General features: G+C 65.0%; 49 protein-coding genes and 4 tRNA genes (2 of these 53 cut by a window edge). 31 read left to right on the top strand and 22 right to left on the bottom strand.

Translation table 11 applies throughout. The features are described from left to right. A protein-coding gene (locus AC1VV3_RS02135) for a tetratricopeptide repeat protein (RefSeq protein WP_431566631.1) crosses the window boundary here: on the bottom strand, window positions 1-1422 show its 5' portion. Its footprint begins 114 nt before the window's first position; the window shows 1422 of its 1536 coding nt (coding positions 1-1422); its start codon is at window positions 1420-1422; the stop codon falls past the left edge of the window. 142 nt (window positions 1423-1564) lie between these two features. Here AC1VV3_RS02135 and ychF point away from each other — a divergent pair, with 142 nt between their 5' ends. After that, window positions 1565-2665, top strand: a complete 1101-nt coding sequence (gene ychF / locus AC1VV3_RS02130) for a redox-regulated ATPase YchF (protein WP_132262659.1) — start codon at window positions 1565-1567, stop codon at window positions 2663-2665. A 62-nt stretch (window positions 2666-2727) separates the two neighbouring features. Here the strand turns inward: ychF and AC1VV3_RS02125 are convergent, their stop codons facing one another. After that, on the bottom strand, window positions 2728-3144 hold the full coding sequence (locus AC1VV3_RS02125; RefSeq protein WP_431566630.1) for a MerR family transcriptional regulator: 417 nt from the start codon (window positions 3142-3144) through the stop codon (window positions 2728-2730). Between the two features lie 41 nt (window positions 3145-3185). Here AC1VV3_RS02125 and AC1VV3_RS02120 point away from each other — a divergent pair, with 41 nt between their 5' ends. Continuing rightward, window positions 3186-3965: a glutaredoxin family protein gene (locus AC1VV3_RS02120; protein ID WP_243840827.1), complete on the top strand. Its 780-nt coding sequence runs from the start codon at window positions 3186-3188 to the stop codon at window positions 3963-3965. 43 nt (window positions 3966-4008) lie between these two features. After that, window positions 4009-5346, top strand: a complete 1338-nt coding sequence (locus AC1VV3_RS02115) for an alkaline phosphatase family protein (protein ID WP_431566629.1) — start codon at window positions 4009-4011, stop codon at window positions 5344-5346. Here the strand turns inward: AC1VV3_RS02115 and AC1VV3_RS02110 are convergent. Together AC1VV3_RS02110 and mutL are read right to left on the bottom strand one after the other, a co-directional pair. After that, on the bottom strand, window positions 5330-5821 hold the full coding sequence (locus AC1VV3_RS02110) for a hypothetical protein (protein ID WP_243840826.1): 492 nt from the start codon (window positions 5819-5821) through the stop codon (window positions 5330-5332). The two genes, AC1VV3_RS02115 and AC1VV3_RS02110, sit on opposite strands and share 17 nt — an antisense overlap. Further along, the gene (gene mutL / locus AC1VV3_RS02105; RefSeq protein ID WP_431566628.1) at window positions 5821-7656 is read right to left on the bottom strand and encodes a DNA mismatch repair endonuclease MutL; all 1836 of its coding nucleotides are present in this window, start codon (window positions 7654-7656) and stop codon (window positions 5821-5823) included. The genes AC1VV3_RS02110 and mutL overlap by 1 nt, the downstream gene beginning before the upstream one ends. Window positions 7657-7963: 307 nt before the next feature. Here mutL and AC1VV3_RS02100 point away from each other — a divergent pair, with 307 nt between their 5' ends. The 8 genes from AC1VV3_RS02100 (at window position 7964) to AC1VV3_RS02065 (ending at window position 14189) form a co-directional block, all read left to right on the top strand. After that, window positions 7964-9010 carry a rod shape-determining protein gene (locus tag AC1VV3_RS02100; RefSeq protein ID WP_132262650.1) on the top strand — a complete coding sequence of 349 codons (1047 nt, stop codon included), beginning with the start codon at window positions 7964-7966 and terminating at the stop codon, window positions 9008-9010. 132 nt (window positions 9011-9142) lie between these two features. Continuing rightward, on the top strand, window positions 9143-10030 hold the full coding sequence (locus AC1VV3_RS02095) for a rod shape-determining protein MreC (RefSeq protein WP_431566627.1): 888 nt from the start codon (window positions 9143-9145) through the stop codon (window positions 10028-10030). Beyond that, window positions 10030-10578, top strand: a complete 549-nt coding sequence (locus AC1VV3_RS02090) for a rod shape-determining protein MreD (RefSeq protein WP_132262646.1) — start codon at window positions 10030-10032, stop codon at window positions 10576-10578. The genes AC1VV3_RS02095 and AC1VV3_RS02090 overlap by 1 nt, the downstream gene beginning before the upstream one ends. After that, complete coding sequence (mrdA, locus tag AC1VV3_RS02085) at window positions 10575-12683, top strand: penicillin-binding protein 2 (protein WP_431566626.1); 2109 nt, start codon at window positions 10575-10577, stop codon at window positions 12681-12683. The genes AC1VV3_RS02090 and mrdA overlap by 4 nt, the downstream gene beginning before the upstream one ends. Beyond that, window positions 12683-13795 (top strand): rod shape-determining protein RodA, encoded by a 1113-nt coding sequence (gene rodA, locus AC1VV3_RS02080; RefSeq protein WP_132264083.1) that lies wholly within the window; start codon window positions 12683-12685, stop codon window positions 13793-13795. The genes mrdA and rodA overlap by 1 nt, the downstream gene beginning before the upstream one ends. Before the next feature lie 113 nt (window positions 13796-13908). Next, window positions 13909-13984 (top strand) — tRNA-Lys (locus tag AC1VV3_RS02075). Between the two features lie 25 nt (window positions 13985-14009). Next, window positions 14010-14085: transfer RNA gene (locus tag AC1VV3_RS02070), tRNA-Lys, on the top strand. Window positions 14086-14113: 28 nt separating this feature from the next. Beyond that, window positions 14114-14189: transfer RNA gene (locus tag AC1VV3_RS02065), tRNA-Lys, on the top strand. Window positions 14190-14271: 82 nt separating this feature from the next. Here AC1VV3_RS02065 and AC1VV3_RS02060 read toward each other — a convergent pair. The 4 genes from AC1VV3_RS02060 to AC1VV3_RS02045 all read right to left on the bottom strand — a co-directional run bounded on the left by AC1VV3_RS02060 (window position 14272) and on the right by AC1VV3_RS02045 (window position 21517). Beyond that, window positions 14272-14613 carry a PilZ domain-containing protein gene (locus tag AC1VV3_RS02060; protein WP_431566625.1) on the bottom strand — a complete coding sequence of 114 codons (342 nt, stop codon included), beginning with the start codon at window positions 14611-14613 and terminating at the stop codon, window positions 14272-14274. Between the two features lie 75 nt (window positions 14614-14688). Beyond that, a complete protein-coding gene (locus AC1VV3_RS02055; protein WP_314468913.1) occupies window positions 14689-14898 on the bottom strand; it encodes a hypothetical protein in 210 nt (69 codons plus the stop codon). Further along, window positions 14898-19166: a translocation/assembly module TamB domain-containing protein gene (locus tag AC1VV3_RS02050; RefSeq protein WP_465128087.1), complete on the bottom strand. Its 4269-nt coding sequence runs from the start codon at window positions 19164-19166 to the stop codon at window positions 14898-14900. Before AC1VV3_RS02050 ends, AC1VV3_RS02055 begins: the two co-directional genes overlap by 1 nt. Continuing rightward, entirely contained in the window at window positions 19166-21517 is a 2352-nt protein-coding gene (locus AC1VV3_RS02045) for an autotransporter assembly complex protein TamA (RefSeq protein ID WP_431566623.1), read from the bottom strand. The genes AC1VV3_RS02050 and AC1VV3_RS02045 overlap by 1 nt, the downstream gene beginning before the upstream one ends. A gap of 107 nt (window positions 21518-21624) precedes the next feature. On the opposite strand from AC1VV3_RS02045, the gene AC1VV3_RS02040 reads away from it, so the two are divergent. The 5 genes from AC1VV3_RS02040 (at window position 21625) to ribH (ending at window position 26448) form a co-directional block, all read left to right on the top strand. Next, window positions 21625-22704, top strand: a complete 1080-nt coding sequence (locus tag AC1VV3_RS02040) for a YihY/virulence factor BrkB family protein (protein WP_431566622.1) — start codon at window positions 21625-21627, stop codon at window positions 22702-22704. Window positions 22705-22903: 199 nt separating this feature from the next. After that, a complete protein-coding gene (locus tag AC1VV3_RS02035) occupies window positions 22904-23746 on the top strand; it encodes a coniferyl-alcohol dehydrogenase (protein WP_132262634.1) in 843 nt (280 codons plus the stop codon). A gap of 112 nt (window positions 23747-23858) precedes the next feature. Further along, a complete protein-coding gene (locus AC1VV3_RS02030; protein WP_132262632.1) occupies window positions 23859-24662 on the top strand; it encodes a crotonase/enoyl-CoA hydratase family protein in 804 nt (267 codons plus the stop codon). 57 nt (window positions 24663-24719) lie between these two features. Further along, window positions 24720-26027 (top strand): 3,4-dihydroxy-2-butanone-4-phosphate synthase, encoded by a 1308-nt coding sequence (gene ribB, locus AC1VV3_RS02025; protein WP_132262630.1) that lies wholly within the window; start codon window positions 24720-24722, stop codon window positions 26025-26027. Window position 26028: 1 nt separating this feature from the next. Further along, window positions 26029-26448 (top strand): 6,7-dimethyl-8-ribityllumazine synthase, encoded by a 420-nt coding sequence (ribH, locus tag AC1VV3_RS02020; RefSeq protein ID WP_132262629.1) that lies wholly within the window; start codon window positions 26029-26031, stop codon window positions 26446-26448. Window positions 26449-26514: 66 nt separating this feature from the next. Here the strand turns inward: ribH and AC1VV3_RS02015 are convergent. From AC1VV3_RS02015 to grxC, 4 genes are all read right to left on the bottom strand, one after another. Further along, window positions 26515-26591 (bottom strand) — tRNA-Arg (locus AC1VV3_RS02015). 57 nt (window positions 26592-26648) lie between these two features. After that, entirely contained in the window at window positions 26649-27158 is a 510-nt protein-coding gene (locus AC1VV3_RS02010) for a DUF1178 family protein (RefSeq protein ID WP_431566621.1), read from the bottom strand. A gap of 5 nt (window positions 27159-27163) precedes the next feature. Further along, window positions 27164-27991, bottom strand: a complete 828-nt coding sequence (locus tag AC1VV3_RS02005; RefSeq protein WP_431566620.1) for a carbon-nitrogen hydrolase family protein — start codon at window positions 27989-27991, stop codon at window positions 27164-27166. 5 nt (window positions 27992-27996) lie between these two features. Then, window positions 27997-28263, bottom strand: a complete 267-nt coding sequence (gene grxC, locus AC1VV3_RS02000; protein WP_431566619.1) for a glutaredoxin 3 — start codon at window positions 28261-28263, stop codon at window positions 27997-27999. A gap of 210 nt (window positions 28264-28473) precedes the next feature. Here grxC and AC1VV3_RS01995 point away from each other — a divergent pair, with 210 nt between their 5' ends. Next, window positions 28474-28944, top strand: coding sequence for an Hsp20 family protein (locus tag AC1VV3_RS01995; RefSeq protein ID WP_132262622.1), 471 nt, complete (start codon window positions 28474-28476; stop codon window positions 28942-28944). 162 nt (window positions 28945-29106) lie between these two features. Beyond that, entirely contained in the window at window positions 29107-30042 is a 936-nt protein-coding gene (locus AC1VV3_RS01990) for an AEC family transporter (protein WP_431566618.1), read from the top strand. A gap of 112 nt (window positions 30043-30154) precedes the next feature. Here AC1VV3_RS01990 and AC1VV3_RS01985 read toward each other — a convergent pair whose 3' ends face one another. From AC1VV3_RS01985 to tpiA, 3 genes are all read right to left on the bottom strand, one after another. After that, entirely contained in the window at window positions 30155-31783 is a 1629-nt protein-coding gene (locus AC1VV3_RS01985; protein WP_132262618.1) for a CTP synthase, read from the bottom strand. Between the two features lie 151 nt (window positions 31784-31934). Further along, window positions 31935-32357, bottom strand: coding sequence for a preprotein translocase subunit SecG (gene secG, locus AC1VV3_RS01980; RefSeq protein WP_132264079.1), 423 nt, complete (start codon window positions 32355-32357; stop codon window positions 31935-31937). Between the two features lie 152 nt (window positions 32358-32509). Further along, window positions 32510-33268: a triose-phosphate isomerase gene (tpiA, locus tag AC1VV3_RS01975; protein ID WP_132262616.1), complete on the bottom strand. Its 759-nt coding sequence runs from the start codon at window positions 33266-33268 to the stop codon at window positions 32510-32512. 303 nt (window positions 33269-33571) lie between these two features. On the opposite strand from tpiA, the gene AC1VV3_RS01970 reads away from it, so the two are divergent. The 9 genes from AC1VV3_RS01970 (at window position 33572) to lexA (ending at window position 42905) form a co-directional block, all read left to right on the top strand. Next, window positions 33572-35539, top strand: coding sequence for a peptidylprolyl isomerase (locus tag AC1VV3_RS01970; RefSeq protein ID WP_431566617.1), 1968 nt, complete (start codon window positions 33572-33574; stop codon window positions 35537-35539). 25 nt (window positions 35540-35564) lie between these two features. Next, window positions 35565-37076: an anthranilate synthase component I gene (trpE, locus tag AC1VV3_RS01965; protein ID WP_431566633.1), complete on the top strand. Its 1512-nt coding sequence runs from the start codon at window positions 35565-35567 to the stop codon at window positions 37074-37076. Window positions 37077-37161: 85 nt separating this feature from the next. Then, complete coding sequence (locus tag AC1VV3_RS01960; RefSeq protein ID WP_132262612.1) at window positions 37162-37950, top strand: phosphodiester glycosidase family protein; 789 nt, start codon at window positions 37162-37164, stop codon at window positions 37948-37950. Next, on the top strand, window positions 37947-38543 hold the full coding sequence (locus tag AC1VV3_RS01955) for an anthranilate synthase component II (protein ID WP_431566616.1): 597 nt from the start codon (window positions 37947-37949) through the stop codon (window positions 38541-38543). Before AC1VV3_RS01960 ends, AC1VV3_RS01955 begins: the two co-directional genes overlap by 4 nt. A gap of 8 nt (window positions 38544-38551) precedes the next feature. Further along, window positions 38552-39544, top strand: coding sequence for an anthranilate phosphoribosyltransferase (gene trpD / locus AC1VV3_RS01950; RefSeq protein WP_314468921.1), 993 nt, complete (start codon window positions 38552-38554; stop codon window positions 39542-39544). 27 nt (window positions 39545-39571) lie between these two features. Continuing rightward, complete coding sequence (gene trpC, locus AC1VV3_RS01945; protein ID WP_431566615.1) at window positions 39572-40363, top strand: indole-3-glycerol phosphate synthase TrpC; 792 nt, start codon at window positions 39572-39574, stop codon at window positions 40361-40363. Window positions 40364-40376: 13 nt separating this feature from the next. Continuing rightward, window positions 40377-40862 carry a cyclic pyranopterin monophosphate synthase MoaC gene (gene moaC / locus AC1VV3_RS01940; RefSeq protein ID WP_431566614.1) on the top strand — a complete coding sequence of 162 codons (486 nt, stop codon included), beginning with the start codon at window positions 40377-40379 and terminating at the stop codon, window positions 40860-40862. Next, window positions 40859-42073, top strand: a complete 1215-nt coding sequence (locus tag AC1VV3_RS01935) for a molybdopterin molybdotransferase MoeA (RefSeq protein WP_431566613.1) — start codon at window positions 40859-40861, stop codon at window positions 42071-42073. Before moaC ends, AC1VV3_RS01935 begins: the two co-directional genes overlap by 4 nt. Window positions 42074-42206: 133 nt before the next feature. Next, a complete protein-coding gene (gene lexA / locus AC1VV3_RS01930; protein WP_132262606.1) occupies window positions 42207-42905 on the top strand; it encodes a transcriptional repressor LexA in 699 nt (232 codons plus the stop codon). A 47-nt stretch (window positions 42906-42952) separates the two neighbouring features. Here the strand turns inward: lexA and AC1VV3_RS01925 are convergent, their stop codons facing one another. Beyond that, entirely contained in the window at window positions 42953-45166 is a 2214-nt protein-coding gene (locus AC1VV3_RS01925) for a ComEC/Rec2 family competence protein (RefSeq protein WP_431566612.1), read from the bottom strand. 29 nt (window positions 45167-45195) lie between these two features. Here AC1VV3_RS01925 and gltX point away from each other — a divergent pair, with 29 nt between their 5' ends. The 3 genes from gltX (at window position 45196) to AC1VV3_RS01910 (ending at window position 48649) form a co-directional block, all read left to right on the top strand. Then, the gene (gene gltX / locus AC1VV3_RS01920; RefSeq protein WP_132262603.1) at window positions 45196-46650 is read left to right on the top strand and encodes a glutamate--tRNA ligase; all 1455 of its coding nucleotides are present in this window, start codon (window positions 45196-45198) and stop codon (window positions 46648-46650) included. Between the two features lie 13 nt (window positions 46651-46663). After that, a complete protein-coding gene (locus AC1VV3_RS01915) occupies window positions 46664-47947 on the top strand; it encodes a citrate synthase (protein ID WP_134092841.1) in 1284 nt (427 codons plus the stop codon). A 480-nt stretch (window positions 47948-48427) separates the two neighbouring features. After that, window positions 48428-48649: a hypothetical protein gene (locus AC1VV3_RS01910; RefSeq protein ID WP_132262599.1), complete on the top strand. Its 222-nt coding sequence runs from the start codon at window positions 48428-48430 to the stop codon at window positions 48647-48649. A gap of 44 nt (window positions 48650-48693) precedes the next feature. On the opposite strand, the gene AC1VV3_RS01905 is transcribed toward AC1VV3_RS01910, so the two are convergent. From AC1VV3_RS01905 to AC1VV3_RS01890, 4 genes are all read right to left on the bottom strand, one after another. After that, window positions 48694-50070, bottom strand: coding sequence for a sensor histidine kinase (locus tag AC1VV3_RS01905; protein ID WP_431566611.1), 1377 nt, complete (start codon window positions 50068-50070; stop codon window positions 48694-48696). Beyond that, window positions 50070-51023, bottom strand: coding sequence for a hypothetical protein (locus tag AC1VV3_RS01900; protein WP_431566610.1), 954 nt, complete (start codon window positions 51021-51023; stop codon window positions 50070-50072). Before AC1VV3_RS01900 ends, AC1VV3_RS01905 begins: the two co-directional genes overlap by 1 nt. A 35-nt stretch (window positions 51024-51058) precedes the next feature. After that, window positions 51059-52240: a hypothetical protein gene (locus tag AC1VV3_RS01895; RefSeq protein ID WP_431566609.1), complete on the bottom strand. Its 1182-nt coding sequence runs from the start codon at window positions 52238-52240 to the stop codon at window positions 51059-51061. Between the two features lie 90 nt (window positions 52241-52330). Then, window positions 52331-52633: an Hpt domain-containing protein gene (locus AC1VV3_RS01890; RefSeq protein ID WP_134092837.1), complete on the bottom strand. Its 303-nt coding sequence runs from the start codon at window positions 52631-52633 to the stop codon at window positions 52331-52333. A 69-nt stretch (window positions 52634-52702) separates the two neighbouring features. Here AC1VV3_RS01890 and AC1VV3_RS01885 point away from each other — a divergent pair, with 69 nt between their 5' ends. Continuing rightward, complete coding sequence (locus AC1VV3_RS01885; protein ID WP_431566608.1) at window positions 52703-55375, top strand: coiled-coil domain-containing protein; 2673 nt, start codon at window positions 52703-52705, stop codon at window positions 55373-55375. 59 nt (window positions 55376-55434) lie between these two features. Here AC1VV3_RS01885 and AC1VV3_RS01880 read toward each other — a convergent pair whose 3' ends face one another. Together AC1VV3_RS01880 and AC1VV3_RS01875 are read right to left on the bottom strand one after the other, a co-directional pair. Further along, window positions 55435-55725, bottom strand: a complete 291-nt coding sequence (locus tag AC1VV3_RS01880; RefSeq protein WP_431566607.1) for a DUF1467 family protein — start codon at window positions 55723-55725, stop codon at window positions 55435-55437. Window positions 55726-55735: 10 nt separating this feature from the next. After that, window positions 55736-56495 carry the 3' portion of a ribonuclease J gene (locus tag AC1VV3_RS01875; protein ID WP_134092835.1) on the bottom strand. The gene runs 866 nt beyond the window's last position, so only the last 760 of its 1626 coding nucleotides appear in the window; the start codon falls outside the window, past its right edge — the gene reads right to left on this strand; it ends in the stop codon at window positions 55736-55738.

Below are 56495 nucleotides of genomic sequence, written 5' to 3'. Positions count from 1 at the left end.
TTCCAGGCGGACGAGGCCGGCCACGTGAAGATAGTCGGGATTGTCCGGCACCAGCCTGCGCGCCCGGTCGGCATAAGCCAGGGCGTCACTTCCCTGCCCCAGCCCCGCCGCTGCCAGCGCCATGCGCTTGAGAACCTCGGGATCGTCGCCCCGCTGAAGCAGTTCGCGATAGGTCGCCAGCGCCAGCTTCCAGTCCTGCGCGGACAGGGCGGCCTGCCCCTTGTCGGCCAGCGCCATCGTCGCTTTCAGACGCACGGGATCGAGCCGTGCTTTCAGCACATCCGCCTCGGGAGCGCCGGCCGCGCGGGCCGCGCGTTCGGCTGAAACGAGAATTTCCGGCTGGGCCAGCGTGCCGGAAGCCAGGGGCCTCAGCGTTTCCCACGCGCCCCTCGCATCCCCGCTCGCCAGTTGCGCTTCTCCGAGCATCATGCGCGCGAACGGATTGCCCGGCAGCAGCAGCGAGGCGCGGCTGAACAGCACGCGGGCCTGCTCGGCGTGACCAAGACGCAGCAGGGCCTCGCCATACGTCAGCCCCAGGCTCGATGCCGGATCGATGCGCCCCTCTCGCCCCTGCAGGGCCAGGCGGATCGTTTTCCATTCGCCTTTCTCAGCCAGAAGCTGGATCCGCATCTCTTCGAGGGCCGGGTCGCCGGACGAGAGCTTCGCCGCCTTCTCGACTACGCGCATGGCCGCATCGACCTCGCCTTTTTCGTCGAGAGCATTGGCAAGCGCCAGCATGGGCGGGACTTTGCCGGGATAGGCGCTTGTCGCCCTGCCATAGGCGGCTATCGCGCCATCCGTCTCGCCGCGTGCAGCGGCGATGTCGCCGGCGAGAACGAGCGTGTTGTAGGCGCCCGGCGCAAAGCGGTTCATTCGCGTCAGGATCTGCCCGGCGCGGGCAAGGTCGCCGGTTTCCAGCGCGAACCGCGCATAGGCTACGCTCAGTGGCAGGTCGTCACCCGCGGCCATCCCCTTTTCGAAGGATGCCAAGGCGTCCGTCTGTTTGCCCAGCGCCAGTTGGGCCTGAGCGCGCAGCCGCCAGGCATCGGTGTCGAAATCGTTTACAATCAGCGCCAGAGCCGCAGCCGGCTTGCCGCGCAGCAGGCTGACACCCGCTTCTAGTCGGCGAAGTTCCGCGCCCTTCCCGCCAGCCTTCTTCAATCGGGCAAGGACGCGATCGGCCGCATCGGCATCGCCCAATGCGATCTGCGTCCTGCCCAGAAGCGCCAGGACCTGGAGGTTGTCAGGTTCCTTCTCAAGCATGGCGAAGAGCGTGGTGCGGGCCGAAGGGTAGCTTTGCGAGGCGAAATCGGCGCGGGCCTTTTCCAGTCCTCCCCCGCCGCTGCCGGTTCCAATGGCGCCGCAAGCAGCAAGCGACGCGGACACGAGGGCGACAAGGGAGAGGCGAACGATGGATTTCATCCCGCCCGTCTAGGAACAAGCCCTGAAATTTCCGTGAAGCCCACCTCTCCACCGGCTCCGGTCATAAAGAACCGTCGCGCAACTGGTAATGCGCGCAGACTGGCGCTAAGGCGCGGCCCATACATTTCTTCCGGAGTTACACATGGGTTTCCGTTGCGGAATCGTGGGCCTGCCCAATGTTGGCAAGTCGACCTTGTTCAATGCGCTCACCGAGACGCAGGCGGCGCAGGCGGCCAACTATCCCTTCTGCACGATCGAGCCCAATGTCGGCCAGGTCGGCGTTCCCGATCCGCGCCTGGACAAGCTGGCCGAAATCGCCGGTTCGGCCAAGATCATCCCGACGCAGTTGTCCTTCGTGGACATCGCCGGGCTCGTGCGCGGCGCCTCGAAGGGTGAAGGCCTGGGCAACCAGTTCCTTGGCAACATTCGCGAAGTGGACGCGATCGTTCACGTCCTGCGCTGCTTCGAGAACGACGACATCCAGCACGTCGACGAGCGCGTCGACCCCATTGCCGATGCCGAGACGGTCGAGACCGAGCTGCTTCTTTCCGACCTGGAGAGCCTGGAAAAGCGCGTTCCCGCCGCTCAGAAGAAAGCTACCCAGGGCGACAAGGAATCGAAGATCGTCGCCTCGGTGCTCGGCCAGGCGCTGGAACTGCTGCGCGAAGGCAAGCCCGCGCGCCTCACCCAGCCCAAGGACGAAGACGAGGAACGCGTGTTCCGCCAGGCCCAGCTCCTGACGGCCAAGCCGGTCCTCTATGTCTGCAACGTCGAGGAAGAAGCCGCCGCGGAAGGCAATGCCTTCTCCGCCCGCGTCTTCGAGAAGGCCAAGGCCGAGGGCGCCACTGCGGTGATCGTCTCGGCGGCCATCGAATCGGAGCTGGTCGGCATGGATATCGAGGAGCGCATGGTCTTCCTCGAGGAGATGGGCCTGCACGAAACCGGCCTCGCCCGCATCATCCGCGCTGGCTACGAACTGCTTTCCCTGCTGACCTTCTTCACCGTCGGCCCCAAGGAAGCCCGCGCCTGGACCGTGCACAAGGGCGCCAAGGCCCCTGACGCCGCCGGCGAGATCCACTCGGACATGCAGCGCGGCTTCATCCGCGCCGAGACCATCGCTTACGACGACTATGTCGCCCTGAACGGTGAAGCCGGCGCCAAGGAAGGCGGCAAGCTGCGTCAGGAAGGCAAGGAATACGTCGTGCACGACGGCGACGTCATGCACTTCAAGTTCAACGTCTGATCCGGAGATACCGGCGGTCACCGGCTCGATCCGGGACCGCCGGCAGTTCCTGCTCTCCCGGTTCAGGTCCGGGAAGACGCCGGTTCCTCGAACGCTTCGAGGATCGGGCAAGGGCCATCGTCCGAGCCGGCGCATTCGCGGGCCAATCGCCGCAACGACTGCCGCGCGGCTTCCAGTTGCGCGATCTCCCGATCCAGTTCCGCCAATCGCATTTCCGCCATTTTCCGCGCGCGCGGCCGGTCTCCGGTATGGTCGAGGCTGATCAGCTCGGCGATCTCATCGAGAATGAAGCCGGCCGCCTTGGCCGAACGAATGAAGCGCAGGCGCTTCACATCTGGCTCACCATAATGTCGCTGCCCCCTGGCGCCTCCGGTCGCAGCCGGGCGCGGGTCGAAGAGCAGGCCCTTGCGCTGGTAGAAACGAACCGTCTCCACGCCGACGCCGCTCGAACGGGCCAGTTCCGAAATCGTCAATGCCATGCTTGACTCCGTACCATGGTACGGAAGGTATAAGCCTCGGCATGACGCAAGACCAGACCCTCGAAAGCCCCGCATCCCGCCAGTCAGACAAGAGCGCCGCGCTCTACCGCATGGTCATGGACAAGCACACTTGTCCCTGGGGTCTCAAATCGAAATACCTGCTGGAGAAGCTCGGCTATGAGGTCGAGGATCACTGGCTGACCACGCGCGAGCAGGTCGATGCCTTCAAGGCGCGGCACGGTGTTGCCACCACGCCGCAGACCTTCATCGGGGGCGCCCGGATCGGCGGCTACACCGATTTGCGCGCCCATTTCGGCCTGAAGGTTCACGATCCGAAAGCGAAGAGCTACCGCCCCGTGCTGGCCGTTTTCGCCACTGGCCTCGGCCTCGCCCTGGCGGCGAGTTGGGCTTCGTTCGGCACGCCTTTCACCATGCGCGGCGCCGAATGGTTCGTTTCGATGACGATGATGCTGCTGGCGATGCTCAAGCTTCAGGATGTCGAGCAGTTTTCGACGATGTTCCTGGGTTATGACCTGTTGGCCAAGCGCTTCGTGCCTTACGCTTACGCCTATCCCGTGCTGGAATGGACCGCAGGCGCGCTGATGACGGCGCATGCCCTGCCCTGGCTCTCGATCCCGATCGGCCTCGTGATCGGCGGCATCGGCGCCGCATCGGTTTTCTACGCGGTCTATATTCAGAAGCGTGCGTTGAAGTGCGCCTGCGTCGGCGGCTCGGGTGCCGTGCCGCTGGGCTTCGTCTCGCTCACGGAGAACCTGTTCATGGTGGCCATGGCGTTGTGGATGCTGGCTGGGATGGCGTGAGCCGACATCGACCTGTCATGGTCCCGGCGCTAGTGGCGCCGTCATGAAAAGACTCGTCCCCCTGTTCGGTGCGCTGGCCCTGCTGGCCGGCCCCGTTCTCGCCGATCCTGCCCTCACCCGACCTGCCAGCACCCGGCCTGCCAGCACTTGGCCTGCCGACAAACCCGCCGCGGAAGTCCGTGAGCCGGTGGTGATCCTCATCTCGATCGACGGTTTCAGGGCCGATTATCTCGACCGCGGGATTACGCCGCACCTCTCGGCGCTGGCGGCCAGCGGCATCAGCGCGGCCATGCGCCCCTCGTTCCCAAGCAAGACCTTCCCCAATCACTGGGCCATCGCCACGGGAAAAGTGCCCGACCGCAACGGCATCATCGCCAACGGCTTCGAGGATCCCGCTCATCCCGGCGAGAAGTTCACGATGTCGAGCGACGAACCGTACTGGTGGGATGAGGCGGAACCGATCTGGGTGACGGCCGAGAAGTCCGGCATCCGAACCGCAACGATGTTCTGGCCGGGATCGAACGTCGCCTGGGGCGGCACTTTGGTGACCGAGCCGCACAAGACGATCAGCGGCGGAACCCGGCCGAGCGACTGGCAGCAATTCAACGGCGCGGTATCGCCGGTCCAGCGCGTCGATTCCGTGATCGACTGGTTGCGCCGCCCGGCAGCGAAACGCCCGAAGCTGGTGACCCTCTACTTCGACCAGGTCGATACGGCAGGCCATCGCTACGGACCCGGCGACAGCCAGACCGACGCGGCCATCGCCGATGTCGACGGCGATATCGGCCTCCTTCTTGCGGGGCTTCGGGAGCTTGGGCAGCCCGCCAACCTGATCGTCGTGGCCGATCACGGCATGGCTGCCATTTCCAGCGAACGGACGATCGCCCTCGATTCGGTTGCCGACCCTTCGCTCTACAAGCTGGGCGATACCGGCCCTTTCGCGGGCATCACATCGACCGAAGGCAACGAACGGAAGCTGGCCGCCGCGCTGCTGAAGCCCCACGAACACATGTCATGCTGGCGCAAGCAGGACATCCCGGCGCGCTTCCATTACGGCAGCAACCCCCGCATCGCGCCGTATTTCTGCCTGGCGGAGATCGGCTGGCAGATCGCAGCCAAGCCGCCGGAAAAGGCGTCGACCGGCGGAACCCATGGCTATGACAATGCCGCGCCCGAGATGGCCGCGCTCTTCATCGCCGCCGGACCGGCCTTCAGGCCGAAGGGCAAGTTGGCCCCGTTCGACAATGTCGACATCGCGCCGCTCCTGCGCGACCTCCTGAAGCTGCCCCCGGCAGCCGACGGCGACGGCAACGACGCGCCATTCCGCGGCACTCTGGCGAAGCCGGGCAGAGACCAAGCTCCCGTCAGCGGTGGCAAGTAACCACGCCTTCCGACATGAAGGCGACCCGTTCCTGGGCATCGTGCAGGATCAGCTTCGCCGGCCAATGGGTGGTATCCGAGCCGCCGCTCTTGTCGGGCAGGCTCACCAGATCGACCCAACTGGCCAGCCCGACATAAGTGGAGCGCGCGTTGCCCGGCAACTGCGCGCTTTCCACTTTGGCGGCATAGCGCTTGAGGTCCCCGGCGACGCGCAGGAATCCCTCGTCGGCATTGGCGATGAAGATCGGGTCCTTTTCGCCCGGCTTGCGGAAGGAGCATCCCGGCTTGTCCAGCCCATAACGCGCGACGTCGATCTCGGTGATGGCATGGGGAATGATCGGCTTGAACGGCTCCTTGCTCATCCGCTCGACCATGGCCACGTCGTGCGCGTTCTCTACCGCCTCGCGCTGCGGATCTTCCTGTCCGCAAGCTGAGAGCAGAACGAAAGGAGCCAGCGCAAGGATCGGTTTTCGCATCATTTTCGCCCGAACAGTTTTTCGATATCCTGATGAGCCAGTTTAACCCACGTCGGGCGTCCATGGTTGCATTGGCCCGAGCGCGGCGTGCGCTCCATTTCCCGCAGCAGGGCATTCATTTCCGCGACCGAGAGCGAGCGACCGGCCCGGACCGAGCCGTGGCAGGCCATTGTCGCCAGCACCAGTTCCAGCTTCTCACCCAGAAGCAGGGCGTCTCCGTTTTTCGCAAGATCGTCGGCCACATCGCGCACGAGCGCGTGGACATCGGATTTGCCCAGGACGGACGGCACCGCGCGCACCAGCATGGCACCCGGACCGAACCTTTCGAGCGCGAGGCCGAATTGCGCCAGGTCGGCGATCTTTTCTTCCAGCGCATCGCAGGCGGCCTCTTCCAGCTCTACGACTTCGGGAAGCAGCAGCGCCTGGGAGCGAGACATCGCATCTTCCGCGCCGGCCGCCTTGAGCCGCTCCAGCACGAGCCGCTCATGCGCGGCATGCTGATCGACGATGACCAGGCCATCGGCCGCCTCCGCCACGATGTAAGTCTCCGCGACCTGGCCGCGGGCCACGCCGAGCGGATACTTCAAAGCCTCATCGGCAGCCTCGTACGCAGGCTCGGCGCGCCCGGAAGGCTGCGCCATGACCTGCTCCTCGTAAGAGCGCCATGCGGCCCCGGTTTCGGAAACCCGGTCCGCTGCCGGTCGAAACTCCGAACGGGAGGGCGACGACGAGGAAGAGGGAGCGTACTCCCGGGCAAACAGCGAACCGAGCGAAGGTGCAGGAGCGGCAACCGGCTCCACCTGCCACATGCCCATGGCCGCCGCGGAGGCCGGTTGCGCGCTCCGCTGACCGGACGATTCGAGAGCATGGCGCAAGGCGCCGACCAGAAAACCGCGGATGAACGCAGGATCGCGAAACCGCACTTCCGTCTTGGCCGGATGGACGTTGACGTCCACTTCCTCTGGCGGAATGTCGAGGAACAGCGCCAGCACGGCATGGCGATCCCGCGCCAGCATGTCGGAATAGGCGCCGCGCACGGCTCCCACCAGCAGGCGATCCTTCACTGGCCGGCCATTGACGAACAGGTATTGATGATCGGCGACACCGCGATTGTAGGTGGGAAGACCGGCGACGCCGGTGAGCCGAGCCGACCCGCGTTCGGCATCGATCAGCACGCCGTCGTCCGCCAGTTCGCGTGCCACGAGCCGGGCCACGCGAGAAGCCAGCTCTTCGCGCGGCTGCACGGCAATCGCCCGGCGGCCGTCATGCTCCAGGACGAAGCCGATGTCCGGCCGGGCCATGGCCAGACGGCGCACCACATCCTGGCAAGCCGCATATTCCGAGCGCGCCGAACGCAGGAACTTGCGCCGCGCCGGGACTTTGCCGAAGAGATCCTCCACCCGTATCCGCGTTCCCGGCGGCAGCGCGGCGGGGCTGTCCACCGTCACGATCCCGTGATCGACGACGCGCTTCCAGCCCTCTTCCGATTCGTGCGGGCGGCTTTCTATGGTCAGCCGCGCGACGGATCCGATCGACGGCAGCGCCTCTCCGCGAAAGCCCAGCGTCGCCACCAGCTCGATATGCTCGTCCGGCAGCTTGGAAGTGGCGTGGCGTTCCAGCGCCAGGGCGATCTGGTCCGGCACCATGCCGCAGCCGTCGTCGGTCACTTCGATGAGGTCCAGGCCGCCGGCGGACAAGCGCACGGTGATCTGGGTGGAGCCGGCGTCGATCGCGTTCTCCACCAGCTCCTTCAGCGCGGAAGCGGGCCTTTCCACCACTTCGCCGGCCGCGATGCGGTTGACGAGATGTTCGGGAAGACGGCGGATCGTGGGCATCGGGCACTCTTTCGCAAGCGGCCTTGCTCAGGCCTTGGGCTCCGCGTCATCCAGGTACGAGCCCGGGCCACCGATGGGCCGGCCCGGACGCGGGGCGTCCATGGCACCGCGATCTCGAAGCGATCCAAACACTAGCGGTGAACCGCATGGAATTCGAGACGGGCTTCTGACGATTCCCCCATGAAATCGACACAAATTTTTGGCGTTTCGCGAATCGATGGGCTAAGGGGTCCCCTTCCATGCCAACCTGCCCTTCGCTCCATGGGGATTCCCTGTGACAAGCGCCGGGAAAGACAACGGATTACTGATGGCCTCGCCCTTCTCGCGATTCTTCAAACTCGGCTCACAGAACATGGCGATCGACCTTGGGACCGCCAACACGCTCGTCTACGTTCAGGACCGCGGAATCGTGCTGAACGAGCCCTCGGTGGTGGCCATCGAGACGCTCAACGGCGTGAAGAAGGTCAAGGCCGTCGGTGACGACGCCAAGATGATGATGGGCAAGACGCCCGACAACATCGAAGCCATTCGCCCGCTTCGCGACGGCGTCATCGCCGACATCGAGATCGCGGAAGAGATGATCAAGCACTTCATCCGCAAGGTGCACGGCAAGAAGAACCTGTTCCGCTATCCGGAAATCGTGATCTGCGTGCCCTCGGGCTCGACTTCGGTGGAACGCCGCGCGATTCGCGATGCTGCTTCGAACGCCGGCGCCAGCCAGGTCTACCTGATCCTCGAACCGATGGCCGCCGCAATCGGCGCCGACATGCCCGTCACCGAGCCGGTTGGCTCGATGGTCGTCGACATCGGCGGTGGCACCACCGAAGTCGCCGTGCTCTCGCTGCGCGGTCTTGCCTACACCACTTCGGTGCGCGTCGGCGGTGACAAGATGGACGAATCGATCGTTTCCTACGTGCGTCGCCATCACAATCTCCTGATTGGAGATGCCACGGCAGAGCGCATCAAGAAGGACTACGGCATCGCCGTCATGCCCGCAGACGGCATCGGCGAAACGATCCACATCAAGGGCCGCGACCTCGTGAACGGCGTGCCGAAGGAGATCACCATCTCCCAGGCGAACGTTGCCGAAGCGCTGGCAGAACCGATCGGCGCCATCGTCGAGGGCGTTCGCATAGCGCTTGAGAATACCGCGCCCGAACTGGCGGCCGATATCGTCGACCAGGGCATCGTGCTCACCGGCGGCGGCGCTCTGATCCAGGGCCTGGACGATTACTTGCGCGAGGAAACCGGCCTTCCGGTCAGCGTCGCTGAAGACCCGCTTTCCTGCGTCGCGCTCGGCACCGGCCGCGCGATGGAAGATCCGGTCTATCGCGGCGTGCTGATGTCCGCCTGAATTTCGCGCGGAGCGGCCGGTGCCCATGGCACCGCCGCTCCGTCCGATTCCCGGCGGCCTCGTCGTCGGCATTATTGACGGCCGCGCGGCAGTCCAAGGACGGCGCCGCCCCTACGAAGGAGTGCATGGCGCATGGCGCCGCCCGTAAACAGGCGCTCCAGCTATTCGCGTCGGGCGCAATACACCACGTTCCTCAGTTACACCGCAGGCGTGCTTGGCGCCGTGGTCGGACTGGCGCTCGTCGTGATCTCGCTCGTCAATCCGGAATTCTTCTCCACCCTCCGCGGATTGGCGGACGACGCGACCGAACCGGCCGCGCAAGTCTCCGCCGGTGGACGCGATCTCGGACGCGATGCCTGGGCCAACCTCTCCGGATTCTTCCATTCCGGAAGCGAACACGCGCGCATCGAGCGTGAACTTGGTGAAGCCAAAGTGCGCCTTGTGGAAGCAAAGGCGGCGATGGCGGAGAACAAGCGGCTGAAGGACCTGATGGCGCTGTCCGAGCAGGATGGCGGCGCGGTCACTTATGCCCGGCTGACGGCCTCCACCAGCGCCAGTTCGCGCCGCTACGCCACGCTCGGCGCGGGGCGCGACCGCAATGTAACCTCCGGCATGCCGGTGCGCTCGCAGATGGGCCTCGTCGGCCGCGTGCTGGAAGTCGGCTCGTCGAGCGCGCGAGTCCTGTTGGTTACCGACAGTGAAAGCGTTGTACCGGTCCGCCGCGCGGCCGACGGCGTACCCGCCTTCGCGCAAGGCAACGGCGACGGCACCTTGCGCATCCGCCTCATCAACCTGGGCATCAACCCGCTCAAGAAGGGCGATGTGCTTGTAACCTCGGGCTCGGGCGGCCTTTACCGCCCCGGCACACCCATGGCGATCGTGACCGACCTGATCCGCGACGGCGCCATCGCCCGCGTCTTGAGCAATCCCTCGGACACCGATTACGTGATGGTCGAAAAGAGCTGGGCGCCCCCCGCGCCCCCTCCCCCGGCAAACGACGGTACGGTCAAGAAACGCTGATGTTCCAGCGCAGCGCCTCCCGCTCCACCTCCCGGCAGCGCATCAACCATGCGCCTTCGCGGATTCTCGCCAGGGGATTCCCCTGGCTGACGATCATGCTGGGTTCGGTGGTGCCGGGCTGGTTCCTGATCGCCTCGGCGCCGGTCATGCCGCCGCTCGGCTTCCTGATCTACCTCGGCTGGCGGCAATTGCGCCCCGGCCTTCTGCCGATCTGGGCCGGCCTGCCGCTGGGCCTGTTCGACGATCTGTTCTCCGGCCAGCCCTTCGGCTGCGCGGTCCTGCTCTGGTCGGTCACCGCGATCGTTCTCGAGATCGTGGAACTGCGCCTTCCCTGGCGCAATTTCGTGACCGAATGGCTCATGGCCATGGGCCTGATCGTCGCCTATATATTCCTCTGCCTCGCCTTCGCGAACATCGCGGGCGCGTCGTCTCCCATTCGTGTCATCGTGCCGCAGGTCGTTATCTCCGTGCTTTCCTATCCGCTCGTCGGTCGAGTCGTTGCCATGTTCGATCGGATCCGGCTCGCGCCGATCGTGCTCCTGCGATGAAGATCAGCTTCAAGCGCTTCTTTCCGCAACGCCACGTCAGCGCGGGCACGCTTCGAAACAGTTTCGACCGGCGCAGCATCGTTCTGGGATCGATCCAGGGCGGCGTTGGTGTGCTGCTGGCGGCTCGCCTAGGCTATCTGGCGATCGCCCAGAACGCGAAATACGAGCTTCAGGCCGAGAGTAACCGCGTCAACCTCTCGCTGATACCGCCTCGCCGCGGCTGGATTCTCGATCGCCACGGCACGCCGCTGGCCTCGAACCGTGCGGACTTCCGTGTCGACCTCATTCCGGAACGCGTTCAGGACGCGCCGCACACGATCCAGACCCTGGGCAAACTGCTCAACCTGACGCCGATCGCGATGCAGGACCTGGAGGACAAGCTGGAACGCGCCCGGCGATTCGCGCCGGTCGAAGTCGCCAGCGGTCTCGACTGGGATACGTTCGCCGCTGTCAGCGTGCGCTTGCCCGACCTTCCGGGCGTCGTCACCCAGCGCGGTTTCTCGCGTTTCTACCCGCAGGGCCCTTCGGTTGGGCACCTGATCGGCTATGTCGGCCCCGCCTCGGCGGAAGAATATGAAAAGGACCGTGACCCGGTTCTGATCACGCCGGGCTACAAAGTGGGCAAGGACGCGCTCGAGAAGTTCTACGAGAAGGACTTGCGCGGCAAACCCGGCGCCCGCCGCGTCGAAGTCACCGCTTCGGGCCGGATCGTGCGCGATCTCGACACGCGCGAGGACGTTCCCGGCAAGACGCTGAAGCTCACCATCGACGCCGACATTCAGGACTACGCCTCCCGGCGAATCGGCCCCGAATCGGCGGCCGTCGTGGTGATGGACTGCCAGACCGGCGACATCCTCGCGATGTGCTCGATGCCCAGCTTCGACCCCAACAGCTTTTCCGATGGTATCGGCCGTCTCGAATGGAAGATGCTGTCGGACGACGACCATGTGCCGCTGCGCAACAAAGTGCTGCGCGGGCTCTATCCGCCGGGCTCGACCGTCAAACCGATGGTTGCGCTGTCCTTCATGGAAGCCGGGCTGGACCCTAACGAATCGGTGTTCTGCGGCGGCGGTCTGCGCGTGGGCAACCGCGTGTTCCACTGCTGGAACCACCGCGGTCACGGCCAGGTCAACATGGCCAAGGGCATCTACCAGAGCTGCGACGTCTACTTCTATCACTTCGCCCAGCGAATCGGCATGGATCCGATCGCGGCGATGGCCGGCCGGCTTGGCCTTGGCCATGACTTCCCGCTGCCGGTCTCTGGCCAGTCCTACGGCACCGTGCCGAACCCGGCCTGGAAGCTGAAGAAATACGGCAAGGAATGGCAGACCTTCGATACGGTCAACGCCACGATCGGTCAGGGCTACTTCCTGGTCAATCCGCTGCAACAGGCCGTTCAGGCTTCCCGTCTGGCCAGCGGCAGGATCATCATGCCGCGCCTGGTTCATGGGCATGAGCAGGAAGTCGCGCCTTCCTTGGGCATTCCCGCCGATCACTTGGCCTATATCCATCAAGCGATGTCGGATGTTGCCAATGGTCCGGGATCGGCGCGTCACGCAGCGTTGCCTTTTCCTGACATCAAGCTCGCCGGTAAAACGGGTACCGCCCAGGTCGTTGGCCTGAATATCGGTAACGGCAAGGGCGGCCTCTGGAAGCATCGCGATCACGGCCACTTCATTTGTTTCGCGCCGACGGAGAACCCACGTTACGCCTGCTCGGTTGTTTGCGAGCACGGCGGCGGCTCGCCCTCGGCCTATCCCATCGCCCGCGACGTTCTGACGTACATCTTCGACAAGCAGAAGGGCATGGATGTCCTGACCGAGCTGGAGAAGAAGTGGGGCGGCACGCCCAAGGAGCGGCTCGAGGCGCGCTATCGCACTTACTCCGCGCAATATGGCGTCGGTGCTCCCGCCGTTTCGGCCGAGGAGGAAAACCGCAAGCTCCAGGGCGATGACGCTCCGCAGGATCCGGCACAGCCGATCGTGCGCGATGCCGCTTCTCCGGCGCCTGAGCCCGATGCGGCCGATCAGCCCGCGGCCCCGGCGCCTGCGGCCACGCCTTCGCCAACCCCTGCCCCGGGCAATTCCGGAGGGAATCCGCAATGATCACGCGATCGATCGTTCCCGACGCCATCGCCCGGCAGCCGTGGCACATGCTGATCCCCCTGGCCGGGCTGGTCTCGCTGGGGGCGGCAGTTCTCTATTCGGCGGCGGGCGGCAGCCTGCAGCCTTATGCGCTCAGCCATGTCATGCGATTCGTGATCTTCCTGGGCATGGCGATCGTCATCTCCCGGTTCAGCCGCGATTTCTTCCGCATGGCGGCCTATCCGGTCTACGGCGCAATCGTCGTGCTGCTCGTGCTTGTCGAGGCCATCGGCGCCGTTGGTGGCGGTAGCCAGCGTTGGCTCAACCTGGGGTTCATGACGCTTCAGCCGTCCGAACTGATGAAGCCGGCCATCGTCCTCGTCCTGGCGCGCTTCTACGAGACTTTGCCCCATGCCATGACCGCCAGTTGGCGCGGTCTCGTACCGGCAGGCGTCTTGATCGGCATTCCCGCGCTCTTCGTGATGATCCAACCCGATCTCGGCACGGCGCTGGCGATCTGCTTCGGCGGCGCGGTGACGATGTTCCTGGCCGGCCTGCCGCTGTCCTGGTTCATCGGCGCGGGCATGACCGGCGCCATCGCCGCGCCGATCGCCTTCTTCACCCTGCTGCACGACTATCAGCGCAACCGGGTACTGGTGTTCCTCGACCCCGAGAGCGATCCGCTGGGAACGGGCTATCACATCACCCAGTCCAAGATCGCGATCGGATCCGGCGGGTTCTTCGGCAAGGGATTCGGCAACGGATCGCAAAGCCACCTGCAATACCTGCCCGAATCGCATACCGACTTCGTCTTCGCGACGATGGCCGAGGAATGGGGCATGCTCGGCGGTCTCTTCGTGCTCTTCGTCTTTGCAGTCGTGCTGTCGTGGGGCCTGCGTGTCGCCAGGCGCGCGCCTGATCGGTTCTCCAGCCTGCTGGCAGCCGGCATGGCGGCAACGATCTTCTTCTACGTCGCCATCAACCTGATGATGGTCATGGGCCTGGCCCCGGTGGTGGGGATTCCCCTGCCCTTCATGAGCCATGGCGGCACTTCGATGCTCACCAACATGATCTGCCTCGGCACGTTGATGGCTGTAAACCGGTGGAATCGGCGTCCCGGATCAATCTCGTAAAATAAGTCGAATTTTCCGCTTCCCATCCTCAAAACAGACGCTATAGGAGCCTCTCCGCCGCCGGGGAGGTCCACCAAGACTTCCCGCAAAGGCAGCCCAGGTCAGGGCAGTGTGGACGCATAGCTCAGTTGGTAGAGCAGCTGACTCTTAATCAGCGGGTCCTTGGTTCGAGCCCAAGTGCGTCCACCATTCCTGTCCTTACGCGGAAACGCGTGGACGCATAGCTCAGTTGGTAGAGCAGCTGACTCTTAATCAGCGGGTCCTTGGTTCGAGCCCAAGTGCGTCCACCATTTCCGTACCTTACGCGGCAACGCGTGTGGACGCATAGCTCAGTTGGTAGAGCAGCTGACTCTTAATCAGCGGGTCCTTGGTTCGAGCCCAAGTGCGTCCACCACCGCCTCCTCCCACCTTTCAAAGCGATAGCCCGGTTGTAGCGGATATTCCCTACAGCAGCGTCACACACCGGCGTGTTGTCGTCACGCCTGGGTTGTCGATGCCGCCCGGCGCGTTACCGGGATGCTGTAAAGCCGCGCGAGATCCTCGATGGATTGCCGGCGAACCGGCGCCAGGAACTCCAGGCCCACCCGGCCATCGCGCACCCAGCGCACTTCCGCCTCGATCGCCTTGAGATTGGCCATGCGCAGTGCGACGCGCTGGGTGACGACGAAATCGCCGTCATTCCCCACGATGCAGCAGCCGCCTTCTGAGATGTCGGCCAGCTCCACGCCGAAGACGTGCCAGCTGGACTTGCGGCAACGTGCCTCAAGCAGGACATGATGGCGCGGATTGAGCCTCCCGCAATCGTCCCTTACCTGCATTGTCACTCCTGTTGGCAGCCAAGTGAGGACCCCTAGCAGCCACAGGTAAACCGCAGGTTGCCTCCCGAGCGGTTTCTAGCGGGCCTCTGGATTGCCTGACGCTTGCGTGCCTGCCTGAAGACCGCCGGCCTGCGACGTTGCCGAGGCGGAGATCTGGGCATCGATCTCCTTGGCACGCTGGCTGACTTTCTCGCTGGCAGCGTCGTAGCGTTCCTCGAAGCTCGGCTCCTTGTGGCAGGCAGCAAGCATCGCCAGACCTGCCACTGCGATCACACCTCGCCGCATCAGTAATCCTTCTTAATGCGGATATTGAGGCTGTTGACGCCCGAACCGCCGGCCTGGCTCAGGACAGACAACCACTTCGTCACGCTGACCTCGAGCTGGGTGGCGGTGAAGCCGCGCGCGTCGGTAATCAGCTCGACGTAGATATCGTCGGTCAGATACTGGCCTGCCGCAAGCGCAGTACCGCGTCCACTGGCCTCATCGGGGCTCAGGATGCGCAGGCGGTCGATGCCTGCGGCCGAACGCAGCTTGCCGAGCGGGTTGATGCCGCCGCCGGTGGCCCGCAGCGAGTTGAGCGACGATGCCAGTTGCACCGCCTGGATCGCCGACAGGTTCTCGATGGAACTGCCGAAGAGGATGCGCGAGAGCACTTCGTCCTGCGGCAGCGCCGGAACCGAGCTGAACTCGATCTGCGGATTGTAGGCCCGGCCGCTGACGGTGACCGTGACTTCCACATCCTCGATCGATTCAGTGGCCGTGATGGCCACGGTGGGATCGATCGTCTGGCCGCCGTTGAACGAGATCAGGCCGTCGGACAGTTCGAAGGACTTGCCGGCGAAGCCCAGGGTGCCTCGCACCAGCTTGACCTCACCGGCCATGCTGGGCGCGGAACTCGTGCCACTCAGGCGGAAATCGGCGCTCCATTCGGATTCCAGGCCCATTCCCGAGACATAAAGCTTTTCCGGAGCCCGCAGACGCAAGTCCAGCCTGACGGAGGAGAAGGCGCTGCTGATCTGCGCCGCCTGCTCGTCGCCCGAGACGCGGGTCGGTCCGGAGCGAGGCTTGAAGCGCACGCCGGTGAGATGCGGCACGTCGACCGCGCCCTGGCGGACGATCTCGTAGCGCGTTTCCGGCAGGCGCAAGTCGCCCGTCAGCAGTGCCGTTTCGCCTGCCCGCTTGGTCAGGTTGAGAGTGCCGGTGGCGCTGGCCGAAAGCGAATCGCTGCGGGCTAGCCGCGCGCCGTTCAGCTTCACGTTGAGATCCATCGGATAGCCCGCGTCCGAGGCGAGGCTGAGGCGGCCGTTGGCGCTCACCGTGCCGCTGCCGGCATTGGCGTTCAGCGAGGTCAGTTCGAACGAGTTGCCGCTGAATTTGCCGTCCAGCGTCATGTTGGTGAGGCGGGTGCCGAAGGCCTGATATTCATAGGTCAGGTCCTTGCCCTTGACGAGACCGGTGATGCACGGGTCCGAGACGCGGCAGGAAAAGTCCGCCGCCAGCCCGACCGATCCGGTGAGGGTCTGCCCCGGCTGTCCGGCGAAGGAAAACAGCGTGTCGGCCGGTCCGTTATAGCGGATGCCGCCGCCCAGTGGCGCCTGCAGCAGACGCGTGGTCCAGGCGCCCTCGCCCGGAGGCAGCGGGCGCAAGCTGGCGACCAGGCGGCCGATCACGCTGCCCTGCTTCCGGAACACCGCGCGGGCCTCGCCGCCATCGGGCAGCAGCTTGCCGACGAAATTGATGTCGACCGGCTGGCTCACCGTGCTGGAACTGGTGCGGGTGAAGTTCACCAGGCTCATGCGGGCATCGGCGCGCGGGAAGGCCGTGGAACTGGCCTGCTCGAAATCGAAACTGCCGCTGGCCTTGCCGCCCAAGCCGTAGCCGGGAACGAAGGCGTTCACGAGGGCGACGTCGACATTTTCGAGCCGGCTCTGGATCTTCATGCCGGCGCCGTAAGTGCCGGCGATCTTGGCCGTACCCGATCCGAAGGCAATGGTGGTGGGCAGAAGCTCGTAGCCGCCGTCCTTGGGCACGATCCGCGCCGGGGACTGCGTGTTGAGCTGGAGCCCGCGCACACGCCCCTGCAAGGCCACACGCCAGAGTTCCGGCGTGAGATCGGCATTGAGGGCGACACGGAACGGCACGCCGCTCACGCCTTCGACCAGGCCCTTGGCCTTGCCGCGTCCATCGCGGTAATCGACCAGGACGCGCGCGGCGGCGATGTCCACGGCGCCGAACGAAGTACCTGCCAATTGTGCGTCCGCGACGACGCTGGGCTTGTCGTAGAGCACCGCGCGGCCGTCGACGATGGCCGAACCGATCGTGAGGTTTGCCGGTCCGGGGAAGACCGCGTCCTTGGCGCGCAAGTTGAAATCGACGGCCTGGTACTTGCCCTCGGCATCGAGCTGCAAGGCACCGCCAATGCCGTTGCCGGTCGCGGTCAACTGGCCTGCGAAGGGCCCGGCCTTGGTCTGGACCATCCGGCCGGCGAAGGCGACACCGGACAGATCTGCGCTGTTGATGTCTACCGACAGCTGCGAGCCCATGCCGAGCGATACGTCCGCCTTGAGCGGGCCGTAATCGGTATCGCCGGTCATGTCGAAGCGGTAGCCGCCGCGAATGCCGGTGATGCGGGCATCGAGGTTCGCCAGACCGATGCCGAGGCCCGGCCGCTCGGCCGTGACATGAGCGTCGGGGTTGGCGATGGTGCCGGTCACGCGCACGCCGATGGCGCCGTAGCGACTGGAACTGCCGCGCGCTGCAAGGGAAATACGGCCATTGGGCGACCAGCTCCCCTGCCCGCCGCTGACCTTCAACTCAGGGGCATTCAACTGCAGCGAGGAGAAGCGCACGACGCCGTCCGGTCCATAGTGGACCCGCGACGAGGCCGCGAAATTGCCGCCCAGATACGTCTGCAGACTGTCGTTCAGCAATTTGGTGGACCGGGCACGCACGGTGCCATCGAGCGCGAAGCCGCTGCCCTCGCTCTTGAGGTCCATATTGGTGCGAATGTTGAAGATGCCGACGCTATCGAGCCGGTAATTGTCGATCTTTCCGTCGATCGCGCCGGTATAGAAGCCCTTGCTGACATCCGCGACGAGGATCAGACCCGCATCGATGCGATCCGAGCGCAGCCGCATATTGTCGGAAAGGACACGGGCGCCGTCGATGGCGAGGTCTCCGTCCAACCTGACATTGGCAAGCTGCCCGCCGGCCACGGTGTCGAGGCCGGTGATCCGCTGCACGCGCGCGGAGACGGGAATGAGGATCTTGTCCGCATCGACCCGCGCCGCGCCGCTGGCGGTAAGGCGTTCGAGGCCCATGTCGTTCATCACCACGCGCGCGGCATTGATGCGATAGGCGACCTTGGGCGTCGTGAAGGCACCGTCCAGTGCCAGCGAAGCGGTCAGGCCCGCACCGCTGAGATTGGGCGCGATGGCCGCCGGCTTCAACAGGGCGAAATCGAGCTTGAGGTCTTCGAAACTGTTGGACGAAAGATCGACGATGCCGTTCGGCGCCAGCGTGAACGCATCGCTCCAGACGCGCCCGGTCACTTTCGCCCGTCGCTGGTCGAGCGCGGCGGTTATGTCGAGATTGGTGATCGGGCCCAACAGGCTGGCGGTCGGTCCGGTTACGAGCCGGGCCACGCGGGTCGGGCCCTTGATCGTGAAGGTGCCGCCGCGCGCGGTGAGGTCGAGATTGGCCAGGTCGCCGCCGCCGAGATCGGCGTCCAGCTTGCCGTTCCAGGCTTTCCAGTCGCCCTTGCCGCCCAGCTTCAGGCGAAGCGGCTGCTTGAGGCCGCCCAGCGCGGCGATGACACCGCCGGTCGGCGCATCCAGATCGACATCGATGGCCAACCGGTTTTTCGCCGGTACCGCGTCGAGCATCAGGTTGAAGCGGTCTCCGCCCTGCTTGCCCTCGATGGCGATCGTGCCGCCTTTCGCCGTGACTTGCGCGCGGCCGTCGGAAATGTGGGCCTTGCCGTCGATGGTGACGATGCGGCGATTGCCGGAAACGGGCGGTTCGGCAATGAACCGGTCGATGCGCAGCTGCCCGATATCGATGTCGATATCAGGCAAGAGCGGCGCGTTGCTTGGCGGGGTGGGTTTGAATTTCGGCGCCCGGCGCAGGACCATGCGCTGCGCGGTGGCGCTGCGCACGTCGACGTGATTGCTGAGATAGGCGAAGGGCCGCCAATCGACGTCGATTTCCGGCGAGAACAGGAACTCGCCTTGCGGGTCGCTCACCGAAAGGTCATGCAAAGTCATTCGCCGGTATAGCGAACCCTCGATGCGGCCGACCTTGATCCGCATGCCGTTCTCGAACTGCAGTCCGGCGATCTGCTCGGCCACGAAGCGGTGGCCCGGGCCGGTGTCGATACCGAAGATGACGGCCGCGACCAGCACGACCGTGCCGAGGACGAGGCCGACGACCGTCTTCAGGGCGCGAATACGCACCCGCCGCCATAGCGAAGGCCTGGGAGAAGCCTCTGGCGTGCCGGTCTCTGCCGTGTTTTCCGGTTCGTCGGCCGGGATCATGGTGTCATTGTCCGACATCAGAATGCCTGTCCGATCGAAACATAGAGATTGAAGCGAGACTCACCGGGCTGGCGGTTGATCGGCGTGGCGACGTCGAGACGCACCGGACCGAAATTGGTGTAGAAGCGTCCGCCGATGCCCACGCCGTAGCGCAAGTTGTTGAATTGCGGCATCGTCTCGCGATAGGCCTGGCCGGCGTCCACGAATGCGACGACGCCGTAATTGCCGAAGCGATAGCGCGCCTCGACCGAGCCTTCGTTAAGGCTGCGGCCGCCCACGGCCGTACCGTCCGGCGCCTGTTCGCCCAGCGCCTGATAGGCATAGCCGCGCACCGAACCACCGCCGCCCGCATAAAGACGGCGGGACGGCGCGATGTCGAACAGGCCGGCCCCTTGGATGGTGCCGAAGCGTACGCGCCCGGCCAGCACGAGGCTGTCCATCACCGGATAATAGGCCGAAGCATCGACACGCGCGCGAACGTAAGGATCGAAGCCGTTGCGAACGGTGGCTTCGGGCTGGATCAGCGTGGTCAGGCGATAGCCCTTGGTCGGATCGAGCAGGCTGTCGGTCTGATCGAGGCCGATCTGGCCATTGACGCCCGCCACATAATACAGCTTGCGGTCGCGGTCGCCCGTGGCGGGGTTGTAGTCGGTTTCCGCCGTGGCCAGGAACTCGACACCGAAGGCATAAGTATACTTCTTTTGCCAGATCGGCGTCGAATCCCGCGCGACACGGGCGGCAATGCGGCCGGTGTAGGCGCTGTAGGCGTCGTAATCGTTATGAAACGCCTCGGCCACGAGTTCGAAGGTCCGGTCGCGCTTGCCCGCGTTGGAACGGCGGAAGGTGACGCCGGCGCCCTGCTGCCGCGTACCGGCGATGACCTTGCCGATCAGCGCGCCTTCCGGGGGGAACATGTTGCGGTGAGTCCAGGTCGCCTGGGCAGTGACGCCCTCGCCCGTGGCATAGCCTACCGAGCCTGCAATCGTGCGCGGCGGCCCGGCCGTCTGCTGGACGTGGAGCGTGACATATTCAGTATCGTCAGGCGCGGCGTCGCCGGTCTTGCGCGGCTCCACCGAGACGGTCGAGAACAGGCTCGTCGCCACCAGGGCCTTGCGCAAGTCGTCCACCTTGCGGCTGTCGTAAAGTTCGCCGCGCTTGAAGCGGGCGAGCACGCCAATGTGCTGGGCATCGAAAGCCTGCTTTCCGGCCGTCGTGAAACCGCCGAAGCGGCCCCGCGGCCCGACATCCACCGGCAGGGTATAGACACCCTCGGCGGTATCCTGGTCGAGCAGGATGTCGCGATCGCCCACTTTGGCGAAGGCATAGCCGTTCTCAGGCAAGGCCAGTGCGACTTGCGCCTCGGCGCCCTGCACCCGCTCGGCGACGATCGGTTCGCCCACCTTGAGCGACAAGTTCTTGGCGATGAGATCGCTGGGCACGGTGGGATCGGCCTTCACGACGATGTCCGAGAAGGAATAGCGCTTGCCGGGCACCACTTTGAGCACGGCGACCAGCGGCGGACCGTCCGTGCCGTCCGGCGTCCGTTCGACACGGGTGGTGACGATCGGGGAGTACCAGCCCTCGGAGGAGAGCACCGTCTGCATCAGCGTGGCGTCTTCGGTCAGGCGCGCATTGACCATGGCCAGGTTCGCAGCCTTGCCATCGCCCTTCTTGAGCGCCGAATGCGAGCGGAATTCGCTGCGCATGTCGGTCTCGGTATCGCCGTCCGCATCGTCCAGACCGTCGATCCGGGTCTGGTAGGCAACCTCGACTTCCTTGTTGTCGTCCTTCTTCTCGGCGAATTGGACCGGCGTCACTTCGAACTGGTCGATCGGCGGCAGCGGTGCGTTCAGTTCCGCATCGCGGACCGGAGCATCGCCGATTTCCTCGTTGACATCGCCATCCGAAAGCGCGGGGTCACCCAAAGGCGCGGCCTGGCCTTCCTGCGGCTTGGCATCGGTCTGGTCGGACGCCATGCGACGCTCGAAGGCTTCGATCGATTCAAGCGGCTTGTCGAGTTCGGGATCGTCCTGCGAATCGAGCTTCGGGATCGCCTGGTTGAATTCGTCATCGGGGATGACCGGCTTCACCTCGGGCAAGGCGACATTGGCCGGCGGAGGCGGGATGACGAGCTTGCCGGCCTGCACCTGATCGTCGTCCGGCACCGAGGCCGTCTCGGCAGAGGCCCCTTTCTCGGCAGAGGACTGGGCCTCCGTACGCGACGTGGTCTGGGCGGATGGGCGCCCCCCCTCGTCCTGCGCGCGTGCCGGAGCGACCGACAGCGCCAGAAGAACGGAAATCGTGGCAAGTCCCGCACCGTCGCGCAGCGAAAGGGAACAAGCCGGCTTTTGATCGTTTAGCCAAGGCATGAGCAGCGCGATGTAACACCCCCTGTCGAGAATGGGCAACAGGCCCCCTCGTGGAATACCCTATCGCATTGCAACAGCGAAAGTTCCCTGCCGCAAGTGGGTAAGCAATGAAATCTGACGAAGGAACATCGACGTCAACCGTCAAGGACGAGATGTCGACACAGTCCGCGCCGAAACCGCTCGGAACCGACGCAAATGCCCCCTGGCAGATTCCGGGCAGGGCCTGGTGGAAGATCCTCAAGCGCGTCTACGTGATGAGCGGCTTCCATGAGCTTGGCCTGCTTTCCGCCGGGCTGGCATTCTACTGCTTCCTGGCATTGACGCCCCTGATCGGTGCGACGGTGATGATCTACGGCCTGTTCGGCAACGTGGAGACAGTGCATGCCCAGATGCAGAGCATCGTCGAGGTGGTCCCGCCGGAAGTGGCGCGCATGCTGGAGCAGCAGCTCGTGCAGATCGTCACCACCAGTCGCGGGGTGACCGGGTTTGCGCTGCTGATCGCGCTCTTCTTCGCGATATTCGGCGGCATGCGTGCGGCCAACGGGATGATCAGCGCGCTTAACATCATCAATGAGGAGCGCGAGACCCGTGGCACCGTCTCGCTGACACTGCGGGCCGTGGGCCTCACGGTTTCCGCCGTGCTCATCGCCTTGACCGGCGTGCTGTCGGGCGGTGTGTTTGCCTGGCTGCAGACCCAGACCAGCGTTTTCCTGGGCGACGCCACGGCCATCCTGTTCAAGTGGCTGACGTGGATCGCTGCCGTGGCGCTGGGCAGCGGCGGCTTTGCGCTGATCATGCGCTATGGTCCGGACCGCAGCCCGGCGAAGTGGCGCTGGCTGGCGCCCGGCTCGCTGCTGGCAACTCTGCTATGGATCGCCGTCTCGTTCGGGTTCTCCCTCTATGTGGCCTATATCAGCGACTACAACGCGACGTATGGTTCGCTGTCGGCCATCGTCGTCTTCCTCATGTGGCTCTATCTGTCCGCTTACGGCGTATTGCTTGGCGCACTCGTGAATGCCGAGATCGAGCGGCAGACCTACTGCGATACCACCACGGGGCCCTCCCTGCCCGCCGGCGAGCGCGGGGCTGTGCTGGCAGACGTAATCGACAACCGCGTCCCTTCTGCCTCCGAACTCGATCGTCACAAGCGCCGCAAGGCCGAGCAGGTTCGCGGCCAGGTCGACTAGTCGAGGCACCTTCCCCTCCGGCCGCCCATCATGGCCCATCGCCGGTGCGTCATCGTGCCGGCGATCAGCCCTTCAGGCAGTTGATGACGGCGCCTTTCTCGGACTAGCTACAGCCCGATATCGCGCGGCAAGAAGCGCAAGGCTTCGTCACCCGGACTCCGTCCGCAGCAGTGGCCCGCAGGAGAGGAAGGACAGCGAGATGACCAAGGTTCAAGGGCAAGACGTTCTCGGATACCAGGGCAAGCGCGTGATCGTCAGCGGCTGCTTCTCGGGCATGGGCGAAGCGACGGCACGGATGCTGGTGGATCTCGGCGCCGAAGTGCACGGGTTCGACTTCAAGGAAAGCGCCGTTCCCATGGCCTCGTTCACCCAGATCGACTTGCGCGATCCCGCGACGATCGAAGCGGCGGTGAACGGCGTCGGCGGCAAAGTCGACGCCTTGTTCAACTGCGCCGGCCTTCCGGGCGGCGGCGGCTTTCCCGCACTCGACGTGATGAAGGTCAATTTCCTCGGCACCCGCCATCTTACCGATAAAGTCGTGCCGCTGATGGGCGAAGGCGGGGCCATCGTCTCGATCGCGTCGACCGGTGGCCTCGGCTGGAGCCGCCGCATCCCCGTGCACATGCAGCTTCTGGCAACGCAGGGCTTCGATGCGGGTCTCGCCTGGTGCGACGCCAATCTCGACCAGGTGGCCGAAGGTTACGCCTTCTCGAAGGAAGCGGTGATTGTCTGGACCCAGTTCATGGGCGCCCAGCTCATCAAGAAGGGCATCCGCATCAACTGCTCGCTTCCCTCGCCCACGCAGACGCCGATGATGGCGACCTTCCATGCCACCTCGGGCAAGGATGTGGTGGACGCGGCCGCAGAGCCGCTGGGCCGCTACACCACGCCCGAAGAACAGGCCGGTCCCCTCGTGCTGGTCAATTCGAAGCTGGCGGGCGTCGTCAACGGCATCGTCATGCCCGTGGACGGCGGGTTCATGGGCGGCCTGGTCACCGGTCAGGTGGACATCTCCAGGATGATGAGCAAGCAGCCCGCCTGACGCGGACCTATTTGGGCATTACCGAAAAAGGGGCGGGACGTCGCGGCGTCCGGCCCCTTTTCCCTATGCGTCAACCTGCTAAGGCATGCGCAGACGGAGAAGGATAGAGCGCATGGAAGAAGCGGTACTGTACGACATCGACGGCGAAGGCATCGTCACGCTCACGCTGAACCGGCCGGACATGCGCAATCCCATTTCGGATCCCGAAGTGATCGAAGGTCTGCTCGCGGCGCTCGAAAGGCTGGACAGCGATCCGGCCGCCCGGGTGGCGATCCTGACCGGCGCCGGGAAGGGCTTTTCCTCAGGGGGCAACATCAATGAGATGAAGCCGGGCGGCAACGTCAACGGCGGCATGCCGATCCGCACCCGCCTCAACTACAAGCGCGGAATTCAGCGCCTACCCCTCGCCTTTTCCAAGCTGGAAGTGCCGGTGATCGCCGCCGTCAACGGCGCAGCGGCCGGCGCGGGCTGCGATCTCACCTGCATGTGCGACCTTCGCATCGCCGGGGAGAGCGCGCGCTTTGCCGAAAGTTTCGTAAAAATCGGCTTGATCGCAGGCGATGGTGGTTCCTGGCTGCTTCCCCGCGTGGTCGGATGGTCGAAAGCCGCAGAAATGGCGCTCACCGGCGACATGATCGACGCTGCCGAGGCCCTCGCCTGCGGGCTGGTCTCCAAAGTGGTGCCCGACCATCTCCTCATGGACGAAGCGCGCGCCCTCGCCCGGCGTATCGCCGCCAATCCGCCTCACGCGGTGCGCATGACCAAGCGCCTGCTGTGGGAAGGCCGTCGCAGCGATCTGGCGACGCTGCTGGAAATGGCTGCCGCCATGCAGTCCGCCGCCCATGCGACGGACGATCACATCGAAGCGGTCGAAGCGTTCCTGGAAAAGCGCAAGCCGGTGTTCAAAGGGTCTTGAATTTCGATGTGATCGGTTCATATGGAAATCACATTGAAATGTGAGAATGGATTTCCAATGGCTGGTAATGTGATCGAACAGGTCCGCAGGCTCGTGAACGAGGGCGGCATGAGCAGGGCCGGCCTCGCCCGCGCCGCCGGGCTTCACGCCAATACCCTGCGTGATTGCACCGAGCCTGACTGGAATCCCACCGCCGACACGCTGACGAAGCTCGAACGCTTCCTCCTTTCGAACGACGACCGTCCGGTCCTCGTGCCGATCGAGGAAATCATCGACGAAGCGCGCAATGGCCGCATGTTCATCCTGGTCGACGACGAGGACCGCGAAAACGAGGGTGACCTCGTGATCCCGGCGCAGATGGCGACACCGCAGGCGATCAACTTCATGGCGACCCATGGCCGCGGATTGATCTGCCTGACGCTCACCAGCCAGCGCGTCGAGGAACTCGGCCTAGACCTGATGAGCCAGCACAACGGCACGCGTCACGAGACGGCATTCACGATCTCCATCGAAGCGCGCGAAGGCGTGACCACGGGCATTTCGGCAGGCGACCGCGCGCGCACCATTTCAGTCGCGATCGACGGCACCAAGACCAAGGCCGATATCGTCACCCCCGGCCACGTCTTCCCGCTGCGTGCCCGTGACGGCGGCGTGCTCGTCCGCACCGGCCACACCGAGGCCGCAGTCGACATCTCCCGCCTTGCCGGCCTCAATCCTTCGGGCGTGATCTGCGAGATCATGAAGGATGACGGCACCATGGCGCGCATGGACGACCTCATCGGTTTCGCGCGCATTCATGACCTGAAGATCGGCACGATCCGCGATCTCATCGCCTATCGCCGCAAGCACGATCGCATGGTCGAGAAGAAGAACGAGATCACGTTCCAAAGCCGCTATGGCGGCCAGTGGCTGGCTCGCAGCTACTTCAACAAGGCCACCGGCGAAGAGACCATGGCGCTGATCAAGGGGCGTATCGACCCCGCCAAGCCTACGCTCGTGCGGATGCACACGCTGTCGATGTTCGTGGACGTGCTGGGCGAGGATTCCAGCGACCGCGGCGCCCTGCTGCACCGCTCGATGGAAATGATCGCCGAAGAGGGCTCCGGGGTGATCGTCGTCATCAATCGCCAGATGACCGGTGCGATCTCGCGCGTCATGGATATCAAGCATCAGTTCCGCGCCGGCGAAAACCCGGACCTTGAGGAACTGCGCGATTATGGAGTAGGCGCCCAGATCCTGGCCGAACTCGGCATCCACGATATGATCCTGCTGACCAATACCCATCACTCGCTCGTCGCATTGGAAGGCTATGGCCTGAACATCGCCGGCGAACGCCCCATCCCCGCCTCCGAAGGAGCGAACTGACATGGCCCGCTTTCTCATCGTCGAAGCCCGCTTCTACGACCACCTGAACGACAAGCTGATCGCCGGCGCCAAGGCCGCCCTGAAGGCCGCCGGCCACCAGGCCGAAGTCATCACCGTGCCCGGCGCGCTGGAAATCCCGGCCGCCATCTCGCTGGCAGATGCCACCGGCGACTATGACGGCTATGTCGCGATCGGCGTCGTCATTCGCGGCGAGACGTATCACTTCGAAATCGTCGCCGGCGAATCCGCACGCGGTATCATGGCGCTGACGATGGACGGCATTCCGATCGGCAACGGCATCCTGACCGTCGAGAATGAGGAACAGGCACTCGTCCGCGCCGAACCGGGCCAGAAGGACAAGGGCGGCGAAGCGGCCAAGGCTGCCGTGGCGCTCTACGACCTCAAGGAAAAGTTCGCCTGATCTTTCGGATGTGACATTCCGTCAGCCGAAATAAAAATGCCCGCGATAAACGCGGGCATTTTTTGTTGGTGCGCCCGACGGGATTCGAACCCATGGCCCCCAGATTAGGAATCTGGTGCTCTATCCGGCTGAGCTACGGGCGCACTCGAGCGCGTCCTAGCTTGCAGTGCCGAACTTGGCAATCTGTTGAATGGGACGATTCAATTGGCCTGTTCGGGCGGCAACACCGGGAACGGCAGGGCGGCAACGGCGATGCCTTCCTCCATGAGTTCCTTGGCCTGCTCCACGCTCGCACGGCCATGGATCGATTCGCTGTCGCGCTCGCCATAATGCATGGCGCGGGCGTCCTCGACGAAGCTGTCACCGACGAAACGGCTCGATTTCAAGGCCTCGGCCTGCATGATCGCCAGCTTGTGCAAGGCCTCGACGGCCTGAGGTGGCAATTCCAGCGCCTGAGGCACCGGGGCTCCGCCCGCAGGTGGCGCCGGCACGGCCACGGTCGAAGCAGGCGCCCGCGCCGGCTCGGCCCGCTGATTGCCCTTCCGGCCAAGGTGCGGCGCCTGGACGGCCTTGCCCACTTCGGCCGAGCCGCAATGAGGACAGGCGACCAGCCCATGCTCCTGCTGGCGCGCAAAATCTTCCGAGGATTTGAACCAGCCCTCGAAACGGTGGTGCGCGGAACGGCATTCGAGATCAAAGACGATGGGCATGCGGCCTATTTGGCGATCTCGCGGCGGTTGGCAAGGCTCGGCAGCTGTCCGCGGACTTCCGCGATCCGCGCGGGATCGATATCGACGAAACCCAGGCCGGCCATGTCACCGCCAAGGTCCAGCAGAACGTCTCCCCAGGGATCCACCGCCAGCGAATGGCCATAAGTTTCGCGGTCGTCCTCATGATGGCCGACTTGCGCGGCGCTCAGCACGAAAGCGCTGGCTTCCACGGCGCGGGCGCGCTGCATGAGATGCCAGTGGGCGCGGCCCGTTGGCACCGTGAAGGCCGCAGGAATCGCCACGAGGTCGCAGCGTTCGCGGCCAAGCGCTTCGAACAGCGCGGGAAAGCGCACATCGTAGCAGATCGCCAGACCAAGCCGGCCAAGCGGCGTTTCCACCGTCACTACCCGCTCGCCGGGCGCATAGGCGTTTGATTCGCGCCAGGATTCGCCGGTCGCAAGATCCACGTCGAACATGTGGATCTTGTCGTACCGCGCGCGGACTTCGCCGCTGTCGTCGATCACGAAAGCGCGATTGGCATAACGCCGTTCCGGTGCATCGCGGTCAGGACGCACGGCCAGGGAGCCGAGATGAACCCAGATCCCTTCGCGCGCAGCCGCCTCGCGCGCCGCGGCCAGAACGAGATCATCGGCCTCGCCGACGATGTTCGCCGCCGCCCTCTCCCGCTTGCGATCGAGCAGGCCGGACATCTCGGGCGTGAACAGCATCGCCGCACCCCCCGCCTTCGCCTCGCGAATGGCGGAAACGATGGCGGCAGCGTTGGCCTCGGGATCGATCCCCGAAGTCATCTGGAACAGCGCAGCGCGGCCCATGGCGGTCAGCAGAGACCAAGGACGGGGTCGAGCTTACCCGCCCGGTTCAAGGCGTCGATATCGTCGAACCCGCCATAAGGCTTGCCGTCCACCAGCACTTGCGGAACGGTTCGGGCACCCGGCGCGCGTTCGAGCATTTCGTCGCGCTTGGGCCCGCCCATCGTAATATCGTATTCCTCATAGGGAACGCCCTTATCGTCCAGCAGCGACTTGGCCATGACGCAGTAGGGGCAGCCCCACTTGGTATAGATTTCCACCTTCGGCTGGCTCATCGAATTCTTCCTTTTCGTCTCTTGGCGACCGGGCCGCTGCACCTGGGCAAGCCCACGTTCCGAAGGCCGCCGGACGGGGCCTTGAAACAGGGGGCGGCTACCATATCTAGGAATTCAAGTCATGGCCCGCCAAGGGCATGGCTTGAAAACGGGGCGCCGGGAGGTCCGGGCCCCGACGAAACGAAGATTGCTCATTGGAGGATTTTTGTCATGAACCGTATCGATTTCTCGCCCTATCGCCGTACCATGGTCGGCTTCGACCGCCTGTTCGACATGATCGAAAACCAGGGCCGCGCGAACCCGGGCGACAAGTACCCCCCCTTCAACATCGAACGCCGCGGCCCGGATGCCTATCGCATCACCCTGGCCGTCGCAGGTTTCAAGCCGGCGGACATCGATATCACCGCACAGGCCAACCTGCTGGTCGTCAAGGGCCACAAGCCCGATGAGGCGGCGGACAGCGAAATGCTGCATGTCGGCATCGCCCAGCGCGGTTTTGAGCGCCGGTTCGAGCTGGCCGACTACGTTCGCGTCGACGGCGCGGACCTTGCCGACGGTCTGCTGGTCATCGACCTCCTGCGCGAAGTGCCGGAAGCGATGAAGCCCAAGAAGATCGCCATCGGCGGCCATACGCTGACCGTGGTGGACGGCAGTGCGGGCGACGATTCCGCCGCCGCCTGAACAGTTCGATAATTCGCAGATCGGGGCGGCCTGGGATATCCGGGCCGCCCTTTTTGATGGCCGATTGCAACCCTCGCATCGCTCCCGGGAAAAAGAGCGATGGACAGCACCGACCCAGCACCTAAGCCGCAGACTTTGCTGAGTTGAAGGCTGCCGCGCTCCATGATCTCTATCCTGTTGATCGTCCTGCCGATCTTCGCGCTGACTTTCGTGGGCTGGCTGGCGCGGCGGGTGGGCATCTTCAGCCCCCAGTCGACGACCGAACTGAACCGTTTCGTCGTCTATCTCGCGCTCCCGGCGCTCCTGTTCGACATTGTCGCCAAGGCGCAAGTGGCGGACATCTGGCAGCCGGGCTTCCTTGCCGTTTTCGGGCTGAGCACGTTTTTCTTCTTCGCCGCGACGGTGGCCGTCAGCCGGGTGACCGGAGCGCCGATCGGCAACGCCGCGATCCACGGCCTGAATGGCGCCTACTCGAACACGGCCTTCCTCGGCTTCCCCCTTCTGTTGGCGACCCTTGGCCCCGGTTCGCAGGCGCTGACCCTGATCGCCACGATCAACACCGTCTGCGTACTGTTCGCCGTCGCCATCGTGCTGATCGAGTTCGGCAACCAGTCGGGCGGCCGCCCTCTGACGATCCTCCTGCGCGTCCTCCAGGCCCTGTTTCGCAACCCCCTGGTCCTGGCCCCGCTGCTGGGTGCGGCGGTAATGGCCAGCGGCATCGGCGTCGCAGCGCCCCTCGACGCCTTCCTCAAACTGCTGGGATCGGCCGCCAGCCCATGCGCGCTCGTGTGCCTCGGCATGTTCCTGGCGGAACCGCGCGAAACGGAAGCCGGGGGAAGCGGAAACACCGCCCTGCTCGTGGCGCTCAAGCTTTTCCTCTATCCGGCCCTGACGCTGGTTCTGGCTCTCTGGGTGTTCCCGCTCACCAAGCCGCTTCGCGACGCCGCCGTGCTCCTGGCCGCCCTGCCGACCGGCACGGGGCCGTTCATGCTCGCGGAGTTCCATCGCCGCGAAGGCGCGCTGACGGCCAAGGTCATTCTCGTTTCCACCGTGCTGTCGGTCGGCACGATCACCGTGCTGCTCTCGGTGCTCGCCTGACGCAGGAGGCAGGAGGCCGGAGCAGCCACCGCCGTTCCGCGCGAGAACCCGCGCAAACGAAAAGAGGCGGCCTCCTGCGAGACCGCCTCTTAATTTCAACCCTGCCCGAAGATCAGACCAGTCGCGCCTGGCGCAAGGCCGCGGCGATGAAGCCTGCGAACAGCGGATGCGGCTCGAACGGCCGGGACTTGTATTCCGGATGGAACTGCACGCCCACGAAGAACGGGTGGTCCGGCCGCTCGACGATCTCGGGCAGCAGGCCGTCGGGCGACATGCCGGAGAAGATCAGGCCATCGCCTTCCAGCGTCTCGCGATACTGGGCATTGACCTCGTAACGGTGACGATGGCGCTCCGAAATCTCGGTGGCGTTGTAGATCGAGGCAACGTGGCTGTTCGGCGAAAGCTCGGCCTTGTAGGCGCCAAGGCGCATCGTGCCGCCAAGGTCGCCGCCTTCTGCGCGCTTTTCCAGGCCGTCTTTGCCCATCCACTCAGTGATGATGCCGACGACGGGATCTTCGGTCGGTCCGAACTCGGTCGAGTTGGCCTTCTCGACACCCGCGGAACGGGCGCCTTCGATACAGGCCATCTGCATGCCGAGGCAGATGCCGAAGAAGGGAACTTCGCGCTCGCGGGCGAAGCGCACCGATGCGATCTTGCCCTCGGTGCCGCGCTCGCCGAAGCCGCCCGGTACCAGGATGCCGTGCATCGGTTCGAGCGCTGCGGCGATCTCCGAATCTTCCTTCTCGAAGATTTCCGCATCGATCCAGTTGACGTTGACCTTCACGCGGTTGGCCATGCCGCCGTGAACGAGCGCTTCGTTCAGCGACTTGTAGGCGTCCTGCAGACCGACGTACTTGCCAACGACGCCGATGGTCACTTCACCCTCGGGGTGCTCGAAGCGGTCGGTGATGTCGTTCCAGCGCGACAGATCCGGCGCTTCCGACGCCATGCCGAAGTGATGGAGCACTTCGGCGTCGAGACCCTCGTGGTGGTACTGGAGCGGGACCGCGTAGATGTTCGGCGCGTCGAGCGCGGGGATCACCGCCTGCGGACGGACGTTGCAGAACAGCGCGATCTTGCGGCGCTCGCTCTCGGGCAGCTCCCGGTCGCAGCGGCACAGCAGGATGTCGGGCTGGATGCCGAGACCGGTCAGTTCGCGCACGGAGTGCTGCGTCGGCTTGGTCTTCAACTCGCCGGCGGCCGCGATGTAGGGCACCAGCGTGACGTGGACGAAGCAGGTCTGCTCGCGGCCCAGTTCGTTGCGCAGCTGGCGCAGCGCCTCGACGAAGGGCAGGCCCTCGATATCGCCGACCGTGCCGCCGATCTCGCAGAGAACGAAGTCGAGATCCTCGGTCTCCGTCATCGCGAAGTCCTTGATCGCGTCCGTGACGTGCGGGATCACCTGGACGGTGGCGCCAAGATAGTCGCCGCGGCGCTCCTTGGCGATGATGTCCTGGTAGATACGACCCGAGGTGATGTTGTCAGCCTGGCGCGCCGAAACGCCGGTGTAGCGTTCGTAGTGGCCCAGATCGAGGTCCGTCTCCGCACCATCGTCGGTTACGTAGACTTCGCCGTGCTGATACGGGCTCATCGTGCCCGGATCGACGTTCAGATAGGGATCGAACTTGCGGATGCGGACGCGATAACCGCGTGCCTGCAAGAGAGCCGCGAGGCTCGCCGCCATGAGACCTTTGCCGAGCGAGGAGACCACGCCGCCGGTGATAAAAATATGCCGCGCCATGGGAGTCGGCCCTTAAATTGCATGGGGGCACGAGCGCAAGAGCGCTGTGCCTGAATCCACAGTTCAAAACGAATGAAATGCCGCCTGCCAGAGCCAGACGGCATTCCTGTTACGATGATGCGCCGGGGTGAACCCTGCTGATCGGACCGTTTTACTGGCCGGCAGCACCCGAAAGCGGATCATTGGCCGGTGCGGTTCCAGCAGGCGCAGTCCCGGCAGGAGCAGGGCTGGCGCCGTTTGCCGGAGCGGCAGCCGGGGCAGCTGCGCCGGCGAGCGGATCGGCCGGCTGCGCGGGCGCGGCCGGAGCCGTCTCGCGCTGAAGCGAAGTATCGATGTCACGGCCAGTGGTCTCGTTGACCGCCAGTGCCGCCAGCACGATCGAAAGGATCACGAAGATCGCCGCAAGAATGCCGGTTGCACGGGTCATGAAGTTGGCCGCACCGCGCGCCGACATGATGCCCGAAGGGCTACCGCCGCCGACACCGAGACCGCCGCCTTCCGACTTCTGCATCAGGATGATCCCGACGAGCAGGAGCGCGACAATCGCCTGGACAACGGTCAGGAAGGTGAACAGCATCTTGCGTTTTTCTCAGTCTTCTGTGGGGACGCTTCCAGCGGAAGCCGTGCCCTCGTCTCAAGCCGCGCAGATAGGCGCTCGCGGCCTTCTGTGCAAGTCATCAGCCGAACCGTCGCCACAAAGCGCGCGATCCGGCCGAAATCGGAAAGTCAGTCGTTGCCCAGCGAGGCTGCGGCACCGACGATCGCCAGGAAGCTCTCGGCGCTCAGGCTGGCACCGCCGACCAGCGCTCCGCCCACGTCGGGCACGGAGAGCAGTTCGCCGGCGTTCTCCGCCTTTACCGAGCCGCCGTAGAGAATGCGCACGTCCGCCCCGCCCTCGCCGTAGATGGCAACGAGCTTGGCGCGGATCGCCGCGTGCATGGCGGCCACGTCCTCGATCGAGGGCACGCGTCCGGTGCCGATCGCCCAGACCGGCTCGTAGGCCAGCGAGAGCTTCTCGGGCAGGCCGTCAATGGCCGGAGCCGAGCCCTCGATCTGCGCGGCGACCACGGATTCGGCATCGCCTGCATCGCGCTGGGCTTCGGTTTCGCCCACGCAGAGAATCACCGCGAGGCCCGCGGCGAGCGCCGCCTCGGCCTTGGCCTTCACGTCGCCATCGCGCTCACCGTGAAGCGTGCGGCGCTCCGAGTGACCGACGATCGTGAAGTCCGCGCCTGCATCCTTGAGCATGGGGGCCGAGATATCGCCGGTGAAGGCACCGCTGTCTTCCGCGCGGCAATCCTGCCCGCCGACACCGATCAGTTCGACGGCATCGCGGACGCGGTAGAGCAACGTCGCCGGCGGTGCGACCGCCACCTGCACCTTCGGAAAGCGTGCGGCAGCCCGGTCGATCGCGCGCGCCTCATTGAGCATCGCACGCGTGCCGTTCATTTTCCAGTTACCGACGATGTAAGGCAGACCAGCCATGTTATTGGGAAACCTTGATTTCAGAGCGCGCAGAGTGCCCGGAAGGCCCGCTGGGAGCGGGAATCACAAGCCGCGCTTTCGGGGCGCTGCTAGTGCACGGAGGGCTCACTTGTCAAAATCCGCGCATTCCCGGTTCAGTCGCAACCGCAGATGGAAGCCACGATTTCCCGAGTCGCGAGCGCCTTATCGAACGTCGCCATTGCAGGATGACACAAGCCACCCTAAAGCCTGCCCCGTTTCGCGCAGTGGCAAGGCCATCGCGCTCCGATTGAACCCAAATTTACACGCTGATCGGCACGGTACATGCTCTCACTCTTCCGAAACCTCCTGAAGTCCAAGATCGGTGCCGGCATTGCCCTGGCGGTGCTGGTGCTCATCACGCTGGCCTTCGTCGGCGGCGACCTGACCGGCCTGGGCGATTCCACCGGGATCACCGCGGGCAAGTCCGTCGCCACTGTCGGCAAGGACGAGGTCGAGGAGAACGAACTGGGCCTGGCCGCCAAGTCCGCGCTTTCGCGGGTGCAGGCCCAGGATCCGACGATGACCATGAAGGTCCTCATCGCCCAGGGCGGCCTGGAGCAGGTTCTCGACGAACTGATCGATCGCACCGCGACCGCGTTCTTCGGCAAGAAGATCGGCGTCGTCGCCGGTGACCGCCTGATCGACAGCGAGATCGCCCGCATTCCCGCGTTCCAGGGCGTGGACGGCAAGTTCGACCAGGCAACCTTCCGCCAGCTTCTCGGCCAGCAGGGTCTTTCGGAAAAGTCGCTTCGCGAAGACATCGCACAGGGCCTGATCGCGCAGCAGCTCATGCTCCCCGCCCAGTTCGGCACCTCGATGTCGACGTTCGCGGCCAAGCGCTATGCGGCCCTGCTCGACGAGAACCGCGCCGGTTCGGTCGTCGCCCTTCCCTCGCAGCTGTTCTTCCCTGCGAAAGAGCCGAACGACGCCGATCTCCAGGCCTTCTACAAGAGCCACACCAACGCCTTCATCCGTCCCGAACGCCGCGTGATCCGCTATGCCACCTTCGGCGAGGACGCGGTCAAGGCGATCCCCGCTCCCACGGACGCGGATATCGCCAAGCGGTACCAGGCGGACAAGTCGATCTACGCCGCGCAGGACAATCGCAAGATCACCCAGTTGATCGTTCCGACCGAAGCCGCGGCCAAGGCCGTCGCCGCCGAAGTCGCGAGCGGCAAGACGCTCGAAGCCGCTGCCCAGGAAAAGGGCCTTTCCGCCGCCAAGCTCGAATTCTTCAGCAAGGACCAGCTCTCCAGCCAGTTCTCGCCGGCCGTTGCCGACGCCGTGTTTGCAGCCCCTGTCGGCAAGCTCACGGCGCCGCAGAAGAGCGCTCTCGGCTGGCACCTGATCCGCGTCGAGGACGAGCAGAAGAAGCCTGAGCGCCCCCTCGCCGCCGTCAAGGACGAGATCGCCGCCAAGCTGAGCGCCGAAAAGAAGCAGGCTGCTTTCACTGACCTGCTCGCCAAGATCGAGGACGAATTCGCCAATGGCGCCAGCCTCGTCGAAGTCGCCAAGTCGCTTGGCGCCACTGTCGAGACGACGGCACCGGTCACCGCAAACGGCCAGATCTACGGCAAGCCCGGTGAAACCGCGCCTGCCCTGCTGCAGCCGGTGCTGAAGACCGCCTTCGGCATGGACCAGGAAAAGCCGCAGACCGCGCAAGTTGGCAAGGACGGCAACCAGGTCGCGGCCGAGCGCAACTTCATCGTCTACGACGTCACCGACATCACGCCTTCCGCGCCGGCTCCCTACAAGGAGATCGTCGGCGACGTGAAGGCCGCCTGGGCGCTCGACAAGGGCGGGGCTGCTGCCAAGGCCGCCGCGCTCCAGATCCAGACGCAGATCCGCCAGGGCAAGACCGTCGAACAGGCCGTTGCCGCTGCAGGCAAGCAGTTGCCCGTCGAGCAGGTCTCGATGTCGCGCGCCACGCTGACTGCAGCGCTGCGCTCGGGCCGCCAGGTGCCGCCGCCGGTCTCGCTGATGTTCCACATGGCCAAGGGCACCGTGAAGGTGCAGTCGGCCGGACAGGATCGCGGCTGGTTCGTCGTCGTCCTCAAGGACGTCGTGCCCGGCAAGGTCGAATCGCCCCAGCTCGTCGAAGGCACCCAGCGCGAGCTGGGCGGCCAGATGGGCCAGGCCTATACCGACGCGCTCGGCAAGGCGATCCGCAAGGAAGTGGGCGTGACCAAGCACGACAAGGCCATCAAGGCCGTGCGCGACCAGCTCGCCGGCACCGCCAGCGCCGAATAAGGCCAATCAGATGAAGACCGGGGTCATGGAACGCGAATCGGATCGCCTTGCGGCATTGGCGCAGCTCTCCAAGGGCAAGCCGGCACTGCTCTGGCGCAAGCTCGTGGCCGATACCGAAACCCCGGTCGCCGTCGCGCTCAAGCTCTTCGAGGAAGGCCGCGGCGACTTTCTGCTCGAATCGGTCGAAGGCGGCGAGACGCGCGGGCGCTACAGCCTGATCGGCCTCGATCCCGACTTGGTGTTCCGCGCCGAAGGCCAGGGCTGCGAGATCAACCGCGACTGGCAGGACGACCGCGAAGCTTTCGCGCCGCTGGCCGGCGAGACGCTGGTGGAGCTGCGTGCGCTGGTCGAAAGCTGCCGCTTCGACGTTCCTGCCGCGCTTCCGCCCGCCCTCGCCTGCCTTGTCGGCTATTTCGGCTACGAGACCATCGGCCTTGTCGAAAAGCTGCCGCGCGCGCCGCAAAGCGCGCTCGCCTTACCCGACATGCTGTTCGTGCGCCCTTCGCTGATACTGGTGTTCGACCGCCTGAGCGACGAACTCTTCTGCGTCGCCCCGCTCTGGCCGGAAGCCGGCACGCCGGAGCGCCTGGTCGAACTGGCCGCCGAGCGCATCGACGAAGCCTTGCGCAAACTGGCCGCACCCGCCCCGGTCCTCCCCAGCGCGAGCGATCTTCCCGAGCCCGTCCAGACCCCGGTCATGTCCGCGTCCGACTACGAAGCCATGGTTCTCAAGGCCAAGGACTACATCGAGGCGGGCGACATCTTCCAGGTCGTGCTGGCGCAGCGTTTCACCTGCGAATTCACCCTGCCTCCGCTGGCGCTCTACCGCTCGCTGCGCCGCGTGAACCCGTCGCCCTTCCTCTATTTCCTCGACATGCCCGGCTTCGCGCTGATCGGCTCGAGCCCGGAAATCCTCGTCCGCGTCCGCGAGGGCGAAGTGACGATCCGTCCCATCGCCGGCACCCGTCCGCGCGGCAAGACGGCCTCGGAAGACAAGGCCAACGAAGTCAGCCTGCTTGCCGATCCCAAGGAAAGGGCCGAGCACCTTATGCTGCTCGACCTCGGCCGCAACGATGTCGGCCGCGTGGCGGCTGCCGGCACCGTCGAAGTGACCGACAGCTACACGATCGAACGCTACAGCCACGTCATGCACATCGTCTCGAACGTGGTGGGCAAGCTCGACACGGCCAGGCACGATGCCATCGACGCCGTCTTCGCAGGCTTCCCGGCAGGCACCGTTTCCGGGGCGCCCAAGGTTCGCGCCTGCGAGGTCATCGCCGAGCTGGAGCCGGAAACGCGCGGCGCCTATGCCGGCGGCGTCGGCTATTTTGCCCCGGACGGTTCGGTCGATTCCTGCATCGTGCTGCGCACCGGCGTGCTGAAAGACGGCATCCTTCACGTTCAGGCCGGCGCCGGCATCGTTGCCGACAGCGTCCCCGCCTACGAGCAGCGCGAGTGCGAGGCCAAGTCCGGCGCGCTCTTTGCCGCGGCCCGCGAAGCGGTTCGCGTCGCCGGTGAACCGGGCTTCGGGCAGTGAGCGGCGTAGAGGCCTTCCCGATCCCGGGGTTTCGGAACCTGGGTCTCCGGAACTTCGGCCTCAAGTCCGGGGCAGCAGCCTGCCGATGGTGACGCGCGCCGGCAGCATTGCCGCCTTCGCGCTCCTCGTCGCCGCCTGCTCATCCGACGCCGCCCCCGAGCGCAAGGTTTCCCCACCGCCTCCGTCCTGTGAAGGCGCGACGTTCGAAGGCGCGAGCTTCACGCATTGCCTGGCCGATCCTGCGCGCCATTCGATCCACATGGTGCTCGGCCCCAAGGGCGCTGCGCCCTATCGCAGCCTGTCGGAACTGGCGGCTAGCCGCCCCTCCGGCCGGCACGCGGTGGCCTTCGCGATGAACGGCGGCATGTTCGACGACAAGGGACAGCCCATCGGTTATTACGTCGAAGAGGGCGAGCGGGGCCACAAGCTCAACACCAACGCGGGCTGGGGCAATTTCCACCTCCAGCCCAACGGCGTGTTTTACGGCGACGCGAAAGGACAATGGGCGATCCGGGCCACGGACGATTTCGCCAGGAGCGTCTCCAACCGGCCCGACTTCGGCACGCAGTCGGGACCGATGCTGGTGATCGGCGGCAAGCTTCACCCCAAGATCGACGCGGACGGCGAATCGAGGAAGCTGCGCAATGCCGTGGGCGTCGACCGGAAAGGCCGCGCGCATTTCGTGATTTCGGATGAACCGGTGTCCTTCGGCAAGCTCGCCCGGCTGTTCCGCGACAAACTCGATTGCCCCAATGCGCTGTTTCTCGACGGCAGCGTATCCTCGCTCTGGGACCCCGAGCACGGGCGCGTGGACGGCGGACCTCCGCTCGGCCCCTTGATCGTCGTCGAGAAAGCGACGAAAGGCGTTAAATGATCCTCGTCATCGACAACTACGACAGCTTCACCTGGAACCTCGTCCATTACGTGATGGAACTTGGCGCCGAAGTCGAAGTCGTCCGTAACGACGCGCTCTCCGCCGCGCAGGCCATCGACAGCGGCGCTCAGGGTTTCTTGCTGTCGCCTGGCCCCTGCACGCCCAACGAGGCAGGCATCAGCCTCGACCTCGTCGGCGCGGCTGCCGATGCCGGAAAGCCCTTGCTCGGCGTCTGTCTGGGCCACCAGTCAATCGGCCAGTACTTCGGCGGCAAAGTGGTTCGCGGCGGGCTGATGCATGGCAAGACCTCGCCGGTGACTCATGACGATACCGGCATTTTCGCAGGCATTACCTCACCTTTCACGGCGACCCGCTATCACTCGCTGATCGTCGAGGACATTCCCGAGGCGCTCAAGGTCAACGCCCGCTCGGACGATGGCCATGTCATGGGCTTCCGCCATGCCGATCTGCCCATCCATGGCGTGCAGTTCCATCCGGAAAGCATCGCCACCGAGCATGGCCATGCGATGCTGGCCAATTACCTGAGGCTCTGCGGCATCGACGCCCGGCTGCCCGCACGGATCGCGGCGTGACCTTGCAGATGACGTTGCCCGACCCGCTCCATCCCATCGAGGAAGCCGAAGCCGAGCACGCTTTCGGGCTGATCCTCGACGGCAAGGTCGATGACGATTCGATCGTCCGCTTCCTCATCGCCCTCACCGAACGGGGCGAGACTTCAGGCGAAATCGCCGGTGCTGCCCGGGCGATGCGCGCGCGCATGATCCCGATCTCGGCGCCCGGCAACGCCATCGACGTCTGCGGCACGGGCGGTGACGGCCATCACACGCTCAATGTCTCGACCGCGGTATCGCTGGTGGTCGCCGCCTGCGGCGTGCCCGTCGCCAAGCACGGCAACCGCGCCGCCAGTTCCAAGGCCGGCGCAGCCGATACGCTCGAAGCGCTGGGGCTCAACCTCGACCGCGCCGCGGAAACGGCTGAGGAAACGCTCGGCGACCTCGGCATCTGCTTCCTCTTCGCTGCCCGGCATCATCCGGCGATGGGGCGGATCATGCCGATCCGCAAGGCCATCGGCCGCCGTACGATCTTCAACCTGATGGGGCCGCTGGCAAACCCTGCAAACGTCACGCGCCAGCTCGTCGGCATTGCGCGACCAGCCTATGTGCCGATCTATGCCGAGGCATTGATGCACCTGGGCAGCACGCATTCTTTCGTCATTTCCGGCGACGAGGGGCTGGACGAACTCAGCCTCGCCGGCGGCAACGAAGTCGCCGAGATCAAGGACGGCGAGCTTTCGATGCGCCGCGTCTCGCCTGAGGATGTAGGGCTGCCCATCTCTCCAGTCGGGGCGATACGCGGCGGCGATGCGGCCCATAATGCCGATGCCCTGCGGCGACTGCTGCTGGGCGAGCATGGCGCCTATCGCGATGCCGTCCTGCTCAATGCCGCGGGCGCCCTCATCGTTGCCGGTGAGGTCGAAACCTGGCGGGAAGGCGTGGAAGAGGCTGCCGAGGCTATCGACAAGGGCTTGGCCAATGCTCTGCTCAATTGCTGGATTTCCGCGCTTCGGGCTTGAGGCGCTGCGTGTTTTCGAGGGTTACCGATGTCCGACAAGCTTACCGAGATCTGCGACACCAAGCGCATCGAAGTGCAGACGCGCAAGGGTTTCGCGACGCTGGATGACCTGGACGCCCGGTCCCGCGAACAGAGCGCACCTCGCGGCTTCGAGGCGGCCCTGCGCCGGAAGGCGAAGACCGAATTCGCCTTGATCGCGGAGATCAAGAAAGCTTCGCCTTCCAAGGGTTTGATCCGGCCTGATTTTCGCCCCACCGAACATGCCATCGCTTATGAGCGCGGCGGTGCGGCCTGCCTCTCGGTGCTGACCGACTCGCCTTACTTCCAGGGCCATGAAGATTTCCTCGTCGAGGCCCGGGCCGCTTGCTCGCTTCCGGTGATCCGCAAGGATTTCATGATCGATCCCTGGCAGGTCGCCGAGGCGCGCTCGATCGGCGCCGACGCGATCCTGATCATCATCGCCGCGCTGGACGACGTGCTTATGGCTGAAATCGAGGCTGCGGCGCGTGAGCGCGGGATGGACTGCCTGGTCGAAGTCCACAACGAAGACGAGATGGAGCGGGCGAGCCGCCTCAAGTCGCGTCTCATTGGCGTGAACAACCGTGATCTCAAGCGGTTCGCGACCGATATTTCGACGACGGAACGCCTTGCCCCGCTGGCACCCGCCGGCACCCTGCTCGTGAGCGAAAGCGGCATCAACACTCACGCCGATCTGCAACGGCTGTCGGCTTGCGGCGCCCGTACTTTCCTCGTTGGCGAGAGCCTGATGCGTCAGGCGGATATCCAAGCGGCAACCCGCCAGCTCCTCTTCGCAGATTGAGGATAGCCCGCGCTTGAGCAAGTCCCTTACTCACATCGATGCGGAAGGCTCGGCCCGCATGGTCGACGTTGGTGCCAAGGCCGCGACCCGCAGGGTCGCCGTGGCGTCCGGGCGGATCACGATGAGCGCCTCGGCCCTGGAAGCGATCCGCGCCGGCAATGCACCGAAAGGCGACGTGCTGGGAACGGCACGCATCGCGGGGATCATGGCCGCCAAGAAGACGGCGGACCTCATCCCGATGTGCCACCCGCTGACGCTGGACGCCGTGAACCTGGATTTCACGTTCGAGGACAGCGCCGTTCTGGCAATGGGCACTGCATCGCTGAGCGGCAAGACCGGGGTGGAAATGGAAGCCATTACAGCGGTTTCCGTGGCTCTGCTGACAATTTACGACATGGCCAAGGCGCTCGACAAGGGCATGGTCATCGGTGACATTCGCCTGATCGAAAAGCGTGGCGGCAAATCGGGCGACTGGAAGATCGAGACATCGTCGCGATGATCCCGCCGATCGCTCTGGAAGAGGCACAGGCCCGACTGCTTGCGCTGGTCGAGCCGCGGCCCGTCGAGCACGTCGACATCGACGGTGCGCTGGGTCGCTATCTCGCGGCTCCGTTGCTGGCACGCCGGGTCCAGCCTGCCGCCGATATCTCCGCCATGGACGGTTATGCCGTCAGCGAAGGGGACTTGTCCGGACCCTGGCAGGTGATCGGTGAAAGCGCGGCAGGGCGGCCTTTCGGTGCAGCCGTCGATCCGGGTCAAGCCGTGCGGATCTCCACCGGCGCCCTGTTGCCCGAAAATGCGCGGGCCGTGATCCTGCAGGAGGATGTCGACCGGGACGGCGATCACCTCGCCCTCACGGGAGAGGCGCCCTCACCAGGCCACAAGCACGTCCGCTTCCGCGGCATGGATTTCGCCGATGGAGCGCCGCTGCTCGCCCCCGGGGCATTGATCGGACCGGCGCAAGCCGGTCTTGCCATTTCGGCGGGCCACCGGCATCTCGCCGTCCGCCGCCGCCCCCGGCTAACCGTGATCGATAGCGGCGATGAATTGTCCGGCGATCCCGAATGCTGCGCAGCCCATCAGATACCCGCCAGCAACGGCGCCATGCTGACCGCTCTTGCGCGTAGCGTTCCCGTCGATGCAAATCGAAATGGACCAATCCCCGACGATCTGGACGCTCTGGTCGCCGCCTTCGATGCGGCCGCCGATGCCGACGTGATCGTGACGAGCGGGGGAGCGTCAGTGGGCGATCACGACCTTCTCCGGCCGGCACTGGAAAAATGGGGCGCCGAAATCGACTTCTGGCGCGTCGCGATCAAACCCGGCAAGCCGCTCATGGTCGCGACACGGCAAACGGCAGGGCGTCGTCAACTGGTGATCGGGCTTCCCGGCAATCCCGTGTCCAGCCTGGTAACCGCATATTTCTTCGTTCTTCCCGTACTGCGCGCATTTCTGGGCGCGGCGCAGCCCTTACCCCGCGCGATTGCCACCCGGCTTTCGGCACCTTTGAGGACGGGAGGGGCGCGCCGCGAATTCCTGCGGGGATCCTGGGATGGTGAGGCGGTCCATGCCCTCTCACTACAGGATAGCGGCGCCTTGTCCTCGCTTGCCGCCAGCAATGTCCTGATCGACCGGTCGGCGCATGCCCTCGCCGCTGATCGCGGTGATCCCGTTCAGGTGTTCTTGCTCCAAAATGGCGGTATTGCTTGACGATACCCTATTCGTTGCATAATTGTTCCCTCATTGTTCGCAGACAAGTTCCCTGAACGACACATCAAGTCAGCCGGGGCCGGTTCGTCGGGCGATTCAGGCCAAGTGCCACAGAACACATGAGGCTAAGCAGATGTTGACGCGCAAGCAGCACGAATTGCTCCGGTTCATTCAGGTCCGGCTTGAAGAGAGCGGCATTTCCCCCAGCTTCGAGGAAATGAAGGAAGCGCTCGATCTCAAGTCGAAGTCGGGCGTCCATCGGTTGATTTCCGCGCTGGAGGAACGTGGCTTCATCCGCCGCCTTCCCAACCGTGCCCGCGCTCTCGAAGTGCTCCGCCAGCCCGAAGACGCCACGAGCAAGCCGGCCAAGGCCGCGGCTGCGGTATCGGCGGCGCGTGGCGGCAACGCCGCACCTTCCCGTCCGGCGGCGGTCGCCAGGCCCGCCAACGACGTGATCGAAATCCCCCTTCATGGTCGTATTGCCGCGGGCGTGCCGATCGAGGCCCTGGAAGGCCAGTCTTCGCTCCCGGTGCCTGCGGCCCTGCTCGGTGCAGGCGATCACTATGCACTGGAAGTCTCAGGCGACTCGATGGTCGATGCCGGCATTCTCGACGGGGATTTCGCACTCGTAAAGCGGACCACCACGGCCAGGGATGGCGAGATCGTCGTCGCCCTTGTCCGGGGTGAGGAAGCGACGCTCAAGTATCTGCGCCGGGAAGATGGCATGGTGCGCCTCGATCCCGCGAACGCCGCTTACGAACCGCAGATCTACGGACCTGACGAAGTAGAAGTCCAGGGCAAGCTGGCAGGCCTGCTGCGCCGCTATCATTGATCCGTCTCAGGAGGGCGCCCTGTTCGCCCTCCTCAGGCCAGCGGTCGCTAATACCATCCCTTGCGTTCGATCATGGTCGGCGCAGCGGGCTTCCACCAGCCATGATTTCCTTGCCCCTCCGCCACGGTCGTCACACTGCGGCTTGCAAGATCGATAGTCAGCCCGCCCGTTCGATCCAGCATCTGGCGATCAACTTTGAGCCACTTCGGCAGGCAGGTCCTCGGCAAGCGGCGTTCGGCGATCACCACGTCGGCCCACCTGCACGCCTCGGCCAGTTGCATCTCGGGGACGATGGCCCTCCCCCGCGCGATCAACACATGCCGAGCCTCTTCGCCGTGACGTAGCTCGACGGCGCAGAAGTCCGCGTTGCATCGCGTTCCGGGCGCCGTCTGCGCATTGACCGGGACCTCTCGCGTCCCGGCAACTTCCATGAGGTTGTCCAGGGCGTAGTCGCCGGAACCGGTGCGAAGCATCACGAGCCGATGGCTCTCGGGATCGATCCAGCCCACATGGCGGCCATCGCCCGAAACCATGATGTCCGGAACCGGAATGAGCATCAAGCCGAAGAAACCGGCAGCTATAGGCAAAATCCCCCATAGCCGGATGCGACCGTCCCAAAGGCCCAGCCAGAGGCCTCCAACGACAAACAACGAAAAATGCCACCCACTCATCGTGGGCATCACCCGAACGGCTCCCGGTTCCGCGGCTATGAAGCGGGCGATGGCCAACAGGGCGTCGATAGCGTGGTTCGCCAGCCACCACACCGGACCTCCAAGCCCAACCACATCGAGCAGCAGCGCCAGGGCGACGAAAGGCATGATGACCAGCGTCGTCAAAGGGATCGCGATCACATTGGCGACAGAACCGTAGAGGCCGGCACGATGGAAATGGAACAGGGCGATGGGCATCAACGCCAATTCGATCGCTATGCCGGTGATCAGGATCATCGTGAGGTTGCGCATGGCCTTGAACGGCCAGGCCTCTTCCCGGGGTGCCAACCAGCGCTTCAGCGGCTCTGCATTGCCGAGTGCCACCAAAACCATCACCGCCGCGAAGCTCATCTGGAAGCTGGGACCAACGACCGACTCGGGCCAGATGACCAGCACGATGACAGCCGCCACCGCCAGCAAGCGCATGGACAGCGCTTCACGGCCCCATGCCATGGCAGCGAGAACGAGCAGAGCGCCCAGGAAAGCCCGCATGGTAGGCACCTGCGAGCCGCTCAGCAGCGTGTAACCCAGCCCCGCGGCCGCACCGCATGTTGCGGCCAATATCGGCAGGCGGACCCTCAGGGCCAGTGCCGGGAAAAGGGCCAGAAGGCGCAATACGACGAAATAGACGCAGCCGATCACGGCACTCACGTGAAGTCCGCTGATCGACAGAAGGTGAGCCAGGCCCGCATCGCGCATGGCCTGGGCATCACCCTGGCCGATCGCGCCCATGTCTCCGGTCGTCAGCGCTGCCGCGATACCGCCCGGCGACCCCGCGAGATGCGTCGTTATATGACGGGACAACGCGGCACGCTGGTCGGCGAGCCAATCGCCTCCACGCCCGAGCGATATCACTTCGACCGGCGATGTAATCGAGCCCGTGGCCGACAGGCCTGAAAACCAGGCCGCGCGCGCAAAATCGTATCCTCCAGGGAACATGGGTGATGCCGGAGGGGTAAGTCGGCCGCGGAACCGAATGACCGCACCGGTGCTCAGCGGCTGTTCCCGCAGTGCGGCCGGCAGATTGACCCGGACCTTGATGGACCGCCCGCTTCGTGGCTCTTGCAACGCCAGTGTCAGCCGATCCCGCTGCAGCGCCGGCTGCTCTTCGAGCGACAGGACCCGGGCCGTGAAGATGCCCGACATGTTTCGCTCTATGGCCGGTTGCCCGACGATTTCCGACCGGGTCCAGATCGATAGGCACCCCGCCAGGACGACCAGCGATAGCGAAAGGATCGCCTGTCTGATATAAGGAAACCGAGCCGATCCGACGTGCCAGTTCAATGCGAATAATGCAATCGAGACGCATACTACGCAAAGGGCTACCCATGTCGCTGCAGACGACAGGAAAAACCAAGCAATTGCGCCAGTTCCAAAGGCCACGGCCAGCCACGGCGCTCTGGTGAAACTGCAGTTCGAAAGAAAACACTCGACACCCGCCAAACCGCTCGACAAGTGGCTCTTGCTGATCCATGGGCGATGCTGCAATGCAGCGCCTCCGGCTAAAACCGGACGCTCGAAATCAACCGTCGTGGCGGCGTGGCTGGCCATGGCGAGCATAGGACAGGAAGGTTATTAGAATGGCAAGCGGCAGTGCATCGAGCGGAGCGGCGGCAAGCAAGGCCGTCGTCACGCGCTTTGCCCCCTCGCCCACGGGTTATCTCCATATCGGAGGCGCTCGTACCGCTCTCTTCAACTGGCTCTTCGCCCGTCACCACGGCGGCAAGTATCTGCTTCGCATCGAGGACACCGACCGCGCGCGCTCGACCGAGCCGGCGATCGAGGCGATCTTCGACGGACTGACCTGGCTCGGCCTCGATGGCGACGAACCGGCGGTGTTCCAGTTCGCCCGTTCGGACCGCCATGCTGAAGTGGCCGCCGATCTGTTGGCTAACGGCCACGCCTATCGCTGCTACCTCACGACCGAGGAACTCGCCGAACGCCGCCAGAAGGCGCAGGAAGAACGCCGCCCATTCCGCATCGACAGCGAATGGCGCGATGCCGATCCCTCGACCTGGCCCGCCGACAAGTCCTACGTCGTGCGCGTCAAGGCGCCGCGTGACGGCGAGACGACGATCACCGATCTGGTCCAGGGCGAAGTCACCGTTCGGAACGAGGAAATCGACGATTTCGTCATCCTGCGCTCCGACGGTACGCCGACCTACATGCTGGCCGTCGTCGTGGACGACAACGACATGGGCGTTACCCATGTTCTGCGCGGTGACGACCACCTCAACAACGCCTTCCGCCAGCTCGTGATCATCCACGGCATGGGCTGGGAAGTGCCGGTCTACGGCCATGTGCCGCTGATCCACGGTTCGGACGGCGCCAAGCTTTCCAAGCGTCACGGCGCTCTTGGCGTCGATGCCTACCGCGACGAGATGGGCGTCCTGCCGGAAGCGCTGTTCAACTATCTGCTGCGCCTTGGCTGGGGCCACGGCGATGAAGAATTCATCAGCCGCGAACAGGCCGTGAAGTGGTTCGACATGGCCGACGTCGGCAAGTCGCCCTCGCGCTTCGATCTCGCGAAGCTGCAGAATCTCAATGGCCACTACCTGCGCGAGGCGAATGACGCCCGCCTGGCGGAACTGGTCCTGCCGCGCCTGGTCCAGGCCGGCTACGAACATACCGACCTTGCCCTGCTTGCGCAGGCGATGCCGGTACTGAAGGTCCGTGCAAAGGACCTCAACGAACTTGCAGAAGGCGCGGCCTTCCTGTTTGCCAAGCGTCCGCTCGCGTTCAGCGAGAAGGCGCAGGCGCTGTTGACGGACGAGGCGCGGGGGCGCCTTGCCGCCATTCACGAGCGTCTTTCCAGCGAGCCCGAATGGCTCCTGGAGGCACTGGAAGCCAACCTGAAGGCAATGGCCGAGGATCTGGGATTGGGCCTCGGCAAGCTCGCGCAACCCTTGCGGGCGGCCCTGACTGGTCAAACGACCTCTCCGGGTATTTTCGACGTATTGGTTCTGCTCGGCCGGGACGAAAGCCTCGCACGCATTGGCGCGCAGGCGGACGCCGCGACCGGGTCGCACATATAAGGAGTAAGAACTGGTGGGTGATCAGGTCAAACTGAATGCTGGTGGCACGGAATTCGACTACCCCGTACTGAAGGGCAGTGTCGGCCCGGATGTCATCGATATCCGCAAGCTCTACGCCCAGACGGGCAAGTTCACGTACGATCCCGGCTTCACGTCGACGGCCAGCTGCGAAAGCGCGCTGACCTATATCGACGGCGACGAAGGCGTGCTGCTCCATCGCGGCTACCCGATCGGCCAGCTGGCTGAAAATTCGTCGTTCATGGAAACCAGCTACTTGCTGCTCAATGGCGAACTGCCGAGCGCCGACGAACTGGCAACCTTCGAAAACACCATCACGCGCCACACGATGCTCCACGAGCAGCTGGCGAACTTCTACCGCGGCTTCCGCCGTGACGCCCACCCGATGGCGATCATGTGCGGCGTCGTCGGCGCGCTCTCGGCGTTCTATCACGACTCGACCGACATCTCGGACCCCGAGCACCGCAAGATCAGCTCGCACCGCCTGATCGCCAAGATGCCGACGATTGCGGCAGCGGCCTACAAGTACTCGGTCGGCCAGCCCTTCGTCTATCCTGACAACAAGCTGAGCTACACCGGCAACTTCCTGCGCATGACCTTCGGCGTGCCTGCGGAAGAGTATGAAGTGATCCCGGCCGTCGAAAAGGCCATGGACCGCATCTTCATCCTGCACGCCGACCACGAGCAGAACGCCTCGACCTCGACCGTACGCCTTGCCGGTTCGTCGGGCGCCAACCCGTTCGCATGCATCGCGGCCGGTATCGCCTGCCTCTGGGGTCCTGCGCATGGCGGCGCCAACGAAGCCGCGCTCAACATGCTCAAGGAAATCGGCACGCCGGACAAGATCCCGCACTACATCGAGCGTGCGAAGGACAAGAACGATCCGTTCCGCCTGATGGGCTTCGGTCACCGCGTCTACAAGAACTACGATCCCCGCGCCACGGTCATGCAGAAGACCGTTCGCGAGGTGTTCGACGCGCTGAAGGTTACCGACCCGCTCTTCGAGACTGCCCTGCGCCTCGAGGAAATCGCGCTCAACGATCCGTACTTCGTCGAGAAGAAGCTGTTCCCGAACGTCGACTTCTACTCGGGCATCATTCTCTCGGCCATCGGCTTCCCGACCACGATGTTCACGGCGCTCTTCGCCCTCGCCCGCACCGTGGGCTGGGTGGCGCAATGGAACGAAATGATCTCCGATCCCGGCCAGAAGATCGGCCGCCCGCGTCAGCTCTACACCGGCCCGACGCAACGCGATTTCGTGCCGATCGGCCAGCGCTGAGCCCGTTGCTCGCAAGAGCGACCAAGGCAATGCACCGATAACAGGAGGGCCCTCGCGCAAGCGGGGTCCTTTCTTTTTGTGCGCGCGCATTCAGGCAGCCCGCCGGCGCGGCACCTGGTTAAGGCCGCTATGTACAAGTGCTTGATATGAGAGAGGCCAAGCGATAGCTTTCAGGGCAGCAACAAAGCATTGGCTACGGGGGCGTTAGCAGATGATCCTCAGTGCTTTCCGGCCGGATTCCATGTTTTTCCTGAGCTTGGCGGGGGTTTTCCCGGCTCGAGATCCACGAGCCGGGGCTGTAGAAGCCGAAGACATGGGTCAAACGCGTGCTCGCCCCCGGCCGAAGCTCGGATCGATGCCGGTCCACCGCCTTGCCGGGCACCAAGAACGTGACCGCGGTTACCGGAGCTTTCCCGTGTCACGTCCTAAGATAGCCGCGCAAACCCGGCCTTTTCACAAGATAAAACAGGAGGAATTGTAATGTCATTCCTCAGGCTTCTTGCCTTTGTCATAGGACTGTTCGGCATCGTCGTGGGCCTGCTCTGGGTCGGCCAAGGCACGGGGATCATCTCGTGGCCGAGCGACAGCATGATGCTGGATGACCGCTCCTGGGCCGTGCGCGGCGCGGTCATGGCGGCGGTGGGCGTCATCCTGCTGTGGCTGGCGCGTCGCGGCAAGGATGCCAACGATCACCGCTTGTGAAGGGAGCGCCTGTGAAGGAGACGCCTGTGAACAGGCGCCGCTGATCAGCCCGGAAGGTCGGCGGGCACTTCGAGAATGAAGCGCGCGCCCTGCCCCGGTGCGCTGTCCACCAGCAGATCGCCGCCCATGGCCCGCGCCAGACTGCGCGAAATGTAGAGGCCGAGGCCGGAACCGCCGTCTCCGCTGCGACCGAGCCGTTCGAACTTGTCGAAGATCTTGCCCTGCTGCTCTTGCGACAGCCCCGGTCCCTGGTCCGCCACGATGATCCGGGCGCGATCGCCCAGCGTTTCGAGGCGGATCCAGATGTGCGAGCGCTCCGGCGAGTAGCGAATGGCATTGCCGATGAGGTTCAACAGAACCTGCAGGACGCGGCGATATTCCGCCACTGCCGGCAGGACTTCCGAGCCATGCGGCGCCTCTATGGCGATGCCCTTTTCCTGAGCGCGGACATTCAGGATGCCGGCGGCCTGCCGGGCCAGCTCCGATAGGTCCACCCGGTCCGGCGCCGTGCTGAAGCCTTCCGTCTCGACCACTTCGAGATCGGCGAGATCTTCCAGCAATCCCAGAAGCAGTTTGCCAGCGCCGGCGATTTCGCCCGCATACTCCGCGTAGGCGTCCGGCAGCGGTCCGGCGAGCCGCGTGCGGATCGTCTCGGCATTGGCGATGATCCGCGAGATCGGCTGACGCAGCACCGGCGCCAGATCATGTCCGACGAGGCTGCGGCGAAGCATAGGCTCCATCGGTTCGCGAACGGCCGCGGCCGAAGTGCCGGGCGTGTCCGACACCAGCAGAAGCTCGAAGCCCGCCGGATCGAAACCGGGCCGCATGTGCGGAACGAGCGAAACGCGCCACGACCGGCGCGATCCCGAAACGACCACGCGCGATCCGTCGAGCAGGCGCCAGTGCAGCGGCTGCTTGTGAGTGACTTTCTCGGGCGGCAGGAAGTCGGTCCAGTGGCCGCCGAAACCGGCCTCCATCGCCGCCGCGACCCCGGCCAGTTCCGGGCTGTCCGACAGGACCGTGAGTACCCGCTGATCGGCATCGAGCTGGGCGCTCAACTCGGCAAGGTGCCGGTCGATCATCGTGCGCCGCCGCTCCACCGAAGCCGCATCCTCGACGGGCGCGGGAGCGGCCTGCCAGTTGCGGACGACGATCTGGCATCCTTCGCCCAGACCCTGCGGTTCCACTTCGACCCAGGCCGTGATCACGTCCCCGCCATCATGGGCGGTGACGGCGCGCGCAAGGCGGAAGCCGTAACGCCGAGCCTTGCGGACCAGTTCGAGCAATTCAGGAATGGCGATGGTGCCGGGCAGTTCGCCGCCGCAGCGCTCCTGAAGTCCAGCCAGGGGCTCGTCCGCTTCGAGCAGCCTGTCCTGCGCGTCGCTGACTGCGCGGGCAAGAATGGTACCTTCCATCAGCATCAGCCGCCCTGCCGTCCGCTGGCCAGGATCGAAGCCGCCACGCCCGCGCCCAGCCTCTCGAAGCCTTCGGGCAGCATCGCTTCGGGATGAATGGCAAGGAACTGCTTTTCGATGTCCGCCGCCTTCAGTCCGGCCGCCCGCAGGGCCAACGCCAGCCTGGCCAGTTGCGCCTCATGGGTTGCGAGCACCGCCGCCTCACGCCGCAGGCCGGAGCCCGCCGCAAGCGCCGTGAAGAACAGCGCCGCGCCCGCGTGACTCACGGAAAGGGCGATATGGAAGGCGCCGCCAAGCCCGGTCAGCAAACGCGAGGCCAGGCCCAGGCGAGTGGCACCTTCGTCATAGCTTTGGCGGATAGCGGCTTCCACCAGCACGAGGCGTTCGCCCATGATGGGCCGCGCCGCCATCGCGCTGCGCACGGCGAGGATCAGGCGGTGGAGCAGATCTCCCGGCAGTTCGGACAAGGGCAGGCTCATGCGCCGCTGCGCCTGGCACCAACGCGCCTGCGACGCGAGCCAGGTCACGGCCAAGGCGTGCGTGGCACCTTCGGCCGAGGCCAGCATTGCCTGGACGAGCGGGGGAACGACAGGATCCAGCGCCAGGCGCGTCTGCAACCGCTCGGTCATCTGCCATTCCAGGGCCATGGCATGGACGTGGGACAGAAGCAGCGGATCCGCCATGAAGAGGCGTGCCATGTCTTCGATGTCTTCGACAAGCGAGCCGGAATCCGCACCGCCCAGGTGAAGCGGCTCAACGATCTGGCGCGCCAGATCCGCCAGCACGCCGCGCACGCGCGCAAGAATTTCGTCGCTGAAAAGCGCACTGTCCTCGGCCGCGAGCAAGTACTGCAGTATCGGCAGCACGCTGTCGGCCATGGCATCGCCGCGCGCCAGGTCCGCACGGAGCAAAGCCTCCGCGGTCTGGTCGTCGGCCGGATGAACAGCGTTGTCGATCATCCGTCCCGTATACCCTGTATCTGGTTAAGCCCCGGTTAGTCCTTCCGACGTAGCGGAAGAGCCATGCCGACCACAACGAGCGTGATCGCCAGAACTTCCACCAACGGCTCAACTTGCCCGAATCCTGCGGCAAAAGCCAGCACAAGTCCCAATGTGGCACGGTCTGTCGCCAGCGACGCCACCTTGCCGGTCACGAACCGGGGAATCAGGGCCAGAAGCATCATCAGCATGGCCGGTGGGAACATCCACGAAATGAGCGATTCGCCCCCGAGCCGGGGAATGGCGGCCAGCAGCGACAGCCCGAAAAGCGTGTCGACCAGCCAGCGCAGCACATCGGCGCGCGGGATCGCGGGCGGCAATTGCCCCAGCGCCTGCCGCTCTACCGAGCGCAGCAGCCGGCTCGCCTCGACCAGCAACGCGGCTGCCACCAGCGAGAGGAAGGCGATCGTCACGAAACCGAACCAGGCAAGGCCGCCTGCCAGCGCCACCGCCACGAGCACGCCGAGGCTCAACATGTTGCTGGCATTGCCCGCATGGAGCAGCGAGGATCCGAACGTCAGCACGCCGTAACGGGCAACGGCCCGGCCCGGCGAGACGCTGTCGCCATCGGCGAAACGCCCGCGCAACCATTCCAGCTCTACCGCGTGAGCTTCGGCTTCGTCGCGAATCAGCCGCCAATCGACGCCGCTGCGCACGGCCACGGGAACTTCGCGCATCGGTACGCCCGCTTGCAGCGCGATCCGTGTCAGTGCGGAGTGCACATCGCAATCGCCTGGAAGCTCCTGAAGGTTTTCCACCAGGTGCCCCGGGATTCGCATCAATCCAGCGCTCGCCCGGTTGATGTCGATGCGCTCGAACCCGGCGGCCAGCCCGCCTTCGACCGGCTGGACAAGCACGGCCGGCGCCCTGCCCTCAAGCAGCGGCACGACGCCGGCGGGCTCGACGAAGAGCCCTTCCCCTATCACGACCAGTTCGTCATTCGCCGTCACCAGCCCAGCAAGCGGTCTCGCGCCGGTGGCGATATGGAATTGCAGGCCGGCGTTCTCCGCCATGTGCTGAAGGGCGATCATCTCCGCCGAGGGCCCCTTCGCGAGGCAGATCACCCGCTGGCAATCGAGCGCAAGGGCGAGCCCGAGCTGATGCTGCGCCAGGGTCGCGCCGCCCACGCGCAGGAAGGCGCGCGGCAGGGACTGACCCGCCACGGCAGGCTCCATCATGGCGAGCAATGCGATACGCAGTGTGTTAACCTCCAGCGACCCTTAGCCACTTAGGCAAAGGGCAGCCCGGTGCCAAGCGCGACGCTTGCATCAGCTGGCGGAAAACTCGGCAAGATAGGCATCGAGGCGCCGTATAACTCCGGGTTCGCCGGGAGCGCCGTCCAGCGCCTGCTCCGCCAGGGCCAGGAGCTGGGCCGAATGGAAGCTGGCCGCCAGCCCCTTCAGCCGCATGGCCGCAAGGTGCCAATTGCCATCGCAACGGGAGCGGGACAGCAGATCGGCCTGCCGCGCCACGCTTTCCAGATAGGACGCGCGCAACTCCGCGAAAAGCGCGGGATCCCCGCCCGCTGCCGCGGCGAGGGTCGCTTCGAGGGCACCTGCTTCATAAGCCATTTCCCCAGCTTAATGCCCAAAGGGTTAAAGTGGGCTTTATAGGTGCCTCCCGCGTGGTATCCTGATCCCATGGCTGGGGAAAACAGGATCGTCGCGCTCGGCGCGAATGGCAGCGAAGACAATTCGGCCCGCACTGCGGACGGAAACTCGGAAGACCGCATGAACGAAACCTTGGCAGTGGGCGTTTCGCCGCCGGAACCCGCAGAAGCGATTTCGGAAGATGCCTGGCGCAATGCCTGGGTCGCCACCGAGGAACCGGCCCTTGCCGCCCCCTCGCGCGATTGGCTGGCCCCTTCGCTGGCCGGCGCCGCGGCCTTGGGCTGGACGGCGTTCTTTCTCTACGCCCTCTCTCCCCATTTCGAGACCCTGAGCCTCGACACAGTCCCCGCCCTTGTCGTGCAGTGGGCCGTGCCGCTCTTGCTGGTCGGCATGGTCTGGCTGCTGGTCCTGCGCCACAGCTCGCGCGAAAGCAGGCGTTTCGGCAATGTCGCTCGGGCGCTGTCGAACGAGTCCGCCCAGCTTGAAACGCGCCTGACCACCGTCAACCGCGAACTCAGCCTGGCGCGGGAATTCATCGCCGCCCAGTCGCGCGATCTGGAATCGCTGGGGCGCATTGCCACAGAGCGGCTTTCCGCAAACGCTGAGCGCTTGCAGGGCCTGATCCGCGAGAACGGCTCGCGCGTGGAATCGATCAGCGGAGTCAGCCAGGCCGCTCTCGATAACATGGAGAAACTGCGCAACCAGCTCCCCGTCATCGCCAGTTCCGCCAAGGACGTCACTAACAATATCGGCAACGCCGGCCGCGCCGCCCATGTCCAGCTGGAAGACATGATCAACGGCTTCAATCGCCTGAACGAGTTCGGCTCCGCCAGCGAACGGCAGGTTGCCCGGCTGCGGGAATCCGTGGAAGCGGCGCTGACCGAAATCCATGCACGCGGCGAACAGGTCGCTGCCCTGGCCGACCGGCGCTTCGACCTGCTTTCCGAACGCGGGACGGCCTTCCGCAGCGAGCTTGACGGTCACGAAGTCGCTGCACTCGAATCCATTCGAACCCGGGCCGAAGCGCTCGAGGAAGAAATCGCGCAGACCCGCGGACAGCTCGACCGTCATGAGGAAGAAAGCCTCACTTCGCTTCGCGCCCGGCTCGTGGCCTTGCGTGAGGAAAGCGACGTCGTCTCGCGCGCCTTGCGCGATGGCGAAGGCCGCGCCGCAGAAGCCTGGCGGCAGGCGCTCGACGACCTGCACGAGGAACAGGGCGAAGTGGCGCGCGGCATCACCCGCGCTCAGGACACGGCTCTGTCCGCGCTGCGTGGCAGCCTGGAGGCGATCGGCAACGATGCCGAAAACCTTGACCGCGAGATTTCGGCCCGCCGCGAACGGCTTGCGGGCGAACTCGGTGAGCGTCAGGCCCGCCAGGCCGAACAGGAACGCCACGCCATTGCGCGCATCGACCAGATGCTTGGCAATCTCGACCATGCCATCGCCGAACGCCTTGAAAATCAGCGCCTGCAGGCATCGGCTCTGAGCGAACGCGCCGTGGCCGTAAGCGGCGAACTTGGCGAATATGAAGCCCGTTTCGGCGCCATCGTCGGCAGCAGCGAAGCCCTGGAAACCCGTCTGCGCGGCAGCCTGGCACAATTGACCGAGCGCCTCACGGCCGCCCGTGCAACGCTCTCGGCGACCGATGGCGAAGTCGAAAAGCTCACCGAGACGAGCGTACGGCTGCTGGAGTTGATCCAGGGCAGCGCACGCTTTGCCCATAACGATCTTCCCGAGGCGCTGGTCGTCTCCGAGGAGCGCCTCAACCGCCTTCATGCCGGTATTGCCAGCGTTCTGGAGGCTCTGCGCCAATCGGCCAGGAGCGGCGAGGAACTCGCAGGCGGCGTCGAGCAGTCCGGCACCAACCTCAAGGATTTCGCGGACGAGCTTTCCGCGATGCATTCGGACCTCTCGGAGCACGGCGCCGCACACGCCGACCTGCTGCGCGTCCTGCACACGTCCATCACCGATATCGACACGGCAACGCAAACCGCTGCCGGCCGGGCCCAGACCGAACTGCAGGCCGCCCTTGCAGCGCTTGGCAAGTCGATCGAGGACTCCGTCGGCGCGATCGAGACCGACAGCGCCGCGCGCATCGCCCAGGTGGCGGAAAACCTCGGGACGGAAAGCGCCCAGGCCATCGATCGCTCCATGCGCACGCGCGTCGCGGAAGTAACCGGCCAGCTCGATCAGGCCGTAGCCCATGCTTCCGGCGCCGCCCGCGAAGCGACCATCCAGCTTCGCGAACAGCTCTCCAAGGTCGAAGACCTCGTCGGCAATCTCGAAAGCCGCGTCACCCAGGCGCGCGAGCAGGCCGAGGAGCAGGTCGACAACGATTTCGCCCGCCGCGTGGCGCTGATCACCGAGTCCCTGAATTCCAACGCCATCGACATTGCCTCGGCACTATCGAGCGATGTTTCCGACACCGCCTGGGCCTCCTATCTCCGCGGCGATCGCGGGATCTTCACGCGCCGGGCTGTTTCGCTGCTCGATGCCGGGGAAATCAAATCGATCCAGCAGCTGTTCGAACGCGAAGATGCCTTCCGCGAGCACGTCAGCCGCTACATCCACGACTTCGAATCGATCCTGCGACAGGTCCTCTCAACCCGCGACGGCAATGCGCTGGGCGTCACCCTGCTCTCGTCGGACATGGGCAAGCTCTATGTCGCACTGGCTCAGGGAATCGAACGTCTGCGCAGTTGATCGCTCGGCAATGCGACATGAAAAAGCCCGCCTTCATCAGGCGGGCTTTTTTGTGACCCTCAGTATCCGAGGTCCTGAACCGGCGGCTTCCCGAAGAAGTTGAGATCGCCAACCGTGATCCACTGCTGGGCATAATTCACGTAGTAGAGCCCGAAAAGCACGACCGCCAGCAGCGTGGCGCGCCTCGCGATCAGGCGCGGCTGGAAATTGACCGGGGCGCTGTCCGCATGGCCCTTTTCGACGCGAAAACCTTCCACTTCGTTGGGCGTACGAAGACCGAAAGGCATGACGAGAAAGGCGCTCAGGACCCAGAACAGGCCGTAGATCGCCACCATCGAAGTCCATTGCATCGCCATCGCCTCAATCCTCCAGCAGCATGACCTGCACTTGCGGCTTCTTGCCCGACCAGCGCGTAGCCGCGCGGCGGGCGGCCAGGCGGGCCGCCTCGACCCGAACTTCGCGGTCCGATTTCTTCGCCTTGCCCAGGGCATTGGCGACATCGCGCTGCGCCTCGTCAATGAACTTGGCGTAGTCCTCGTCGAGCGGGAGCCCAATCGCCGCGACCTGGACGTTGCCGCGGCGATCCGCGGCGACCGAAACCACACCGTTAAAGGCGATCCGGCGCCGCATGACCATAGCGTCGCCATCGGCGGGCGCGATGATATCGCCATCAAGGATCAGCCGCCCGGAATGGACCTCGCCGAACTTGCCCGGACGACCGGGCGCCAGGCGCACGAGATCGCCGTTCTTCTGGAACACCGCGTGCGGAATGCCGCTTTCCACGCCGAGCCTCGCCTGTTCGCGCATGTGGCGGATTTCGCCATGGACCGGGAGCAGGATCTCGGGCTTGAGCCAACCATATAGCGCCACCAGTTCGGGCCGCCCGGGATGGCCCGAAACGTGGATCATGCTCTGACGGTCCGTGACGATGACGATGCCAGCGTCCGAGAGCCGGTTCTGGATACGTCCGATCGGGATCTCGTTTCCAGGAATCTGGCGGCTGGAGAACAGGACGACATCGCCCTTCTCCAGCTTGATCGGATGATTGCCCTCGGAAATCCGTGAAAGCGCCGCGCGCGGCTCGCCCTGTCCGCCCGTTGCGACGATCAGCACTTCGCCG

The sequence above is a fragment of the Novosphingobium sp. BL-S-34 genome, assembly GCF_056857015.1.
This window is presented reverse-complemented; position numbering and strand designations above follow the sequence as displayed.

What these genes read in the sequence shown, in the direction of transcription:
- ychF (WP_132262659.1), top strand. Translation starts at nt 1,565, where the DNA reads ATGGGTTTCCGTTGCGGAATCGTGGGCCTGCCCAATGTTGGCAAGTCG.
- AC1VV3_RS02125 (WP_431566630.1), bottom strand. Translation starts at nt 3,144, where the DNA reads ATGGCATTGACGATTTCGGAACTGGCCCGTTCGAGCGGCGTCGGCGTG.
- AC1VV3_RS02120 (WP_243840827.1), top strand. Translation starts at nt 3,186, where the DNA reads ATGACGCAAGACCAGACCCTCGAAAGCCCCGCATCCCGCCAGTCAGAC.
- AC1VV3_RS02115 (WP_431566629.1), top strand. Translation starts at nt 4,009, where the DNA reads ATGAAAAGACTCGTCCCCCTGTTCGGTGCGCTGGCCCTGCTGGCCGGC.
- AC1VV3_RS02110 (WP_243840826.1), bottom strand. Translation starts at nt 5,821, where the DNA reads ATGCGAAAACCGATCCTTGCGCTGGCTCCTTTCGTTCTGCTCTCAGCT.
- mutL (WP_431566628.1), bottom strand. Translation starts at nt 7,656, where the DNA reads ATGCCCACGATCCGCCGTCTTCCCGAACATCTCGTCAACCGCATCGCG.
- AC1VV3_RS02100 (WP_132262650.1), top strand. Translation starts at nt 7,964, where the DNA reads ATGGCCTCGCCCTTCTCGCGATTCTTCAAACTCGGCTCACAGAACATG.
- AC1VV3_RS02095 (WP_431566627.1), top strand. Translation starts at nt 9,143, where the DNA reads ATGGCGCCGCCCGTAAACAGGCGCTCCAGCTATTCGCGTCGGGCGCAA.
- AC1VV3_RS02090 (WP_132262646.1), top strand. Translation starts at nt 10,030, where the DNA reads ATGTTCCAGCGCAGCGCCTCCCGCTCCACCTCCCGGCAGCGCATCAAC.
- mrdA (WP_431566626.1), top strand. Translation starts at nt 10,575, where the DNA reads ATGAAGATCAGCTTCAAGCGCTTCTTTCCGCAACGCCACGTCAGCGCG.
- AC1VV3_RS02060 (WP_431566625.1), bottom strand. Translation starts at nt 14,613, where the DNA reads ATGCAGGTAAGGGACGATTGCGGGAGGCTCAATCCGCGCCATCATGTC.
- AC1VV3_RS02055 (WP_314468913.1), bottom strand. Translation starts at nt 14,898, where the DNA reads ATGCGGCGAGGTGTGATCGCAGTGGCAGGTCTGGCGATGCTTGCTGCC.
- AC1VV3_RS02050 (WP_465128087.1), bottom strand. Translation starts at nt 19,166, where the DNA reads ATGTCGGACAATGACACCATGATCCCGGCCGACGAACCGGAAAACACG.
- AC1VV3_RS02045 (WP_431566623.1), bottom strand. Translation starts at nt 21,517, where the DNA reads ATGCCTTGGCTAAACGATCAAAAGCCGGCTTGTTCCCTTTCGCTGCGC.
- AC1VV3_RS02040 (WP_431566622.1), top strand. Translation starts at nt 21,625, where the DNA reads ATGAAATCTGACGAAGGAACATCGACGTCAACCGTCAAGGACGAGATG.
- AC1VV3_RS02035 (WP_132262634.1), top strand. Translation starts at nt 22,904, where the DNA reads ATGACCAAGGTTCAAGGGCAAGACGTTCTCGGATACCAGGGCAAGCGC.
- AC1VV3_RS02030 (WP_132262632.1), top strand. Translation starts at nt 23,859, where the DNA reads ATGGAAGAAGCGGTACTGTACGACATCGACGGCGAAGGCATCGTCACG.
- ribB (WP_132262630.1), top strand. Translation starts at nt 24,720, where the DNA reads ATGGCTGGTAATGTGATCGAACAGGTCCGCAGGCTCGTGAACGAGGGC.
- ribH (WP_132262629.1), top strand. Translation starts at nt 26,029, where the DNA reads ATGGCCCGCTTTCTCATCGTCGAAGCCCGCTTCTACGACCACCTGAAC.
- AC1VV3_RS02010 (WP_431566621.1), bottom strand. Translation starts at nt 27,158, where the DNA reads ATGCCCATCGTCTTTGATCTCGAATGCCGTTCCGCGCACCACCGTTTC.
- AC1VV3_RS02005 (WP_431566620.1), bottom strand. Translation starts at nt 27,991, where the DNA reads ATGGGCCGCGCTGCGCTGTTCCAGATGACTTCGGGGATCGATCCCGAG.
- grxC (WP_431566619.1), bottom strand. Translation starts at nt 28,263, where the DNA reads ATGAGCCAGCCGAAGGTGGAAATCTATACCAAGTGGGGCTGCCCCTAC.
- AC1VV3_RS01995 (WP_132262622.1), top strand. Translation starts at nt 28,474, where the DNA reads ATGAACCGTATCGATTTCTCGCCCTATCGCCGTACCATGGTCGGCTTC.
- AC1VV3_RS01990 (WP_431566618.1), top strand. Translation starts at nt 29,107, where the DNA reads ATGATCTCTATCCTGTTGATCGTCCTGCCGATCTTCGCGCTGACTTTC.
- AC1VV3_RS01985 (WP_132262618.1), bottom strand. Translation starts at nt 31,783, where the DNA reads ATGGCGCGGCATATTTTTATCACCGGCGGCGTGGTCTCCTCGCTCGGC.
- tpiA (WP_132262616.1), bottom strand. Translation starts at nt 33,268, where the DNA reads ATGGCTGGTCTGCCTTACATCGTCGGTAACTGGAAAATGAACGGCACG.
- AC1VV3_RS01970 (WP_431566617.1), top strand. Translation starts at nt 33,572, where the DNA reads ATGCTCTCACTCTTCCGAAACCTCCTGAAGTCCAAGATCGGTGCCGGC.
- trpE (WP_431566633.1), top strand. Translation starts at nt 35,565, where the DNA reads ATGGAACGCGAATCGGATCGCCTTGCGGCATTGGCGCAGCTCTCCAAG.
- AC1VV3_RS01960 (WP_132262612.1), top strand. Translation starts at nt 37,162, where the DNA reads ATGGTGACGCGCGCCGGCAGCATTGCCGCCTTCGCGCTCCTCGTCGCC.
- AC1VV3_RS01955 (WP_431566616.1), top strand. Translation starts at nt 37,947, where the DNA reads ATGATCCTCGTCATCGACAACTACGACAGCTTCACCTGGAACCTCGTC.
- trpD (WP_314468921.1), top strand. Translation starts at nt 38,552, where the DNA reads ATGACGTTGCCCGACCCGCTCCATCCCATCGAGGAAGCCGAAGCCGAG.
- trpC (WP_431566615.1), top strand. Translation starts at nt 39,572, where the DNA reads ATGTCCGACAAGCTTACCGAGATCTGCGACACCAAGCGCATCGAAGTG.
- AC1VV3_RS01935 (WP_431566613.1), top strand. Translation starts at nt 40,859, where the DNA reads ATGATCCCGCCGATCGCTCTGGAAGAGGCACAGGCCCGACTGCTTGCG.
- lexA (WP_132262606.1), top strand. Translation starts at nt 42,207, where the DNA reads ATGTTGACGCGCAAGCAGCACGAATTGCTCCGGTTCATTCAGGTCCGG.
- AC1VV3_RS01925 (WP_431566612.1), bottom strand. Translation starts at nt 45,166, where the DNA reads ATGGCCAGCCACGCCGCCACGACGGTTGATTTCGAGCGTCCGGTTTTA.
- gltX (WP_132262603.1), top strand. Translation starts at nt 45,196, where the DNA reads ATGGCAAGCGGCAGTGCATCGAGCGGAGCGGCGGCAAGCAAGGCCGTC.
- AC1VV3_RS01910 (WP_132262599.1), top strand. Translation starts at nt 48,428, where the DNA reads ATGTCATTCCTCAGGCTTCTTGCCTTTGTCATAGGACTGTTCGGCATC.
- AC1VV3_RS01905 (WP_431566611.1), bottom strand. Translation starts at nt 50,070, where the DNA reads ATGCTGATGGAAGGTACCATTCTTGCCCGCGCAGTCAGCGACGCGCAG.
- AC1VV3_RS01900 (WP_431566610.1), bottom strand. Translation starts at nt 51,023, where the DNA reads ATGATCGACAACGCTGTTCATCCGGCCGACGACCAGACCGCGGAGGCT.
- AC1VV3_RS01895 (WP_431566609.1), bottom strand. Translation starts at nt 52,240, where the DNA reads ATGATGGAGCCTGCCGTGGCGGGTCAGTCCCTGCCGCGCGCCTTCCTG.
- AC1VV3_RS01890 (WP_134092837.1), bottom strand. Translation starts at nt 52,633, where the DNA reads ATGGCTTATGAAGCAGGTGCCCTCGAAGCGACCCTCGCCGCGGCAGCG.
- AC1VV3_RS01885 (WP_431566608.1), top strand. Translation starts at nt 52,703, where the DNA reads ATGGCTGGGGAAAACAGGATCGTCGCGCTCGGCGCGAATGGCAGCGAA.
- AC1VV3_RS01880 (WP_431566607.1), bottom strand. Translation starts at nt 55,725, where the DNA reads ATGCAATGGACTTCGATGGTGGCGATCTACGGCCTGTTCTGGGTCCTG.